Source organism: Collimonas sp. (assembly GCF_039923675.1).
Classification (GTDB): Bacteria; Pseudomonadota; Gammaproteobacteria; order Burkholderiales; family Burkholderiaceae_D; genus Collimonas.
In genome coordinates, this window is sequence record NZ_JBDTCG010000080.1 from 112,999 (window position 1) to 170,258 (window position 57,260).

Genomic DNA, 57,260 nt, shown 5'->3' on the forward strand with positions numbered 1-57,260 from the left:
TCTGGACGGCACGCCGTTTTATATCGGCGCCGACCAGTTTGAATACTGGAAACACACGCAACTGATCATCGACGTTGTGCAAGGCAACGGCGGTATGTTTTCCCTGGAAAATGGCAGTGGCCTGAGGTTTCTCAGCCGCTCACGTCTATTTAGCGATGATGAGTATGCAAAGCTGGCCGAAGCGCCGCCATTGCTGGGTAGTCAAACTGGCAATTGATCGCGCATCACGGCTTGTCCGGCGGGCTCTGAAGCTAAACCTTGCCTGAAGCGCCAGCTGTCGCCTTTATCTGCAACTCCCTGCTTCTCCACCCGCAGATTTCCTCATTTTTCTACCGATCCGATTGCGATCATCGGATTAATCACATCGATAGCCATTCAAAGGTAGACTGAGAGAAGATGCTTGTAGAGGTGCGCCAACACCCGATGCTAAAGGCAAGGGGAAACCGCCTGAAGGAGACAAAATGAGTGACCTGTCGTGGAGTAGGCCGGCGCAGCAATTTGCGCCGGTTGTCGGCGATCCGGGCGTGATCGAAAAATCGCACCAGCGGTCGACTGCATATGGTCTGGAAAAACAAGACAAGCCCGATATCGCGCCGCTCGGTCCGGCTGCCCTGTCTGTGCTGCTGGAGCAGAACCATGCGTTGTACACGCATGCCTTGCCGGTCATGGAAACGCTCTACGAACAGATCATCAACACGCACAACATGGTGCTGCTGACCGACGTCAACGGCGTCATCATGCACGCGCTGGGCGATGACGATTTCCTGGTCAAGGCTGAACGGGTCGCCTTGAATCCGGGCGTGGTCTGGTCGGAGCAAAGCAAGGGCACCAACGCCATCGGCACTGCGCTCGAAGAGCAGATGCCGGTGACGGTGCATGCCGATGCCCATTATCTGTCTGCGAATCATTTTCTGACCTGTTCCGCGGCGCCGATTTTCGACCATCAAGGCAAGATTATCGGTGTGCTGGACGTCAGCGGCGACCGTGACAGCTATCACAAGCACACCATGGCGCTGGTGCGGATGTCGGCGCAAATGATCGAGAACCAGCTGTTCACCGCAACCTTTGAAAATGCGGTCACTTTGCATTTTCATAGCCGGCCTGAATTCATCGGCACCCTGATGGAGGGCATCGCCTGTTTCACACCCGGCGGCCGTTTTCTATCGGCCAATCGCAGCGCCTTGTTTCAGCTCGGTTTGCCGTTGACGGCATTGCAATCGCATACCTTCAGTTCTTTGTTCGGCTTGCCGGTGTCGACCCTGCTCGATCACTATCGGACGGCGGCGCCGGGTTTGCTCGATCTTTGCCTGCATAGCGGCGTCAGGGTATATGCCAAGGCGGAACTGCGGTTGTCGAACAGTGTATTTCAACACATCAGCGAAATCCAACCCGCCGCGGACGCAAGGGCATCGGCACCAACGCCGAAATTGCCGGCGGCGCGCCTGTCCAGCCTGCGCTACTTGAATACCGGCGATCCGCAGATGGCGGCCTTGATCGGCAAGCTCGATAAAGTGAGAGGGCGCGATATCCCGATTCTGATCACTGGCGAGACCGGCACCGGCAAGGAATTGCTGGCGCAGGCGATCCACAACGATTCGCCGCGCAAGAACAGCGCATTCGTCGCCGTCAATTGCGCCTCGATCCCGGAAACGCTGATCGAATCGGAACTGTTCGGTTATGAGGAGGGAGCCTTTACCGGCGCCAGGAAAAAGGGTGGGCAGGGCAAGATTTTGCAGGCCAATGGCGGCACCCTGTTCCTGGATGAAATCGGCGATATGCCGCTGGCTTTGCAAGCGCGCTTGCTGCGCGTCTTGCAGGAGCGCATGGTGACGCCGCTGGGCAGCACCAAATCGATCCCGGTCAACCTGGCGCTGATCTGCGCCACCAACCGCAATTTGCGCGAGCTGATTGCCGCCAATCTGTTTCGGGAGGATTTGTACTACCGCCTGAACGGGCTGGTGGTAAAACTGCCGGCGTTGCGCGAGCGCTCGGATCTTGATGTCATCGTCAAAAAATTATTGCTGGAAGAGCCTGACGGCGAGCCTTGCTGTAGTGTCGATCCCGAGATTATGGCATTGTTCCATCGCCACAGCTGGCCCGGCAATTTCAGACAATTGAGCAATCTTCTCAGGACGGCGGTAGTCATGGCCGGCGCAGACCGGGTGATCAGGTTGGAGCATTTGCCGGACGATTTCCTGGAGGATGTGCGAGAGCTTGAATTCTCCTCGCCTGCGGACAGTCATAGCGGCAGCCTGGAAGATCTGGCGCTGAGCGCCGTCAAGAAGGCATTTGAAGCCAGCGGCGGCAACGTTTCCGCTACCGCCAAAGCGCTGGGCGTGTCGCGCAATACGGTGTACCGTAAGTTGAATTTGCGTTGAAATCCAACCGTATGGCGTCAGGGTTGATGCTGGTTGAATCTGGCGTGTTCCAGCAGATGGCGCACAATCACGCGATGGAACGGCATCACTGCAGCCAGATAGACGCGTCCCAGCAGATTGTTGGTCTTGACCACCGTGGAGACGGTCACTTGGGTGGCGGCCGGACCTTGCAGCACCGTCACGCTGATCCTGAAATCCAGGTGCTTGTCGTCGAATCCCAACACCACTTCCTGCGGCGATTGCGCAACGAGGGGGAAACCGCCTACCGTACGCTGTGACGAGCGCGGATCATCCACTCCTATCTCAACCGTCTTCAGTCGGAACAGCCTGACCACCCCGTTGCGCGTCGCCATCAGCTGTTTGATCCAGCCGGGCGGATGCTTGATGATGGCGTCCGCCGCTGGCCGCGCCTCCAGGCCTGGAAAATGGACCACAACCTGGTAAGCGTCGACAAAGTCATGGCCCGGCAGGAGCGCCCGGCAGCCGGCTTCGGGGGCTACGGCAATGGCGGCGCCGTTCATTTTTTGCGGTTCCGGGTTTGTTCATACTCGGCAGCTGCGCTTTCAAAGCGCTCGCGGGTGGTTTCTTCGTCGCGGCTGCCGAAGGCGTAGTTGGCCTCCAGCCACATGACGTTGATGATGCCGAAAGCCAGCGCCAGGCCGACCCCTAGTATCCATGCGAAATACCACATAATTTTCTCCTGTATCTGATCGTGGCTTACCTGGCTCAGTAAGCGGTGTGTTCGTTATCTTCGATGTGCTGCAAGGTAACCTTGCCGCGCATGACCCGGTAAACCCAGGTGGTGTACAGCAGGATGATCGGCAGCATGATGACCACCACCCAGAACATGATGCCGAGCGTCTTGTGGCTCGATACCGCATCCCAGATCGTCAGGCTGCTGTTGGGATCCAGCGAAGACGGCATGATGAACGGGAACAACGACGCCCCTGCGGTCAGGATGATGGCGGTGACGCAGAAGCCGCTGGAGAGGAACGCTGCCATGGCTTTGTTGGTCGCGCTGAACAGCACGCACAGCAAGGCGCCGGCGACGGCGATGAGCGGCAACGCCCAGATCGCAGGCCAGCGCGCATAGTTGTCGAACCAGGCGCCGTTGACCGTGGTCACGGTCTTGACGATCGGCATGAAGGCGCTATTCGGATCCGGCATGCCGGTGATGCGGTAGCCGTGGATGCCGAACGCTACCCAGAAACCGCCGGCGATGAACAGCAGCGCCGTCACCAAACCTGCAACCTTGGCGACGCCGCGGGCGCGTTGAGCAATCAAGGCATCGGTCTTGACCTGCAGGTAAGCCGCGCCGTGCATCAGCAACATGGCTACGCTCAGCAAGCCGGCCAGCAAACCGAACGGGTTCAACAGCTGGAAGAAGTTGCCGGTGTATTCGACCCGCATGGTGTCGTCGTAGTGGAACGGCACGCCGAGGAACAGGTTGCCGAAGGCCACGCCGAAAATCAGCGGCGGCACGAAACCGCCGGCGAACAGGCCCCAGTCCCAGGCGTTGCGCCAACGCGTGTCGGCTACCTTGCTGCGGTAGTCAAAGCCGACCGGGCGGAAGAACAGCGAAAACAGCAGCAGCATCAGGGCCACATAGAAGCCCGAAAACGCCGCGCTGTAGACCAATGGCCAGGCCGCAAAAATCGCGCCGCCGGCGGTGATGAACCAGGTCTGGTTGCCTTCCCAGGTGCTGCCGATCGAATTGATCACTACCCGCCGTTCGGCATCGGTCTTGCCGATGAAGGGCAGCATCATGCCGACGCCGAAATCGAAGCCGTCGGTCAGTGCGAAGCCGATCAGCAATACGCCGACAAAGCCCCACCAGATGATCTTTAAGGTTTCATAATCAAACATTGTGGTTTCCCCTTATGCCTTGGCGGTGGTGTCGATGGTGCCAGTGATGACGGACGACTGTTCCAGCCGCTCCCAGTGGTACTTGCCGGTATGCAGGCTGCTCGGGCCGCGGCGGGCGTATTTCACCATCAGTATCATTTCAATAATGAACAGGAAACCATAGAAGCCGAGGAAGCCTGCCAGGCTGAAGTACAAGTTGCCAGGTTGCAGGGTCGAGGCCGACAGATGGGTCGGCAACACGCCCGAGATGGTCCATGGCTGGCGGCCGTATTCCGCCAGCAGCCAGCCCAGTTCGATGGCGACCCATGGCAAAGGAATGCTGTACACCGCCAGGCGCAGCAACCAGCGCTGCTTGGCCAGCTGCTTGCGGATCAGGAAGTAGAACGAGCAAGAGAAGATGAACAGGAACAACATGCCCAGTCCGACCATCAGCCGGAACGACCAGAACATCGGCGCGATTTTCGGGAAGGTGTCGTTGACCGCCATGGCGATTTGTTCGGGCGTGGCGTCGATCACCTTCGGCGTGTATTTTTTCAGTAGCAAACCGTAGCCGAGATCGTTTTTCAATTTGTCGAAGTCGGCAATTGCTTCAGGTGACTTGTCGCCGGATTTGAGGCGGGTCAGCGCGGCATACGCCAGCATGCCGTTGCGGATGCGCACCTCATGCTCTTTCTTCAAGTCCTGGATGCCGGTGATCTGCTTATCCGCGGAGCGGGTGCCGATCAAGCCCAGCACATAGGGAATCTTGATGGCGTAATCGGTGCGTTGCTCTTTTTCGTTCGGCCAGCCGACCACGGTGATGCCGGCCGGCGCCGGTTCGGTATGCCATTCGGCTTCCATCGCCGCCAGCTTGACCTTGTTGACTTCGCCAGCGGTGTAACCCGACTCGTCGCCGAGAACGATCACGGATAAGGTCGCGGCCAGGCCGAAGCCGGCTGCGATCGCAAACGAGCGCAGGGCGAACGCGGTGTCGCGTCCGCGCAGCAGATAAAAGGCCGAGATGCCGAGCACGAACATCGAGGAGGCGACATAACCGGCCGACAGCGTGTGCACGAACTTGACCTGCGCCACCGGATTGAAGATGACGTCGACGATGCTGGTCAGCTCCATGCGCATGGTTTCATAGTTGAACTCGGCGCCGACCGGATTGTTCATCCAGCCATTGGCGATCAGGATCCACAATGCCGAGAGGCTTGAGCCGAGCGCCACCAGGAAAGTGATCAGCAAATGCTGGACCCGCGACAGGCGGTCCCAGCCAAAGAAGAACAGGCCGACGAAGGTCGATTCCAGGAAGAAGGCCATCATCCCCTCGATCGCCAGCGGTGTGCCGAAGATGTCGCCGACATAGTGCGAATAATAAGACCAGTTGGTGCCGAACTGGAATTCCAGGGTGATGCCGGTGGCGATCCCCATGGCGAAGTTGATGCCGAACAGCTTGCCCCAGAAGCGCGTCATGTCCTTGTAGATCGGGCTGCCGGTCATCACATAGACCGATTCCATGATGACCAGGATCCACGCCAGCCCCAAGGTGAGCGGTACGAACAGGAAATGGAACATCGCGGTCGCCGCGAACTGCAGGCGAGAAAGAGCGACGACTTCATCGATAGGAATCATTGGCGGGCCTCTGAAGGGGAAAGGTGGGAAGGGATGGCGGCAGGCTGCGCGTTGAGGAAGTGTTGTTCCACCTGCTCGGTGGGCATGCGCATTTTTTTTGTTTGCGGCTCGGAGAAGAAAGCTTTCCAAAGTACGGTCAGCAAAGCAATCTTCACCACCAGGATGAGGGTGATCTCGACTGCCAGCGGCAAGCGCGTGAAGCGTTTGGTCAAGGCGAAAGACATAGGGCGTCTACTCCTTCAGCTTAGCGTTCTGGTGCACATCGGGGTGATCGCTGCCGCTCTTGGTCTTGCTGCCCGAGCCAGGCATGCGGAATTTGTCGCGTACATCCAGCAGCTTCTTGACCTTGGAACCCATCTTCATCAGCGAAGCCAGGGTTTCCGGCGAGAGGCGCTGCACATCGTCAAACCAGGAACTGGATAATTCGATCAGGTTGTACATTTCCCGCATCCGCTGCTGCGCCTGCTTGTCGCTCTCGTTGGCAGGATTTTCCAGCAACGCATCGCGCAACATCGACAGGGTCGGCTCAATCTCACGGCGCCGGCGTTCTTCCAGCAAGGTCTTGAAAATATCCCAGATATCTTTCGGCGGTTCGAAATACTCACGGCGATCGCCGGGGTGGTGCAACAGCTTGACCAGGCGCCACGATTGCAATTCTTTCAGGCCCATGCTGACGTTGGAGCGCGAGAACGTCAGGTACTCGGCAATCTGGTCAGCATTCAACGGCTGTCCCAGCACATAAAGTAACGCATAAATCTGGCCCACGGTGCGATTAATGCCCCAGCGGCTGCCCATTTCGCCGAAGTGCGAGATGAAGCGCTGAGTCAGTGGCGTCAGAGGAGTGAGCGGGGCGCTTGCTCCGGTGATATTGGCGGGGGGGATGGTGTGCATGATTTTTGAATTTTCAGTAATTACTGAAATATAAGACAAAACAGGAATACATGCAAGCTGGTAAACTGAATGCTGTGCTGCGTCGTTGCATCAAACGGCGTAAGTTGACACGGAAGATGTGTCTTTTGAAATCGGAGGTGAAATTACTGCCGTAGAATTGGGTCAACGCTGAATGCAAGAACGGATCAGTTCCACGTGTAAGTCAACAAACTCAGTAAGGTGAAATGGCATTATCGTCACGAATGAGTAATTGCATGAGTTTGGGATGAATGAAAAATTTTTCCTTGCCGATTTGGGTTTCACGCAATACACCTACAGACACTAATTCTTTCAAGTAGCGCGAGGCTGCCTGACGTTGTGCGATTTGCTTGTCTACCAGGTTGCCGATACGGCAATACGGCTGTTCAAAGATAACGTCCACCAACTCACGGCTGTAAATTTTTGGCAACTGTGTTTTAACGTGAGCGACTGTGATTTCTACCAAATTGCGGATGGCCGCAATCTTGGCGGTGGTCCAGCAAGCGGTTTCTTCCACCGCTTTCAGCATGTATAGCAGCCAAGGCTCCCAAGCTTGTTCGCGGGTGACGCCGTGCAGCAGGCGATAGTAATCGGCTTTGTTGGCGATGATATAGCGGCTAAGGTAAAGAATCGGCAGCGTCAGTAAATTTTGCTGAATGAGAAACAGGATATTAATCGCACGTCCGGTGCGGCCATTGCCATCGGCAAAAGGGTGTATGGCTTCAAATTGGTAGTGACCTACGGCCATCCGAATGAGCGGTTCAATGTCTATGTCGTTATGTAGAAAACGCTCCCAGTTGGCCAGTAGATCCCTGATTTGAGCCTCGCCTTCCGGGGGTGTATAAATCACCTCGCCGGTGAGGTGGTTAGTCAGTTGGGTGCCGGGAACGCGGCGTATGTCCATATCTGCCGCTTTCAGCGTCCGGCAGATTTCCACTGCCGTAGTGGTGCACAATGGGCGCGTCTGCAGTGACTGAAAGCCTTGTTGCAATGCCGTGCGGTAGCGCAAAGCCTCTTTTGTGGGGCCATCAGCTAGATTCCCGCCGCCATCGGCATACTGAAACAGTAGGTCGCTGGTAGTAATGATGTTTTCAATCTCGGAACTGTCTTTGGCTTCCAGTAACGGGATGGTGTTAATAAGCATTGTCTGGTTAGGAATGAGTTCGGCGGCCTGTTTGAGCTCGGCCAGTGCGGCACGCGCGGTGATACAGCGCTTCAGCACGGCCTTGGTTTCCAGCTCAATCAAGGGCGGGATCTCAGGTAGATCGTTATAGGGAGTGTCTGCTCGCCAGATGGACTGGGTATTGATCATGTTCTCAAAAATTGATTATTACGACATGTTTTCAGCATATGTCGCCAGCAGGGACACGTCAATATAATATGTCGATGTTTTGCGATTTCATCGACATATGGAACGGTATTTGGCATTATCGAGCACTGGAAAGAACACACTACGCTATCGTATGGCTCGTGTGGTTTTTCGGTAAACTTCACCGCGCGACAAACAACGCCTAAGCGCAAACTCAAGGAAACAAACCTGGCTTTTGCTGTGCCTTCCGTGTTTTTGGTGGACCGGATTTTTCTTTGTTTGAACTTTGTGCTTGACAAATTGCTGCCAGCAGCGCGTTATTCACCTGGAACCATCGACTTACTCTCGCAGCTGGTGTATCCTCCGCAGTCTTTTCTTAAGAGTCTGCGCTTGTCAGATGTCATGACGGCAACTCTTACTCAGCAGGCAATCCAAAAGTAACATTACAATGGCCGCCGATGGCCGCAACGCAACATGTGAGGACGCATGAAGGATTATTACGCCGTTCTCGGCATAGACAGTGATGCGTCGACCAGCGCGATAAAAAACGCCTATCGCAAGAAAGCTTCAGAGTTTCACCCCGATAAAAATACGTCGCCCAGTGCGCCTGCGCAGTTTCGTGAAGTGCAGGAAGCCTACGACCTGCTGTCGGATGCGGTGAAGCGACAAGATTACGATGAAAACCGGCGTCGCAGCCTGCTGGAAAACCCGCTGGAAACGGCCGAACAAATCTGGACCACTTATATGAACAAGGTTTCGCAATGATGCTTTCCCAGTTTTTTGAAGACTTGACCAAGGCTTACCAAGCCGAAATTGAAGACCTGCAAAGCGATTCCGAGGGCAACGACATCCTGACATCGCGTCTGAAAAGCAAGCGCTCCCAGTTCGCCTTGATGATGCCGATGATCGACACCGATCCGGAAATGGTCGCGGTCGCCTTCCACGGCGGCATCGACTTCACCAATCCGCAGACGTTGCTGCTGCTGCTGGGCGACGAGCCGGAAGAGTTTCCATCCTGGGCAGATGTCGCCGATGCGGTGCAGTTCGAGTCGTGGGCGCAAAAGCTGGCGGACATCGCCTTGCAAGAAGCCGGCGGCGAGCGCTTCCTGATCACGACGGTCTGCCTTGAGTACCTGCACGAGAAAAGCAACGGCAACTACAACGGCGCATATGGCAGCCAAGCTGCTGACGACCAGTCGGATGATGCGATTGAAGGCGTGGAACGCGACGATGACGACAATGACGGCAGCGATCTGGAAACAGAAGGCGCCGACTGGCTCGCCGAGCAGGGCTTTGAACGTCTCGGTTAAACGCTGCTGCCGGATATTTTAGATTTTTTTTGACATAGTGATTTCATGACAAACGCGCTAGTAGTAAAAGCAGCAAACCTGATCCGTAACGGCGATATCGCCGGCGCCGAATTCGCGCTGGTCAGCCTGGCTGAAACCGAAGGCGATTACGCCTTGGTCGCCGCGCTGGATACCTTGCCGCCCAAAGATCTGCTGGCCGTCATTCGCGAATACGACAGCTCGAAAGAGTCGGTCGTCAACCTGCTGGTGACGCCGGAGCAATTCGCTCGTGCGGTCGTCATGGAACGGCTGTATGGCGACCATACGCATGTGCGTCTGCGCGGCATGGTCAACGCGGTGCTGTTCCGCGACGACACCCAAACCGGCGACTTCATCGAGGCCATTGGCGATGTCGACGGCGGCTGCGAAGCGCTGATCGACTACCTCTCGGACCGCGACGAAGAAGTGGTGCATTTCGTGACCTACGACACCTTCAACGTCAACCGTACGGAAGAGCGCGACGTGGTCGAAAAATCCGAAGTCAGCGACCGCGACTGGAAAGAACTGACCTGGCTGCTCAAGCATGAGCACGAAGACATGTTCGAACAAATCTGGCCGGTGCTGAAAAAGCAGGTCAAAGAGCGCCAGCGGCGCGAAGCCGAGCTGGAATTGCTGGAACAGGAAAAGCTCGAGCCGAAGGTGCGCAAGGCGAATACAGCTGGCGACCCGCCGGCAACTGCGGTCGACGACGGCGAGGAATCCGCGCTGTAAGCCAGTCTCGAATTGCTTCTGCCGCATCATCGGCACTGTGTTAACTCTTCTACCTACCGTACCCCATGTCCGACAACAACCGGCATATCGAAATAATCGATAAGCGTCCTTTTTTCGAAAAGGCGCTTAGTTTTGGCCTGCAGAATCACATCCTCGACCAGGAAAAATGCCGCGCGATCGTCGTCGATGGCGCCAAGGGCACGGTGCAGGTTGCGGCGCATTTCGGCACCAGCCACCTGCATACCGATCTTGAGAATGCGCGCCAGCGTATCGTCAATCTGGTCAGCCTATACCTTGAGCACACCTATAGCGGCGACCTGCGCAAGGCGGCCGAGTCTCTGCGCGACAATACCTTCCTGTCCCATTCGCGCGGCGGCAACGAGATGTTGAAAGCGCTGCATGCGATGCCGGAGTCGGCCATCATCGGCGACACCAAGGCGCAGCCGGTCAAGGAATTCCAGGATGAGCGCACGCTGGCAAAACCGTTTTCCCTGAACGCCTATCGGAAAGAACGCCAGGCGCGCGAAGATGCCGCGGCCACGATTGCTGCGGCGCTGTGGTTCGCCAAAAGCATGGGTCTGCCACAATCGTCGCTCGATTTTGTCGGCGCGGAAACCATCATCCGTACTGCGCTGCTGGTTCGTCTCGGCCAGGGAGGCGCATTTCCCAACCGGATCGAATTCGCCAGGCTGATCGACGCCATCCGCACTAAAAGCGTGGCCGGCGGGAAGTTGAAGCTTCCCAAGAAAATACTGGGTGACTTGCCGCCGGAATATCTGGACATAGCAGAGAAAATCCGGCGCGAAATCGAAAAACACGATGCGCCTTTGATGGCAGATGCCACGATGGCGCTGGATGTTTTGCTGAATCTGGTCGAGGCGCGCTACTTCGTGCAGGAAAGCGACATGGAGGACATCGGCGATTTCGATGCGCTGGTATCCAAGGAGTGGCATAAAGTCACCAAGGGCAAGGAAGATCCGTACTCCCGGCTCACCATCTTCATGTGTATCGCCGCCGGCGCCAAACCCAAAACCACCGTCTCGGAGAGCGAGGCGAGGGCAATGATCCGCCAGGTCCGCCAGCATGGCTTCGATAACGACGCGGTCTCGACCTTTATCAAGAACTCGGCACCGTTTGAGATCAAGGACAATCTGTTGTCCTTGTGGAGCGATGAGTTCTTGCCGGACGCAGAGGAATATCTGGTCGACGACAGCGATCCCAAATACACCCGCGCCATGAAGTTTTTGAGAGAAAACTGCAACATCAAGACTAAAGAACCTGGCAAGGAAAAGAAGTAACACGCAAGATAGCCGGACTGAGTCCAAAGCCGTCAGAACCTGAGTTTTCTTGAAAAATTGCTTTTTAGATCACATATTTTCGATTGTCTCTTGCCAACATCTGCACAACCGTCGATGTTGCATCGCACGATAAGCCCTGCAGCCGTTATAATTTCGGGTTGCGAAGGCAGTAGCAAATTTTTTAATTATTGACGAGAGCACACCATGAGTCTGAATCAAGTATCGGCCGGGCGCGATTTGCCAAACGATTTCAACGTCATCATCGAAATCCCGATGAATGCCGATCCGATCAAATACGAAGTCGACAAGGAATCCGGCGCGATTTTTGTCGACCGCTTCATGGGTACTGCGATGCATTACCCATGCAACTACGGCTACATCCCGCAAACCCTGTCGGAAGACGGCGATCCGGTTGATGTGCTGGTGATCACGCCGTTCCCGCTGTTCCCGGGCGTGGTGGTGCGTTGCCGCCCGGTTGGCGTGTTGAAGATGTCGGACGAAGCCGGCCAGGATGCCAAGCTGCTGGCGGTGCCGGTCGACAAGGTCCTGAGCATCTACACCCACTGGCAAAAGCCGGAAGACATGAACGAACTGCGCCTGAAGCAGATCCAGCATTTCTTCGAGCACTACAAAGATCTGGAAAAAGGCAAATGGGTCAAGATCGACGGCTGGTTCGGTCCTGACGAAGCGCGCAAGGAAATTCTGGCCGGCGTAGAAGCGTACAAGAAATCGCTTGAGGCTTGATTTGCTTAAACCCTGAGCCGCCGGAGCGGATCGGGTGTTCGATAAAAAGCGCACTTCGGTGCGCTTTTTTCATGGTTTGGCAGTTTTCATCAGTCGCATCAGGCGCGCGCCGAACAGGTTCAAGGCGAGCCCGGCAAGCACCAGCAAGCCCGCCACGATTTTCCACCATTGCAGCGATTCACCCAGCAAGATGGCCGCACTCAGCATGCCCACCAGCGGCACCAGCAGCGAGAACGGCGCGACGGTGGCGGCAGCGTATTTGCGCATGAGGATGGTCCAGATGCCGTAGCCCAGGATAGTGTTGGGATAGGATTGATAAAACACCGCCGCGACCGAGGCCCAGCCAAAGTGGAGAAAGGCGTTGTACCATGCGGCCGTGCCTTCCAGTATGGCTGAGGCCAGCAGCAAAGGCGGCGCTGCCATCAGCGAACCCCAGGCCATCAGCGCCAGCGGATTGATTTTGCCGATTTTCTTGGTGACGATGTTGGCGCTGGCCCAGCTCAAGCCGGCGGCTATCACCAGCAAAAAGCCGATCATGGTGGTTTTGGCTTCCAGATGGGTGGCGACCAGCAGCATCCCGGCCAGCGCCACCAACGCTCCCAGCAATTGCGTCATCAATGGCCGCTCACCCAGCAGCAACACCGCCAGCCCGATCGTAAAAAACGCTTGCAGCTGTATCACCAGCGATGCCAGGCCGGCACCTATGCCAAGCTGCATGCCGGAGAACAGCAAGGAAAACTGCAGTGCGAACTGGAACAGCCCGAAGCCGATCAGCAGCCACCACGGAATCGCCGGACGCTTGATGAAAAACACCAGGGGCAGCGCTGCAAAGACAAAACGCAGCGCCGAAAACAGAAGCGGCGGCAAGCCGGCCAGGCCGATTTTGATCACGACAAAGTTCATGCCCCAGATCAAGACGGTCAGCAAGGCAAGCAGGATGTCGGTGGATTGCATGGCTCTTCTCTAGGGTGCGCTAGCTTGTTGGAAAAACCGGATCTTTACTGTGCTCGGAACGGATTGCGGTCATTCAACTCGTCCATATAACTTTCGATGCCGTCGGATTCGCGTTCCAGGAAGTTCGCCACGGCATCGGCAAAGCCCGGATGCGCCAGCCAATGCGCCGACCAGGTTTTCTGCGGCAAGAAGCCGCGCGCCATCTTGTGCTCGCCTTGTGCGCCACCTTCAAAGCAGGCGATTTTCTGTTCGATGCAAAATTCCAGTGGTTGGTAATAGGCCGTTTCAAAATGCAGGCAAGGCACGAATTCCAGTGCTCCCCAATAACGTCCGTACAAAGTCTGATCGGTATGGATCAGCAACGAAGATGCGATCGGCCGGCCCTCACGTTCGGCTACGATCAGCAGGATGTTTTGCGGCATGCCGGCGCCTATCCGCAGGAAGAAATCCAGGTTCAGATAGGGCGTAGAGCGGTGCTCGGCGTAGGTTTGCGCGTAGCAGCGGTTGAAAAATGCCCAGTCTGCCTCGCTGGCATCGGCGCCACGTATGCGGCGCAGTCTGACGCCGGCCTCGGCCACCTTGCGCCGCTCGGCGACGATGTTCTTGCGTTTCTTGCGTTCCAGCGTGTCGAGAAACTGGTTGAAATCGCGATAGCCCGGATTCAGCCAGTGAAACTGGACGCCGCTGCGCAGCATGAAGCCGGCTTGTTGCAGGGCGCCGGCTTGCTCGGCAGGCGGGTACAGGATATGGGTGGAAGAGGTCTGGGTATCTCGCCGCAGCGATTGCAGTACCTTGATCAGCGCCGTCCGCGCCGCTTCGTCGCGCGCCAGCAAGCGGCCGCCGGTCACCGGCGTAAACGGAATCGCCGACAGCAGTTTGGGATAGTATTCCAGGCCGTTGCGCTGATAGGCGTCGGCCCAGGCCCAATCGAACACGTATTCACCGTAGGAATGATATTTGACATACAAGGGCAGGGCGGCGACCAGCTGCTCCGCCTCGTCCCACAAAGTGATGTATTGCGGCTGCCAGCCTGATTTTTCCGAGGCGCTGCCGCTTTCATGCAGGGCGTGCAAAAAGGCAAATGACAGGAATGGATTGGCGTCGGCCTGCAAGCCTAGCAGTGCGTCCCATGCCGCCTGGCCGACTTCGCTCAGGGAAGCAACGATGCGGGTGGCGAACTTGCCTGCCGTCTGCTCTGTTGTTTTATTAGTCAAGGACTGGACGAATCGTGAATGTGGAGGGCGAAAACGTGAAGTTTAGCACCGACGCCACAGGTCTGCCGCGTCTTCCCGAGCCTGGGGCACCAGAGGCCATGGCATGCGATAATTGAAAGCATCAAGCAGAGCGCAGGAAGAATGATGACAATGAACAAATTTCTGAACCTTTACTCCCATGATTTCGCGCGCGTCGCCGTGGCCATCCCGAATTGCCGGGTGGCTGACCCGGCCTTTAATGCCGCCGAAACCATCAAGCTGGCTAAACAGGCCGAGCGGCAAGGCGCCGTGCTGGTAGCGTTTCCGGAACTGGGTTTGTCTGCCTATACCTGCGACGACCTGTTCCATCAACGGGCTTTGCTGGACGCTTGCGAAACGGCGCTGGGCGAAGTCGTGGCCGCTTCGGCGGAACTCTCGCTGGCGATGATCGTCGGTCTGCCGTTGCGGGTCGAGCATCAGCTGTTCAACTGCGCCGCTGTGATTGCCGGTGGCCGCATCCAGGGCATTGTGCCAAAAAGCTATCCGCCCAATTACGGCGAATTTTACGAATTACGTCAGTTCAGCCCTGCTGAAAATACGGCGGTGAGCGAGATTCAATTGCTGGGCGCCAGCGTGCCATTCGGCCCCTCCCAGCTGTTCGAGGTGGCCAACCTGCCGCTGCTGCGTTTCCATATCGAGATTTGCGAAGACGTCTGGGTGCCGATTCCGCCCTCGTCGTTTGCGGCGCTGGCCGGCGCCAGCGTGCTGGTGAATCTCTCCGCGTCCAACGCACTGGTCGGCAAGTCGGGCTATCGCCATCAACTGGTTGCGCAGCAATCCGCGCGCTGCCTGTCGGCATATTTATACACTTCGGCCGGCAAGGGCGAGTCGTCGACCGACCTGGCGTGGGATGGCCAAGGGCTGATCTATGAAAACGGCGAGTTGCTGGCGGAATCGGAACGCTTCCTGGATACGTCGCACATCATTTTTGCCGATGTCGACCTGGAACGCTTGTCGCGCGAGCGCATGCACCAGACCACCTTCGGCCAGTCGGTACGGCGCCATGCGGGAGAAGTCGCCAAATTCACGGTACAACGTTTTGCGTTGGACCTGCCGCTGGACCAGGCCTTGCCGCTGGCGCGCAGCGTCGAGCGTTTCCCTTACGTGCCGGCGGATATCAAGCGGCGCGATGAACGCTGTACCGAGGTCTACAACATCCAGGTGCAGGCGCTGGTGCAACGGCTCTCGGCCAGCAAGATCAGCAAGGTCGTGATCGGTGTTTCGGGTGGCCTGGATTCGACCCACGCCTTGCTGGTTTGCGCCAAAGCCATGGATCGCCTGAACCTGCCGCGTGCCAATATCCTGGCCTATACCATGCCCGGCTTTGCCACCAGCGACCGCACCTTGCAGCAGGCGCGACAACTGATGCAAGTGGTTGGCAGCACGGCGGCGGAAATCGACATCCGTCCAAGCTGCCTGCAAATGCTGAAAGACCTCGGCCATCCCTACGCCACCGGCCAGGAGCAGTACGACATCACCTTTGAAAACGTCCAGGCCGGCGAGCGCACCAACCATCTGTTCCGCCTCGCCAATCATCATCATGCGATTGTCATCGGCACCGGCGACCTGAGCGAGCTGGCGCTGGGCTGGTGCACCTACGGTGTGGGCGATCACATGTCGCACTACAATGTCAACGCCAGCGTGCCGAAGACCCTGATTTCACATCTGGTGCGCTGGGTGGCGGAAACCGGCGCCATCGGCGATCTCGGTTCCGATGTCTTGCTGAATGTGCTGAGCACTGAAATCAGCCCCGAGTTGGTGCCAGGTAAAGCCAGCGGCAAGCCGGAGCAGATCACGGAAAACGTGATCGGCCCTTACGAATTGCAAGACTTTAATCTCTACTACATACTGCGCTATGGCTTCACGCCTTCCAAGGTCGCTTTCCTGGCGTATTCCGCCTGGCACGACAAGAGCAAAGGCAGCTGGCCGTATGACGACGTGGCGATAGCCCGCAACCAGTACGACCTGGCGGCGATCAAGCGCAACCTGGGGATTTTCGTCGACCGCTTTTTCCGTACCAGCCAGTTCAAACGCTCCTGCGTGCCGAACGCGCCCAAGGTCGGCAACGGTGGCTCGCTGTCGCCGCGCGGCGACTGGCGCGCGCCGAGCGACTCGGAAGCGACTGTGTGGCTGAACGATCTGGCGAAGATTCCTGATTGACGGATCGCGGATGGGAACCTGGTGCGGAAGAGTGTTGTGCGAGGCCGGTTTTAAATAGACTTATTGATCCGCGCATATAGACAAACAGCTTTTTTCATATACTCTGTTAGATTGCGCTTGAAACGGGCTGTGGGGCTGTGCTGCCGCCCAGGATGCAAGCATGCTGTAAAGATTCATATTTAATGCCTAAAGGAGTTGTCATGAAGCAAATTACTGCCGTTATCAAGCCCTTCAAGCTGGATGAGGTGCGTGAAGCCCTCGCCGAAGTCGGCGTCACCGGCCTGACCGTGACTGAAGTAAAGGGTTTTGGCCGTCAGAAAGGCCATACCGAACTGTATCGCGGCGCCGAGTACGTGGTCGATTTCCTGCCTAAAGTCAAAGTCGAACTGGTGATCGACGATGCCCTGACCGAGCGCGCAGTGGATGCCATCATCAAGGCGGCACGCACCGGCAAGATCGGCGACGGCAAGATTTTCGTGCGCAATATCGAACAAGTGATCCGTATCCGCACCGGCGAAACCGGCCCTGATGCGGTTTGATGTAGTTTGATGCAGGGCTTGCAGCAGCCTGAATTTTTATACTTCCTTCCCTTCAAGTTCTGATTTTTGATATTTGGCCGCGGTCGTTCGATGTATTGGATGACTGGCCGCGGCTCCAGGCTTATCCTTTCAGCGTTTCTCCCTTCCTTCAGCATTTTCCGCATACTCTCAAGCGTTTTTCTTATTGGACGCGCAGCGTACCCGCACGCTATTGTTTCTCCTTGAGCAACTGACTTCGATCACAAGTTGTCGTCAACCGCGCCACAAAAGAGGTGATTCATGTCGTCTATCGCGACAACAGCAACGGATGCAAGCTCGGCAGACCTGTTACCCCGGGTCTTGCCGGCGCATCGCATAAGCGGTGACCAGGAAGCGCTGGATATAGCGCGCGAGCTGGCAGCCGGGTTTCGGGTCGACGCTAGCGCGCGCGACCGCGAACGGCGTTTGCCATGGGCGGAAATCGAGAAATTCTCCGCCAGCGGACTGGGCGGCATCACTGTGCCGCGCGAATTCGGCGGCGCTCAGGTTTCTTATCGCACGCTGGCAGAAGTATTTCGCCTGCTGTGTTCTGCCGATCCCGCATTGGGACAGATTCCGCAAAATCATTTCGGCATCCTCGGCGTTGTCGCCCACAGCGCCGACGCCGCGCAAAAGGTGCGCATCTATGCCGATGTATTGGACGGCCTGCGGATCGGCAACGCCGGCCCGGAGCGCGGCACCAAGAGCATCCTGGAGATGAAGGCGCGCCTCGCGGAAACCCCGAACGGCTATCGCCTCAATGGCAAGAAATTCTATTCCACCGGCGCCTTGTTTGCGCACTGGGTGCCAGTCAAGGCGCTGGATGACCAGGGACTAGTCGTGTTGGTATTCGTCAAGCGTGGCACACCCGGCCTGACCATTGTCGACGACTGGTCGGCGTTCGGCCAGCGCACCACCGCCAGCGGCACGGTGTTGCTGGAGAACCTGCCGGTGGCGGTTGAAAACGTGCTGCACCTGCAGAAACTGGCTGAGCAAGCCAGCATCCAGGGTCCGGTATCGCAACTGATCCAGGCCGCGATCGACGCCGGCATCGCCGAAGCCGCCATCGATGACACCATCCAGTTCGTGCGTACCCGTTCCCGTCCCTGGGCCGATAGCGGGGTCGAACGCGCCAGCGACGATCCTTACGTCATCCGCGACATCGGTGACCTGAAGATACGCCTGCACGCCGCCAATGCGCTGTTGGCCAAAGCCGCCGGCGCACTCGACCAGATTGCGACGGTAGCCATCGACGCCGATGCCTCGGCGCGTGCTTCGATTGCGGTCGCCAAGGCCAAGGTGCTGACCACCGAGATCGCTTTGCACGCCAGTGAAAAACTGTTCGAGCTGGCGGGTTCGGCGTCGACCCTGGCGGAGCATAACCTCGATCGCCACTGGCGCAACGCTCGCACCCACACCTTGCACGATCCGGTGCGCTGGAAGTTGCACGCGATCGGTAACTATCTGCTGAACGGCGTCGCGCCGGCACGGCATTCCTGGAACTGACATCATGACGACCCAATTCAATGCCGCCACCGGTCCGGTGGCGCGCATCCTCGACGATATCCAGGCCCTGGCCGCGGCCCGCGCGCTGGCGGCATCTTTCACCCGCGAAGCCAGCCAGCGCGACCGCGGGCGGCAATTGCCGCTGCATGAACTGGAGCAGTTCTCGCGTTCCGGCCTGTGGGGAATTTCCATACCGCGCGCCTATGGCGGCGCCGGCGTTTCGCATGTCACGCTGGCCGAAGTGGTCGCCACCATCGCCGCCGCGGATGGCTCGCTGGGGCAAATCCCGCAGAATCATTTCTATGCAGTGGAAATTCTGCGGGTCAACGGCAGCGAAGCGCAGAAGCGTTTCTATTTCGACCGTATATTGGCCGGCGAACGCTTCGGTAATGCGCTGGCAGAACTCGGCACGCGCACCTCGCAGGAGCGGCGCACCCGCCTGAGCAAGGATGGTGACGGCTTCCGTATCAACGGCCGTAAATTCTATGCGACCGGCGCTTTGTATGCGCACCGGATTCCGGTATCCGTGATCGATGACGACGGCGTCCAGCAACTGGCGATCGTCAAGCGCGATGCTGCCGGCGTCGAGGTCATAGACGACTGGTCCGGCTTTGGCCAGCGCACAACAGGCAGCGGCTCGGTAGTGCTCGACAATGTCTGGGTGACGGCGGAGGAAGTATTGCCGTTCCAGTCTGCCTTTGAACGGCCCACTTCACTCGGACCGGTGGCGCAACTGCTGCACGCGGCGATCGATCTCGGTATCGCGCGCGCCGCCTTGCATGACGCTGCAGTCTTCGTGCGCACCCGTTCACGCGCCTGGATCGACAGCAAAGTGGAGCGGGCGATTGACGATCCACTGACCGTACGCGAGTTCGGCGATCTGGCGGTGCGCCTGGCCGGCGCCGAGGCGTTGCTGGAACTGGCTGGCGCTGCGGTGGACGCGGCTGCCTGGGATTCCACGGTCGCCTCGGTGGCGGCGGCCTCGATTGCGGTAGCGGAGGCACGGGTCCTGACGACAGAGATTTCGCTTGCGGCCGGCAGCAAGCTGTTCGAGCTGGCGGGAACACAAGCCACACTGGCTGAATATAATCTCGACCGCCATTGGCGCAACGCCCGCACGCATACGCTGCACGATCCGGTGCGCTGGAAATATCACGCCGTCGGCAATTATTATCTCAACCAAAAAAATCCACCGCGCCATGGCGCCATCTGAGCGCGCGTTGCCACCACCTATGTCAAAGAAGCAAATCCGTCTCAACGCGTTCAACATGAATTGCGTCGGACATATCAACCATGGCCTGTGGACCCATCCGCGCGACCGTTCCACTGAGTACACCAGCATTGAATATTGGACCGAACAGGCCAAATTGCTGGAGCGCGGCAAGTTCGATGGTCTGTTCCTGGCCGACATCGTCGGCGTCTACGACGTCTATCAGGGCTCGGCTGATCTGACTCTACGCGAGTCGATCCAGCTGCCGGTCAATGATCCCTTGCTGCTGGTATCGGCGATGGCCGCCGTCACCAAACACCTCGGTTTCGGCGTCACGGTCAACCTGACTTACGAAGCGCCATATCTGTTTGCACGCCGCATGTCGACGCTGGACCACCTGACGCGCGGCAGGGTCGGCTGGAATATCGTCACCGGCTATCTCGACAGCGCAGCCCGTGCCATGGGGCTGAGCGAACAACCGGAACATGACGCCCGCTACGAACGCGCGGAAGAATTCATGCAGGTCCTGTACAAGTTGTGGGAAGGCAGCTGGGAGGAGGGTGCGGTACTGCGCGACCGCCAGCGCCGGGTCTTCGCCGATCCGGCCAAAGTACACCGCATCAATCATCGCGGCGAGCACTACCAGGTGGATGGCTATCATCTCAGCGAACCATCGCCGCAGCGCACGCCGGTGTTGTATCAGGCAGGCGCCTCGGACCGTGGCCAGCAGTTTGCCGCCGCCCATGCCGAATGCGTATTCATCTCCAGCCAGAAGCCGGAAGCGGCGCGCAAGCTGGTAAAGGAATTGCGCGACCAGGCGGAACTGGCCGGCCGTCGACGGGATGACCTGAAAATCTTCATGGGCATCTCGGTCATCGTTGCACCCACCGCCGTCGAGGCGCGCGAGAAATATGCCGAGTACTGCCGCTACGCCAATCCAGAGGCCGGCCTGGCGCACTTTGCCAGCGGCACCGGTTTCGATTTTTCCACCTACGGCATCGATGAACCGATCAAACCGGCCAGCAGCAATGCCATTCAGTCATCCGCCAAGGCTGTGACAGCAACCGATGCGGGCTGGACCGTGCGCAAGTTGCTGGATCAGCTGGCGCTGGGCGGGCGCTATGTCACGATCGTCGGTTCGCCTGAGCAAGTGGCAGATCAATTGGAGGCATGGGTGCGCGATACCGATATCGACGGTTTCAACCTGACGCGCACGGTAGCGCCGGAAAGCTTTGAGGATTTCGTCAATCTGGTGATACCGGAACTGCAGGCGCGGGGTTCCTACAAGCTGGACTACGAAGAGGGCACGCTGCGCGAAAAGCTGTTCGAATCCGGACAGGCGCAACTGCCGGAGTGGCATCCCGCAGCCCGTTTCCGGCAACCAGTCCGATAAAGTAATCGCCAGAACGCCATTGATTCAACGTAGGCAAGATGTCATGCTGTGCTTTCGTGTCGCCGCAACCGGACGGCAAGAAAGATCAGACGATTTCTTGGAGGAATGGCCCCTATGTCAATTACCGTGCGCCGCGCCGAAGCACAAGATCTGGCCGCTTTACAAAACCTGTTCCTGGCCGCGCGCCGCCAGACCTATACCTGGATGGACACCGGCGCCTTCTACCTGACGGACCTGGAACAACAGACACGTGGCGAAACCATCCTGGTGGCAGAAGACGACAATGAATCGCGAACGATAGCCGGCTTCATTTCGATGTGGGAACCTGAGTATTTCATCCATCATCTGTATGTCGGCCCGGGCCGGCAAAGAAAGGGAGTCGGACGCGCATTGCTGGCGGCGCTTCCTGGCTGGCTCGATCAAAAATATTCCCTGAAATGCCTGCTGCTAAATCATGCTGCGGCAGCTTTCTATCGTGCAACCGGGTTTGTGGAAGCAGGCAGGGGAGTGGGGGACGATGGCGAATACGCCGTGTTCGAATCAAGCAACGGTGTCGCCATAGGTACATGATCGCCTGCATGCTGTTCCAGTTCCCGCAGGCGCATTTTTCCCGAATGCGCTACAGTACGCTCCATGAAACTCTTACCTGAAGATCTCGAAAAAATCGCCGCTCTCACGCTGGAGCACTACAACCTGCGCGCGGAAGATTTCCGCGAAGGCACCCGCGATCATGATGTCAGCCAGAACGTTGCCGCTTTGCTGCGCCACATCAATGGCACGCCGCCGTTCACTATCCTGGACGTCGGCTGCGGCCCGGGCCGTGACCTGCGCACCTTTAGCAAGTTAGGGCACACCGCTATCGGTGTTGACGGCGCGGCCCATTTCGTCGGGATGGCGCGTAACGACAGCGGTTGCGAAGTCTGGCAACAGGATTTCCTGCAGCTCGATCTTCCCGATAATCGCTTCGATGGCATCTTCGCCAATGCGGCGTTGTTTCACATTCCGAGCCAGGAACTACCGCGCGTCTTGCTGCAATTACACGCTACGCTCAAACCTGGGGGCGTGCTGTTCAGCTCCAACCCGCGCGGCGGCAATGAAGAAGGCTGGAATCACGGACGTTACGGGAGCTATCACAATCTCTTCGCCTGGCAGGGCTTCATGGCGGAGGCCGGCTTTGTCGAGCTTGAACATTATTACCGGCCAGAAGGGCTGCCACGCGAGCAGCAGCCGTGGCTTGCAAGCGTCTGGCGCAAGGCGGTTTCATGAAGGATTAGGGTCTGGCCTTGCATTGATATATTTTTGTGACCGCGCTTTTCTTCGAATTATCTAACGAGAAAGTGGCGAATTGTGTTGGAAAAATATGCGTTTTCAAAGCCAAAACTTGTGGATTCAACTGCTGGATGCAACAGAATGATCTGCTCGCAGGTCAGGGATTTAACTTGGGTGCCTGACGCCTCTTTCAGCGCCATCGATCTCCACGCTTCTGCACATAGTATGCAAATACATAGCGCCAGGGAATAACAAAAGGAACAATCACGACCCACAAGATGGTAATGGCCATCGCCAAAGTTGCGTCGTCCATTTTTCCTGCCGACCACAGCGGAGCCGCCACGACGACCAGCCAGATCGACTTCCATGCCAATTCCCAAAGGAGCACAGGCAGCATCTGTAGTGGATACCGTAGTCCCAAGATCGAGAGAGTCCAAAAGGCGGCCAGCATGCACTGGACCACGCCTTCCATCAGTTCCCAAGGCTTGTGGTGGCGGATGAATCCTGGCCATATCACGACGGTGCCTAACCCCACGACGATAAGAAGGTACAGGGCTCTCAGCAAATATAGGCGAAATAACGATACGTCATTCATGCTCGTAACTCCTGAGTGCTGGTGCTTTTGAGTGGCGCCTGTTCGAAAAGGCTCGCCTATCCGTTATTCGACTTCCTTCAGAACCTTTTCAATTGCCGACAAGCGTGTCTTGACGTCCGACAGCGCCGCGTCGATGGAAGAAAGCGCCGTCGCAGTCTCGGCCTGAGCGGTCACCGCTTTTGCGGCTATCTGCCGATGAGCGTCGTCGCTGGCGAAGCGAGCCTTCGCCTGCTGGACCACCGAGAAGTAGCGCATGCCGAAGACGAGCAAAATCGTGCCGAGCAGGAGGCAGATTGTCAAAAGGTAGATGGTTTCGGACATGATGCCCTCTATTTTTCAAGATCGGTTGTAAGGGATTTCGCCGCCTCGGCAATCGCTGCCGGGGTGAGTTCGACGGCGAAGCTGGAAACCTCAAAGTAGTTAAGTGCTTTACCGTCCTGAGACAACTCAAGTTGACTCGTGACGAGACCAGCGCTTTCAAGCTTCTGAAGATGCAGGTGCAGCAAAGGGCGGCTAATGCCGATTTCGCGCGCAAGTTGACTGACGTAGTTGCGACCGCCAGTCGCCAGCGCGGCCATGATTCTCAGCCTGTGCGGATTAGCAAGCGCCGCCAGCATGGCCAGCAACTGATCCCCATTTTTTGAAAAGTTTTTTATTTTCACATGTCAACAATATATTACATGTGACAGGAAGTAAAGGAGAAATTGATCTCGGTCCAAACAGCGTCACGCGGCACTATTGGACTGCCCGTTTCGTGGAAGCCTTGATGCGGTGGTATGGAGAGCCGATACAATCATGGGCTGGGTTGCAGCGCAGACCCGCACTCGAATAGCTGCGCCGACGCTTTTTCTCACGCTTCACGGCTGGCGTTGCGGGTAGTCGGCAGGACCAGCGGACCGGCAATCAACGTCGGCAACGTAACGTCTTGGAGATCCTTATCGACTGAAAGAGTCGATCAAGGGACGAATTTTCCCCGCCCAAAGTAAGTACCCGTAGTCATTGAGATGTATGTGGTCGCTCGTTACATCGCTTCTTAAGCTTTGATTACGCGATAGAACCGAATTTAAATCGACGTAGTTGACGTTGTTTTCCCGGCAGAACAATGAAATGGCATGATTCAGGATTTCAATCTCCTTGTTCTTTGATTCCTGGTTCGGGACACTTATATACAAGGTGGATTGCACCGTTACTTTCGCTCCGGTATCAGCTAAAGCTGTTATTAAATTCTGATAAGTGGGGACTATTTGTGTCGCAGATTTCTCTCCCGCCAGGATGTTATTTACGCCAATCATCAGGAATATGTACTTTGCCCCTGTTGAACGAATGGTCGGCAAGCGATCGATGATACCAGTTACCGAATCTCCACCTATGCCGCGGTTTGCAACACGCATTGCCGGAAATAATTCAGACCAATGGCCACCTTCGGTAATACTGTCACCGACCATCACCACGTCATAGGTTTTTTTGTCGGCTTCAAACTCCCTGACCCGATCATCGAAATGTGGATAGTGACCGGCGCCGTGAGCTGGAGATGTGAATAGAAGCAATGCAATAACCAGAGCTCTGAAAAGCGGTGTGGCGGAGAGGATATTCATGGCGCTTTGCTGAAAATGGTCCAGCTGATCGGGGTCTGGTCTGGCAATAACACATTTCATGACCACACTTTTTTCGAATTCTCCAACGAGAGAAGTGGTGAATTGTGTCGAAAATATACTATTGCAAGACCAGATCCCGATTTCAAGACCTGGATTTCATCGTCGGGATTAACTTGCTGAAGAACTCAACGCCGCCCATGCGGCGACCTGTTAGCATATGAATCAATATCGGTGATCACTAGTCAGGTCTGAACCAGCGACCAATCATTGTTTCATCTATTCACAAAGTTTGCTCTTGAACAGCGCATCATGCATCGGCCCGCTCGACGATTTTGCGCACACCCGGAGCGCAACAGTCTTCGCTTCCGTCCGTTGACCTTTATCGAGCAGCACAAACGCCAGCATCGTCTCCATGCGTGATTCCAGATCAGGAGAAAATTTTGTTTCAAGAATTTCCTTTTCTTCCAGGCCGGTGCGCAACTCATGCACCACACCGTCGCTATCGCTCGCTTCAACCAAGGCAGCTGCACGAAAAAAATGGGCGCGCGGGTCTCTGGGATAGCGCGCCACCAGGTCGGCAGAATGCAGCTTCTTCTCGGCTGTGGATTCCGGTAGTTGATCGTTTGGAATCAACAGCTTATCCAGCGCATAATTACCGTAGTGTTGTGTGATGGGGGCAAGCGTAAAGACAAATGCTGCCAGCCCGGCACACGACAGCGCCGTTGCAAGTCCCGTGAGCCGTGGCAGCGGTTTTGTTATCGGCCAGGTTTTCAGCATCGCCAGCCCGAGCAAGGCGCCGCTTATCGCACCGCCCAGATGCGCGCCGAAATCGATGTGCTGGCCGGTTCGGCTGACCGCGAGAGGAATCATCGAGGGGATCAGGATTTGCAGCATGTTGATATGGATACGGCTGCGATTCGCGCCGTCCGGCAGCCGGAAACTGCACACGAACGCTGCCGCCAGCAAGCCCATGATCGCACCGGAGGCGCCCACGGAAACGATCGTATGCTGGTTGATCGCGAGCGACATGAGCGAGCCGCTCACTGCGCCCAGCACGAATAGTGCGAAAAACCAGGCTCTGCCGACCAGGTTTTCGAGCACGACGCCGGCCATCCACAGCGCCACGCCGTTGAAAATCAGATGAAACAAGTCACCGTGCAGCAGGGTTGCTGAAAAAATCCGGTACCACTCGCCGCCTTGGACAACTTTGTCATAGGTCAAGCCGCCTAGCGCAACCAATGTCTGCACGCTGGGCGCGAGCAAGCCGCTTGATGGTGCGACTGCGTATATTTGTTCCGCTGCAAAGACGGCCGCCAGTATCGCCAGCAGGCCGTAGGTCAACCATGGCCGGCCAGGAATCTGCACGGTGGCTTCCAGCGGCCGCATCATTGCATCGCCGACGCGCGGTTCCCGCATCATCTGTTCGATAAACGAACGCCCCACCATGCGTCCGTTAAATGGCGCATTGGTCCAGACGGTAGCGCTAGCACTGTCGATGATCCAAGTTGAGAGTACAGCTTTGGAAAAAACCGAACGGCGTTTGAAACCCTTCAACCGTGCGCGATCCGGATCGCCAATCGGCTGCTTTCCGATTTCCATTATCTGGATTGAAACCGGCATCTTGCTGCCATTGATCGAGCCAGAGTACTTCCGGCATTGCTTACCGATTTCTTCGACTGCTTCTGGCGCCATCTTGAATTGCCTGCCAGGGTTTGCTTCGCAATCGATGATGCAAATGATCTGGAAGCTCATGGCGCTCATGCCGGTCAGGATGATGTCGCTGGCCTCTGCGAGTGCGCTTGCCTCGGGCACCGTGCCAATGACAAGCCCTTTCTTTGCCATGTATTGCTTGGCCAGGTAAACAGCAAAGGTGTCTGGGGCAAGCGCATCTGGTTTTTCCACGGGTTTCTCGCTATCGGTTTGTTTTTGGATGGCAGCCGGCGCTCGGCATGCTTGCGTGTGCGTGTCAAAGATATCGTCGTATGTTGCCATGTAAAGATGGACGTCACAATATCTATCTTATCTTCTCAAATGGCAGGGAATGCCGACGATGATTGGAGGTGCATGGCTAACGGAGTCAGCGATGGCGCGCTGCCTGTTTTGTTGCAGCGCAGCTCGCCAATGATGCCGAAACCGGTATGCGTGCCATCTAAAAATTCATTGGATCGATTGCAACGCCGACACTACTATCTGCAGTCATCGGGACCGTGTGTCGGCATTGCCATGGGCGCTTGATTGTGACCTAGGCGGCGCTGCAATTTCATTTGACAGTTGCAAGGCATGCGCAGTGTCGCGACGACAAAAAAGGAGACCTGCAATGAAAAGACGAGATTTTCTAGGCTATGCCATAGTGACTCCATTGCTGACAGCTTGTGGCGCCGGCGGCAGCGATAATGCTTCATCCGCTGCGGCAGCTGGCGCGAAGGCTTCCGCAGTAGCGGCCGGCGCCACCGGCAACGCTGTGTTCGCCAGCGGCGGCAATCACACCCTGTCCTGGAACAGCGGCGGCAACTGGTTCATGGACGGCTCCGCGTTCCAGTTCTTCGGCGGCGAAATCCATCCGGCGCGTGTACCGTCCCAGTACTGGGATCACCGCATCAAGATGATCAAGGCGCTGGGTTGCAATACGATCTCGATTTATGTCATGTGGAACTTCCACGAACTGTCCGACGGCACATTCGATTTCACTTCGGCCGACAAGAACATCGGCCACTTCATTGATCTGTGCGCGCAAAACGGCATGTGGGTATTGTTGCGTCCAGGGCCTTACGTGTGCGCCGAATGGGATTTCGGCGGCCTGCCGCCGCGCATGCTGGCCGATCCGCAATTCAGGGATGGCTCCGGCAACCTGCAGATCCGCGGCAACTTCCCCAATTACATGGCTGCGGTGGACAAATGGAATACTGCGCTCTACAACAACGTGGTCAAAGGCCGTACCCTGGCCGCCGGCGGCCCGATCATGCTGGTGGCCGTAGAGAACGAATACACTTCCTGGTCGCCCGATGACGGCACGTATCCGAATGCGATTGCGCAGCAATGGACAACGCTCGGCTATGCGGAAAAATTCTGCGTATGCGATGGCTATGCCAGCGGCTTCAAGAACAACCATATCATTCTGCCGGCAAATACCGCCTATGGCATGACGGCGGACGGTTCCTCGGTCACCAACTACGCGACCGCCGCCAGCAATTATGGCGTAGGCACGTTTGGCGCGGAATGCTATCCCGGCTGGATCTGCAACTGGGGCGATGCCAACCAGACTTTGCATGTCGGCGACTTTGTTAACCAGATTACCGCGCTGACCAGTGCAAAATGTTCTTTCGTGATGTACGTTGCCCATGGCGGCAGCAACTTCGGCTTTACCGCCGGCGGCAACGGCCTTTGTTACCAGGCATGCCAGCCGGTGATGACTTCCTACGACTATGGTGCTCCGGTTTCCGAATCGGGCGCGGCGAACCAGAATTTCTATCCGATACAGGGAGCTTACGTCGCCAACGCTTCATATAACGTGCCGTTCTCTGTACTGCCTGCCGGCATTCCGCATATTGCGGATGGAGACGTTCCCGGCGTCGCCAGCAGCCAGCTCAGCTATAGCCAGTTCTTGCCCGGATTGACGCTGGGAATTCAGAATGCGCTGCCGCAAACCATCGAAGCGCTGGCCTTGGCCATGAACCAGAATCAGCCGGCAAGCAACGGCGTCTATCCATCCGGGGTGGCGGTTTACCAGACGGCTTTGCCTGTGGCCGGCGGCAACTTCAGCATCACTTTCGACCGCGCGCCAGACTACGCGCTGGCGTATGTCAATGGCGTGCGAGTTCCCAACCTGTTGCTGTGCACGGTGGCCGATGGCAAAGTGCCGGCGCAGGTTACCTCCTTCAACATCAGTAACGCCGCCCCTAATGCCACGCTGAAAATAGTCTGCATGTCGTTTGGCCGCACCAACTACGGCACGGTGATGAACAAGGAGGGCAGAGGATTGTCCGGCAATGTCTACGCCAACGGCCTCGCCTTGAGCAACTGGAGCATGGCGTTGTCGCCGTTGTCGGCGACGCAGATTGCGGGGTTGACCTTTAGCGCTGCCGCGCCTGCCAGCGACCAGCCTTTCTTTGCCAAAGCCACGGTGAGTATCGCGACGCCACAAGACATGTATATCGACATGTCTGCCTGGAGCAGCGGCTATGTATTCGTGAATGGTCACAATCTCGGGCGCTACTGGACTGCGGCGGGCCCGCAAACGCGGCTCTACTGTCCCGGCGTGTGGCTCAACAGCGGCGTCAATACCATCGTCGTATTCGAGTTCATCAAGGGCAGCGCAGGCAGCCTGAGTTTTTACGGCGAGAGCGGTTTGCCGCTGGGCGTCACCAGCCCGGCCAGCACCGCCGCGGTGTCGCCGCCGGTCGTCAACACCACGTATTTCCTGCAAAACGTCAACAGCGGCCTTTACCTGGACGTGCTGGCGGCGGTTGCCGGCTCGGCCTACACCTATCCCGGCGTGCAGCCGCTGACTGCGGCCGCGACGCAGGGCTGGACGGTCACCACCGATACCTACGGCAACCTGAAGATCGCCAACGCCAGTACCGGCACTGTGCTGGACGTGGCCAACAACAGCACGGCGCCGGGTTCCTCGGTTATCCTCTACAGCGCTAACGGCGGCGTCAACCAAAGCTGGCAAGCCACTGGAGTCAGTAGCGGCGTCTATACCCTGGCGGTCAAACAAAGCCAGCTGCTGCTGGACGTGAACGGCGCATCCAAATCGGCGACCTCGATTTCGTCCTCCGGCTCGGTCGCCAACATCCTGGCCAACTCCGCGGATAGTCCGAATCAGCAATGGCCCTTCAGTCAGCAGTGGCGCTTCATTCCCGCCCTGATCAACAACGGCATCTACACCATTACCAGCGCCCTCAGCAGCCTGATGCTGGGGGCTTATCAGGGCGGGACGGTTAACGGCACCCGGCTCGGGATCGCCGCTCCGACCGGCGGCCAGGAGCAGCAATGGCGCGTGACGATATCCAGCGGCGGCGTCTGGCAGCTGACGAATATCAAAAGCGGCCTGGTGATGGATGTTACCGGCCAGGGGACCGTTAATGGCACCGCGCTGGAAATCTGGCAGGGTAATGGTGGCGCCAACCAGCAGTTTGTACTGGTGCCGCGGGCGGATGGCGTCAGCTATGGAATCCGCGGCGCGCAGAGCGGACGGGTGGTGGACGACAACAACTCGGGCACCTCGCCCACCAGCTATGGCGGCAGCAACGTCTCCGCCATCACGCTGTGGGATGACAACGGCGGCGCCAATCAAAGCTGGAAATTTACCAAGGTCGGCTAGCGAGTGCGCTGTAACAGGGTAGCTAAGGCCGGGGCGTTGGCCCCGGTCGCAACCTTTGGCTTTGGCTGCAGGTTCATCGTGCTTCTGGCTTGTTCCAGATCTTACGTTGCAACGCGATAGCGCGCCGCAGGTTTGACATGCGACAAGTTCGGGCCGAGGGCGGCGCGCGCTTCTTCGAAACGTCTCCAGTCCGCCGGCTCCGGCAACGAAGGGATGGTCACCAGCTCGCCTTGGTCCAGTCCTGCCAGCGCAGCGTCGACCAGCGGCTCGACATCCATCACTATTTCGCTCGGAAGATGCTTTACCGGCAGGCCCGCGTTATCCCAGAACGCAGTGCGAATCGCGCCAGGCAGCACAGCCTGGACGGTCACGCCTTTAGCGGAGAGCTCTTTGTGCAGCGATTGCGTGAACGCCAGGACATAGGCCTTGCTGCCGCCATAGCTGCCGTTCAACAGCTCTGGCGCGAGTGCCGTGATGGACGAAATATTGATAATCGCGCCGTTGCCGCGTTTGACGAATGCTGGTGCGATTGCACGTGTCAAGCGGGTCAGCACGGTGACGTTCAGCGTAATCACGGCTTCCAGTTCGTCTGCCGCGGAGTCGACCAGGCTTTTTGTCGCTCCCGAACCGGCGTTGTTCACCAGCATGCTGATGCTTTCGTCGCTGGCTAGTTTCTCTTCCAGCGCCCGCAGTTCGCTCGGGACTGTCAGGTCGGCCTGGATGATATCGACTTTACGGCCTGTACCTTCTGTGATGGCAGCCGAGACTTGCCCCAGTTTTTCACGGTTTCTTGCGACCAGGATCAGGTCGTAGCCGCGATTGGCAAGCCGGTTCGCGTAGACGGCTCCGACGCCGCTGGATGCGCCGGTAATTACAGCCCGGCCTTTATTGGTATGGGTTGTCATTGTGCTTCCTCTTCAGATGGGCGCCGCGTTGTCAGGTCGGCGGTTAATGTTGACAGTAAGGTTGACAGAAGCAGTCTAGTGGTTTAATTTTTGGCCCAAGTGACATAATTCCCTCTAAATGGGCCAGTCGTGGAAAAATCAATTTCGTTTGTCGCCTTCGACGGCTTTCAACTGGTCGACATGGCGGCGGTGTCTGTCTTTGAACTGGCCAATGATCTGCCTGGCGGGCCTTACTACCAGATCCAGTTGTTGTCCGAGCACGGCGGGATGGTGCGCAGCTCCTCGGGAGTACAGGTGAGCAGCGCAGCCTTTGACGCGCATGAATGCGACACCTTGATTGTCGCCGGCTCGATGACGCCAACGGCATCGACGCCAGGTTTGCTGGCGTTTCTGCGTTTATCGGGCGCCGCTTCGCGCCGCACGGCAAGCATTTGCACCGGCGCCTTCGTGCTGGCCGAAGCGGGGCTGCTGGACGGCCGGCGCGTGACCACGCACTGGTGCGCGGCGCGCGAATTGCAACGCCTGTACCCCAAGGCCAGGGTTGAAGAAGACCGTATCTTTATCAACGATGGCCAGGTCTGGACTTCGGCCGGTATGACCGCTTGCATCGACCTCTGCCTGGCGATGGTCGAGCAAGACCTTGGCGTGGAAGCGGCGCGCGCCATTGCCCGGAAAATGGTGGTTTATCATCGCCGCAGCGGCGGCCAGTCGCAGTTTTCCGCACTGTTGGAACTGGAGCCGAAGTCGGACCGGATCCAACTGGCGCTGAGTTATGCCAAACGGAATTTGCATAAGGAATTGACGGTGGATGAGCTGGCCGACGCCGCCAGCCTGAGCCGGCGTCAGTTCACCCGCTCGTTTCGGGTCGAAACCGGGCAATCTCCCTCGAAAGCGGTTGAATCATTGAGGGTGGAAGCTGCGCGCGCCATGCTGGAGGAAAGCAACCATTCGGTCGACGTGGTGGCGAGGGAAACCGGCTTTGTCGATCCGGAGCGCATGCGCCGGGCCTTCCTGCGCACATTCGGGCACACGCCGCAGTCGGTAAAGCGCGCAGCCAAACTTGTTGCGGCGGCTTGATATTAACCGGCCGCTAACAGTGGAATATCGGTCAGGATTTTATTGACGATCAGCCACCGATCGTCATACTTGACCAGAGACAGGAAATTCACATAATTGAAGTCCATGAACGGGCAATGCACCTTGGCCGAGGCCAGCGTATGCGCCACATTGATTGAGAGCGTTTTCATGTTGAAGTCTTCGCCCGCCGCGTGAGGCGACTTCCGGTTTCCTACGCCTCCGATGTACTCATCGGCGGACTTTTGATAGGGAGCACCGCGTATTTCTCCGAACAGCGTCGCTTGTGGATGAAAAACGGATTTCAACAACGCAGTGTCGCCAAGGTAGATTCCTTGGAAATAGCGGTCAAGTACTGCTTCAATGGCTTGGATTTCGAGCCCGTCGGGAATCGAGGCGGGAATGTCTTTCATGATCGTGGCTCCTCTCGCTGCTTTTTTTGCGGATATATTTTCTGTGGTGCAAACAAATCTGGCCGATTGACATGCCGGGCAGCTAGTTGGCCGCCCCGCATGTTTCCTGTTAAGGCGCCACTTCAAGGATGACTTCCAGTTCTACCGGCATTCCCAAAGGCAGGCTGGCCACACCTGGCACGATCCGGCTCGAGGTCCGTTCCTTGCCGAAGACGCTCTCCAACAGCTCGGACGCGGCATCTGCCAGCTTCGGATATTCCCGGAAATCTGGCGCTGTTGCGACAAACACGCCGAGCCTGACTACGCGCGTCACCTTGTCCAGCGATCCAAGATACGCTTTTGCGGTTGCCAGCGCATTCAGGCAAGCCGTATAGGCAGCATCGCGGCCCGCTTCCAGGTCAAGTTCGGCGCCCAACCGTCCGAGGTGTTTCGGCTTGCCGCCGGCCAGCGGCAGCATCCCGGTAAGAAACAGCAGATTGCCTGTCTGTACCGCTTCCACATAGGCGCCCAAAAGGGGCAGGCGCCAGCGGCAGCGTGATGCCCAAATCCTTCAGCCGCTGCTCGGCCCCGGGCAGGGTGCCGCCGAGGCTCACCATTTGCCCGAGTGTGCGCCGCCATCGACGTGCAGCACTTCTCCGGTGACTGTCTTGGCTTCGGTCAGGTAGACCACTGCATTTGCGATATCCTGCACATCGGAAATCAGCCCCAGCGGTGACAGGGTAAGCAGGAAATCCTTCGGATTCTTTTCATGCAGCGGCGTATCGACAATCCCCGGCGCCACGTTGTTGAAGCGAATTCCTTCCTTTGCGTACTCGATGGCGAGGTTCCTGGAAATGGCATCGATACCGCCTTTGGTCACCATCGGGATCGACACTGTCATGCCGGCAATCGGATGCGAGACCAGCGATGTGGTGATGCCGACGACACTGCCACCCGACTTTTGCTTCAGCATCTGCCGTACTACATGCTGGGTGATATAGATATAGCCCTCAAGATTGGTCGACACCAAGGCCTTGAAGTCTTCCTGCGTGTAATCGATGAATGGTTTGACAAAAAACATCCCGGCGTTATTCACCAGGGCGTGGATGGCGCCGAATTTTTCAATGGCGACCTCAGTGACTTTCTTGGCGGTCGCTTCCTCGCCGATATCGCCATCGACCAACGCCAGCCGTTCCGATGGCTTGAAGGTATCGCGCTGGCTGATGCTGCGCGACGTCGCGACGACGTTGTATCCGCGGTCGATGAAATTTTTTACCAGGCCTGCGCCGATTCCCTGCGATGCGCCCGTGATGATGACTGTCTTGATTTTCTCCATGATATTTCTCCTGGATTCAGATGGGTTGAACGGTTTTATCTTTCATTTGATCTCTCGTTAAAGGCGATCGAATGGCGTGAGAAGGAGAATGAACCTAAAGCGTTGGCTTGATTAGATGGAAAAATGTAGAATTACTTTTCCATTTATGGAAATATAGGCATATGGCAGACTTAAACGACATTGCAATATTTGTGAAGGTCGCCCAATTCGAGAGCTTCAGCCGAGCGGCCCATGCGCTAGGCATGCCCGTATCCACGGTCAGCCGCCGCGTGTCCGAGCTCGAGCAGCAGCTCGGGGTCACGCTGCTGCAAAGGACCACCAGAAAACTGACGCTGACGGCGCAGGGGGTGGATTATTTTCATCAGTGCAATGAACCGTTGAATATCCTGGCCGATGCGGAAAGGGTGTTGAAGCAGACACAGGAAAATCCGGAAGGAACGCTGAAAATCACGGTTCCCGTCGTGCTCCGCGAGCAAGCCTTCATGGATTTCATTTCCGCTTTTCTGAAGAGCTACCCGCGTATCAAAATCGATTTATTCATTAGCAACGAATTCATCAATCTGGTTGAGCAGAACGTCGACGTCGCCATTCGCTTCGGCGATCTGGAAGACTCCACGCTGATCGCGAAAAAGCTGGGCGCCGGTGTGCGTTATCTGGTGGCTACGCCGGAATATCTGGAAGGCCGCGCAATTCCCGCCAAGCCAGATGATCTGAAAGCCCATCAGTGCGTGCTGCTGAACGGTAAAAACGGTGAAGCGAAGTGGGATCTGGCTAGCGGCCGCAAGCGTATTTCGGTGGAGGTGGCGGGATCCGTATCGAGCCGCGATTTCAATTCGGTCAGTTTTTTTACGCATCGCGGACACGGTATCGGACTTCTGCCGCTCAATTATTGCGAAGAATTACTGAAGAACGGAAAGCTGGTTCGCATCCTGCCACAATGGTCGTCGGTACAAATACCGGTGCACGTTTTATACCCGACCAGGAAATTTTTGCCTGCAAGACTGTTGGTGTTTTTAGAGGCCCTGAAATCTTGGGAAAGTCCCTTCTGGAGCAAGGATTAAATCAATCGTGCCGGCTAGCGGATGCGGGACCGCTTCTCGCACGTGGCAGGAACACTGGTAAACAAGACAAAGGATGCGGCATCATTTGACAAATCCAAATGGAATCCGTATTCTATTTGGATGGTCAGACTCGCAAAATTTACCGAAGACAATATTATCGATGCCGCCATCGAAGTGGCAGCGCATTGCGGTGTGGCCGCCGTCTCCATCTCCGCCATTGCCGGCAAGGCCGGGGCGCCGACCGGATCGGTGTATCACCGCTTTGAATCGCGCGGCGCCATCCTGGCGCGTGCCTGGCTGCGCGTGAAGGCGGATTTCCGCAAGGCTGTAGCCTGCCACTGGTCTGAAGGCAATACCTGGGCCGCGGTTGCCGGTTTCCTGCAATGGTGCCGCGACAAACCCTTGTACGCCAAATTCCTGCTGCAATGTGAAGACTGTCCTGTATTCAGCGAACCGCTTTCGGCTGAGCTGAATGCCGCGCTGGAAGCCGAGCAGGAAGCACTGGACTTATGCTTCAGGCAATGCCTGGCCCATGTACAACAAGGCCGCAAGGAAGCCGGCGCTGAAACGGAAGCTGTTTTGCGCTTTACGCTGTTCTCTTCGCCGATCGCCATGATCAAACCATACCTGCTGCAAGACCTGAACATTCCCGCGCGGATTGACGATGTCTTGCGCGCCTCGCACGACGCCGTGGTTGCGGCGCATGCGGGCGGCACATAATTACATTGAGATAAAAACAGATGCGATACTCCACCCAGAAAGAACACGGAAAACATATACGCCTGCATGATGCAGAGCATTTTGAACAGATGCGGATTGCAGGGCGCATTGCCTCCGACACGCTGGACCGTATCGCGCCGCAGGTGCAGGCTGGCATTTCCACGGCCGAACTGGACCGGCTATGCGAGGAGTTCATGCGCGCCGCAGGCAGCATACCTGCCACCATCGATTACCACGGCTATAAGCATGCCAGCTGCATTTCGGTCAACCATGTGGTCACACACGGCGTCCCTTCCGATACCAAGATTCTGAAAGCAGGCGACATCGTCAATATCGACGTCACACCGAAGATTGAAGGCAACTGGCACGGTGACACCAGTCGCACTTTCAAGGTGGGCGCGGTTTCCATCTTCGCCGGCCGACTGGTAGACGTTGCCTACCAGTCCATGATGGCAGGCGTGGCGCTGGTCAAGCCCGGCAACACGCTGGGCGACATAGGCGCTGAAATAGACGGCATCGTCCGCGCTGCGGGATTTTCTTCGGTACGGGATTTTTGCGGGCACGGTGTGGGGCAGGTATTCCATGACACGCCGCAGGTAAGGCACCAGGGCCAGCGTGGCGCCGGCATCGTGCTGGAGCCAGGCATGTTTTTTACGATAGAACCCATGGTCAACGCAGGCGACTACCAGGTCAAGGTACTGGGCGACAAATGGACCACCGTCACCAAGGACCATTCGCTGTCCGCGCAGTTTGAACATACGGTGGCAGTCACCGAAGACGGCGTGGAGATATTCACGCTGTCGGCCAGGGAACGGGAAGAAAGGCGGATTGCCTGATCAGACGGAGACCTTAGCGGCTGCCCGCAGTTTTTACTTCATAGTGCCGGAAAGGCCGGCCTGATATGGGATGGCATCTGCATAATTTTCCATTGTAATTGCAAAATATCTGGATTGCGCTAATATACTGTATATATGTACAGTGATTGGTGTTGTGATGTCAGGTATTCAAACAAAGCGTCCTCCTCAGGTAATTCAATTCCACGGCCCCAATGTGGCGCGCAAAGGCCGTGGCGCGACCAATAACATGCAGGGCCGTTATGAAACCGATCAACGCGAGGACTTCGACGATGGTTGGAACGCCGCCGAGGACGAGCTGTCCGAGGCGCCCGCTTTACGGACCGTGGTGACCGAGGAGCAGGCAAAAAGCATCCTGAGCCGCAATGCGTCACCGGACCTGCCGTTTAGCGTTTCCCTGAATCCGTACCGAGGCTGCGAGCACGGCTGCATCTATTGTTTTGCGCGACCTACGCATAGCTATCTCGGCTTGTCGCCCGGGCTGGATTTCGAGAGCCGGATTTTTGCCAAGGTGAATGCGCCGCAAATTCTGGTGCGCGAACTGGCCAGGCCGTCTTACGTGCCGTCATCGATTGCTATCGGCGTCGCCACCGATGCTTATCAGCCATGCGAGCGCGAACTTGGTTTGACGCGCCGCATCCTGCAGGTATTGCACGACTGCGAACATCCGCTGGCGATGATTACCAAGTCGTCGCTGATCGAGCGTGATATCGACCTGCTGGCGGCGATGGCGGCCAAGAAGCAGGCGGTGGCTGCGGTCACCATCACTACGCTTGATCCGGCCATTGCGCGCACGCTGGAACCGCGCGCCGCGGCGCCGGCGCGCCGTTTGCGCACCATTCGCACGCTGGCGGATGCCGGCATCCCGGTCAGCGTCAGCATTGCGCCGCTGATTCCTTTTATCAATGAACCGGATCTGGAGCGCATCATCGAGGCGGCGGCGGATGCCGGCGCGGTGCGCGCCAATTACATCGTGCTGCGTTTGCCTTGGGAGGTGAGTCCGCTGTTCCAGCAATGGCTGAATGCGCATTTTCCCGATCGCGCCAAAAGAGTGATGAACCATATCCGGGAGATGCGCGGCGGCGCTGATTACAATGCCGATTTTGCTACGCGCATGCGGGGCGAAGGCATCTGGGCCGACCTGCTGCGGCAGCGCTATGAAAAAGCGGTGGCGCGTTTCGGGCTGCTCCAACGGGGCTCGTTTTCGACGCTGGATGCCTCGCAGTTCAAGCCTCCGCAGATATGCGTGGAGCAGAAATCGAAATTGCAGATGGATTTGTTTTAACGATGTCTTTGAGACGGAGGTAGATTGATATGGAGTCGGCGATGACGGCTGGATACGAACTCTTTCGGAGAAATCGGGTGGCGGATTACCGCGTCGAGTTGGCGTCGGCAAGCGATGTCGAGGCCTTGGCCGAGGTGGAGCAAGCAGCGGCGACGCTGTTCCCCGAGCGGCTGCTGCCCCTGCATTTACGTGGCGAAACGGTGGCGTGCGAAAAATTGCTGGCGGCGCAAACGGCCGGCATGTTGTGGGTGGCAAAAGATGCGGCAAACTCGGTGCTCGGGTTTGCTTGCGTCGCCATGCACGGCGCTGTCGCCAGCCTGTCCGAGATCGACGTCCTGCCTGCCTATGGCGGCCGAGGTATTGGCAGCGCCTTGCTGGCGGCAATCATCGCCTGGGGAAAGTCGCGCGGGATTCCGACCTTGTACCTGACCACGTTTCGAGAATTCGCCCCAAGCCAGGCGCTGTATCGCAAGTTCGGCTTTGTGACGCTAGGTGCGGTGCCGGACTTCCTGGTTGCCGCGCTCAGGCAGGAAGCCGCAGCGGGGCTTGCGGAGCGGGTTGCCATGCGGCTGACTTTTTCCTGCGGCAAGGCGGGGAAATCCTGCAAGTCGCGTGACTGAATTTATTTGTTTGCCGACTATTTATCAGACGTTGATTTGTTGATGGCGGGGCGGCGGCGCAAGGCGTTCAAGACTGGCCTTTCAACAAAACCAGCAGCGCTCCCGAGCCGCCCTCGGCAGCAGTGGCTTGGCAGAAGGCGAGTACTTCATCCTTCTGCACCAGCCAGTTGCGCACCTTGGACTTCAGCACGGGTTCCTTGTTGACCGAGCCCAGGCCCTTGCCGTGGATGATGCGCACACAGCGCCAGCCGCGCTTGGCGGCCAGACGCAGGAATTCGGCCAAGGCTTCGCGGGCTTCGTCGCGCCGCAAGCCGTGCAGGTCGAGCTGCTGCTGGATGGTCCAATGGCCGCGGCGCAGCTTGCGCATGACGTCGGGGGCGATGCCGTTGCGGGCAAAACTGAGCGTGTCGTCGGTGTCGAGCAGGGTTTCGATGTTGAAATCGTCGGACAGCGATTCCTCCAGCGCGGCTTGTTCGTCGGCTAGGTGCTGGCGTGCGATCGGCAGCGGGCGCGGCGTGACTGGAGTGAATTTGGGCGGTACGGCGAGCGGTTTGACGTTGCCGATACTGCTGCGGAATATATCGGCGTCGCGCCGCGTTTCCTGTTCGCGGCGCTTGGCCTCAGCCGCGGCGGCCTGGCGTGCTTCATCCTGCGCCTTGATGTCCTTGCGCAGCGATTTGAGAGCGCTGAAATCTTTGATCGGGCCGGCCATGATGTGTGTTTCTGAGAAATTTTTGGGTAATCGTTAAGATGAATTCGATTAACTCCCGTTGCGTCATTTTCGACCGAGTCATTCCCGCGAACGCGGGAATCCATTTTTAGTTGTCTGATGTTCTACCGTAAGTTGGATCCCCGCTTTCGCGAGGATGACGACGTTTTTGAGATCGGTGCGACAGGCTGAGTGCTTCAATCTTCCAGGAAGCGCTGGGCGTCGAGCGCAGCCATGCAGCCGGTGCCGGCGCTGGTGATGGCCTGGCGGTAGATATGGTCTTGCACGTCGCCGGCGGCGAATACGCCTGGTACGCTGGTGGCGGTGGCCATGCCTTCGAGACCGGTTTTGGTCTTGATGTAACCGTTATACATCTCCAGCTGGCCGTCGAAAATGCCGGTGTTCGGCTTGTGGCCGATGGCGATGAAGACGCCATGCAGCGTGATCGGCGTGATGCTGCCGTCGGCGGTCGACTTGACGTTGATGCCGGTAACGCCGCTGGCGTCGCCGGTGACTTCTTCGAGCGTGTGGTTGTACTTGATCACGATCTTGCCCTCCGCCACTTTGGCGTTGAGGCGGTCGACCAGGATCGGTTCGGCACGGAACTTGTCGCGGCGATGGATCAGGGTGACCTTGCTGGCGATGTTGGACAGATACAGCGCTTCTTCGACTGCGGTATTGCCGCCGCCGACCACCGCGACTTCCTGGCCGCGGTAGAAGAAACCGTCACAGGTGGCGCAGGCGGAAACGCCTTTACCCATGAAGGCTTCTTCCGACGGCAGGCCAAGGTACTGGGCCGAGGCGCCGGTAGCGATGATCAGGGCGTCGCAGGTGTATTCGCCGTTGTCGCCGATCAGGCGGAATGGTTTTTCCGATAACTTGGTGGTGTGGATATGGTCGAAAATGATTTCAGTGTTGAATTCTTCCGCATGCTTGAGCAGGCGTTGCATCAGTTCAGGACCTTGCACGCCATGCGGATCGCCAGGCCAGTTTTCGACATCGGTGGTGGTCATCAGCTGGCCGCCTTGCTCGACGCCGGTGATCAGCACCGGTTTCAGGTTGGCGCGCGCGGCGTAGACGGCGGCGCTGTAGCCCGCAGGTCCGGAACCGAGGATCAATACGTGGGCATGCTTGGCGGGTTTGGTAGTAGTCATGGAAGGCCTTAGGTAACAAATATCGGGAGCGTCATAGGCTCGATGAATGCAGGTTTATGCACGCTTGTGGCGGATAAATAGTGTCAAGATCATCAATTTACGCTCAAAAACTCGGTAAGATTATAGTCGAGCTACCGGCCCCACGCGTGCAGCGCATCGAAATTCACGGCCAGGTAGCTTGTTTTTTTGCTCATGTTTCAAATGGAAACATCAAACACTGGTTATATATATAGGTATTGGGTGCATAATTTCAACTTGCCATGCAAGATTATGGATAGCATTTGATAATCGTAAGCTGCAATCAATGAGAGCCTCACATAAGCAACACTCACCGGATTTATGACTAGAACAAGCCAAGCCTATACCCGCAACACCAAACAGCAAGAGAAGCAGCCCTTGCCGAGCCGTCTGGTTCGTCTCTTGTATGAGGCGCGCTGGATCATTTATGCGGTCCTTACCAGCTATCTGATCATCATTCTTGCCAGTTACTCCAAATCCGACCACGGCTGGTCAAGTTCCGGTTCGGGGGCGGTCCTGCACAACTGGGGCGGCCATGTCGGCGCTTACATGGCGGATTTGCTGCTGTTTGTCTTCGGCGCTTCCGCATGGTGGTGGTGTGCGCTGTTGCTCCGCACCTTGTGGCAAGGCTACCGCCGCATTTCGCATCGTTTCCTGGTAGAGAAAAACGCCGAGCCGGAACATCATCAGGAGGGCCTGATCCGCGGCGCCGGTTTTGTCTTGATCCTGATCGGCAGCATGGGCATCGAATACACCCGTATGTACACGATGCACATGCAGTTGCCGCGTGCGCCTGGTGGCGTATTGGGGCAACTGATCGGCAGCGGCGCGCAAAACGCGCTCGGGTTTACCGGCGGCACCTTGTTCCTGTTGTTGCTGTTTGCGCTGGGCATCAGCCTGTTTTTTCATGTCTCGTGGCTGACGGTGGCTGAGCGCATCGGCGCCGGCGTTGAAAACGGCGCGCTGTGGCTGAAGAATCTATATGTTGCGCGCCAGGACCGCAAGGTAGGGCAGGTCGCCGCCGTCAAGCGTGAAGAAGTGGTGGTACAAGAGCGCGCCAAGATCGTGGTGGCGCAGCCGATCCGCATCGAGCCGCAAATCGTTGCCGTGCCGAAATCCGAGCGGGTGCAGAAGGAAAAGCAAACCGCCTTGTTCGAAGATCTGCCGGATACCAATCTGCCGCCTTTGTCGCTGCTGGATGAAGCGCCGCCGGCGCAGCAGACCGTGAGCGTCGAAACGCTGGAGTTCACCAGCCGCCTGATCGAGAAAAAGCTGTCCGATTTCGGCGTCCAGGTAACCGTCGTCGCGGCGCATCCGGGGCCGGTCATTACGCGCTATGAAATCGAGCCGGCAACCGGCGTCAAGGGTAGCCAGATAGTCGGCCTGGCGCGTGACCTGGCGCGTTCCTTGTCGCTGACCTCGATCCGTGTGGTGGAAGTCATTCCCGGCAAGATGTACATGGGCCTGGAGCTGCCGAATCCCAAACGGCAGATCGTGCGCCTGACGGAAATCCTCAGCTCCAAGGTGTATAACGACGGCGTTTCCAGCCTGACCATCGCGCTCGGCAAGGACATCGCCGGCCATCCGGTGGTGGCGGACCTGGCCAAGATGCCACACTTGCTGGTGGCGGGTACCACCGGTTCCGGTAAATCGGTGGGGATCAACGCCACCATCCTGTCCTTGCTCTACAAGTCCGATCCGAACCAGGTGCGGCTGATCCTGATCGATCCGAAGATGCTGGAACTGTCGATCTACGAAGGCATCCCGCATCTGCTGGCGCCGGTAGTGACCGACATGCGCCAGGCCGGCCATGCCCTCAATTGGGCGGTCAACGAGATGGAACGGCGCTACAAGCTGATGTCGAAGCTGGGTGTGCGTAACCTGGCGGGCTACAACCAGAAGATCATCGACGCCGACAAGCGCGAAGAGAAGATCCCGAATCCGTTCAGCCTGACGCCGGATGCGCCGGAGCCGCTGGAAAAGCTGCCGACCATCGTGGTCATCATCGACGAGCTGGCCGACCTGATGATGGTAGTCGGCAAGAAGGTAGAAGAATTGATTGCGCGGATTGCGCAAAAGGCGCGCGCCGCCGGTATTCACTTGATTCTGGCGACACAGCGCCCATCTGTAGATGTGATCACCGGCCTGATCAAGGCCAATGTGCCGACCCGGATCGCGTTCCAGGTCAGCAGCAAGATCGACTCGCGCACGATTCTCGACCAGATGGGGGCGGAAGCGCTGCTGGGCATGGGCGACATGCTGTACATGCCGCCGGGTACCGGCTTGCCGATCCGCGTGCACGGGGCCTTTGTTTCGGATGAGGAAGTGCATCGGGTGGTCGATTACCTGAAGGAACAAGGTGAGCCGAATTATGTCGAAGGCATATTGGAAGGCGGCGTGCTGGAAGAAGGCGCCGATGGCGCTATCGGCGGCGGCGCGGCCAGCGGCGGCACCGAAGGCGACGAATTGTACGACCAGGCGGTGGCAGTCGTTCTCAAGAACCGGCGCGCTTCGATTTCCTTGGTGCAGCGCCATCTGCGCATCGGCTACAACCGTGCGGCGCGCTTGCTGGAGCAAATGGAAACAAGTGGACTGGTCTCAACCATGCAATCCAACGGCAACCGGGAAATCCTGGTGCCGGCGGGGAACAGTAATACGGAGTAAAACAATGCAAAAGAAAATTACCGCCAGTTTGATCAACAACAAGAAAAGCAATCTGTTCGCCAAATTCAGGTCGGGCCGCCTGATTGTCGGCTTGTCGCTGAGCATCGCGCTGCTGCCTTCGCTGGCCAACGCCAGCGCGCTGGAGCAGTTCAAGACTTTCGTCAGCAGCACGCAGTCGGCCAAGGGCGAGTTTTTCCAGCAACTGGTGAAAATCGACGCCGGCACCAAGGCGCCGAAGGTCTCCAGCACATCGAGCGGCGTGTTCATCTTCGCGCGGCCGGGCAAATTTATCTGGACCTATCAAAAGCCGTATGAGCAGGTCCTGCAGGCCGATGGCGACAAGCTGTTCATCTACGATAAAGACTTGAACCAGGTGACCACCAAGAGCCTGGGTAATGCGCTCGGCTCTTCGCCGGCGGCGATTCTGTTCGGCAGCAATGACCTGGAAAAAAATTTCGTGCTGAAGGAAGGGCAGGCCAAGGACGGCATGGAGTGGCTGGAAGCGACGCCGAAAGCCAAGGACACGACTTTCGACCATATCGGCATCGGCTTGCGCAATGGCGTGCCGCAGGCGATGGAGTTGCGCGATTCGTTTGGCCAGGTCTCGTTGCTGACCTTCAAGAATTTCGTCAAGAATCCAACGTTGACGGCCGATCAGTTCAAGTTTGTCGTGCCTAAGGGCGCAGACGTGTTGAATCAATAGGGCGGTGATCGCAGGTAAAACCGTAGGGTGGGCAGAGTATCCTGCCCACCCTACGCCAGTTTCAGGAATTCCAGCTTGTTGGCGACCTTGCTCCAGTTTTCGTGGTCGGGCAAAGGCGCTTGTGAACGGGTGATGGGCTTCCAGTCGGGATGCGCGGCCAGGCGGGCGTTGATGTCGATGAAATGCCGTTGTTCAACGGGCAGGTCGATTTCATTGTAGATCGCGCCGACCGGGCATTCCGGTACGCACATCGAGCAGTCGATGCAGTTGTCCGGCACGATCACCAGGAAGTTCGGCCCTTGCCGGAAGCAATCCATAGGACAGACTTCGACGCAGTCGGTGTATTTGCACTGGATGCAGGAATCGGTGACGACAAAGGGCATGGCGGGCTGGGCCGGGGTGGGCCGTATCAGGTTCTCAGGACTGGTTCAGGTTGGCCTCGAAGGTTACCGCAGGCGCTGGCGGCAAAATCGAGTGGGATTCTCTCACAGTTGACGCTTATGCGCTGCCTGGTTTCATTTTTCAAACAAAGACCATTTTTCACAGAATCATCCCCATGTCCGATCTTTTCAAGGTAGAACCCACTCCACCGCTAGCCGAAGCGCTGCGTCCTGCTACCCTGGATGAAGTGATCGGACAAAGCCATCTGCTGGGACCGGGCAAGCCGCTCAGGCTGGCGTTCGAATCGGGCAAGCCCCATTCGATGATCCTGTGGGGTCCGCCCGGCGTCGGCAAGACGACGCTGGCGCGCCTGACCGCGAATGCGTTCGACTGCGAATTCATTCCCTTGTCGGCGGTATTTTCCGGCGTCAAGGATATCCGCGCGGCGATGGAGCAGGCGCAGCAGTACCTGGCGCAGGGCAAGCATACGATCCTGTTCGTCGATGAAATCCATCGCTTCAACAAATCGCAGCAAGACGCCTTGTTGCCGTATGCCGAATCCGGCTTGGTGACCTTCATTGGCGCCACTACTGAAAATCCTTCGTTTGAAGTCAACTCGGCGTTGCTGTCGCGCGCGCAAGTGTATGTGCTGCAGGCCTTGACCGAGGACGAACTGAAGCAGTTGCTGGAGCGGGCCCGGCAGCGGGTGCTGTCGCACCTGCAGTTCGACGACGCTGCGGTCGATACCCTGATCGGCTATGCCGACGGCGACGCGCGCCGCTTGCTGAACCTGCTGGAACAAAGCGGCAGCGCCATCAAGGCGTCCGGCGTGACGCAGGTGACCGCGGAATTCCTGGAGAATGCGCTGACCTTGAATGCGCGCCGCTTCGACAAGGGCGGCGATAATTTCTACGACCAGATTTCAGCCTTGCACAAATCGGTGCGTGGCTCCAGTCCGGACGGTGCGCTGTACTGGTTGTGCCGCATGCTGGATGGCGGCGCCGATCCCAAGTATTTGTCGCGCCGGATCATCCGCATGGCCTGGGAGGATATCGGCCTGGCCGATCCGCGCGCGATGCAGATCGCCACCGATGCCGCCGCCACTTTTGAGCGGCTGGGTTCTCCCGAGGGCGAGCTGGCGCTGGGGCAAGCGGTTATCTACCTGGCGATCGCGGCCAAGAGCAATGCGGGCTACAACGCCTTCAATCAAGCCATGGCGTTCGTCAAGAAAGACAAGTCGCGCGAAGTGCCGGTGCATCTGCGCAATGCGCCGACCAAGCTGATGAAGGAACTCGGCTACGGCCACGAGTACCGCTATGCGCACAACGAACCGCATGCCTACGCCGCGGGTGAAACCTATCTGCCCGACGGGATCGAAGACCCTGGCTGGTACCAGCCGGTGCCGCGCGGCGTGGAGGCCAAGATTGCCGAGAAAATGCAGTTCCTAAGAAGCCTGGACGAGGACGCCAAGAATAAATAGCGGGAACGGTCCGGCAGCCTCCTAGGCTTCGCGCACCCGCGAAAACAGCTTGGCGAAATCGACCTCTTTGGGTGGTGTGGCTTCAGTCAGCAGCTCGGTGGCGTATTCGCCGAGATGATGCTCCATCAATCTGGCGGCACGCTCGCCATCGCCTTGTTCGATCGCATCGAGTATCCCCGTATGCTCATCCGCCGAGCAGCTATTGCGCTTCGGCGTTTCATACAAGCCTATCAGCAGGGATGTGCGCGCAATCAAGGTGCGCAGGTAGGCGCTCACGATATTGTTTTGATTGGCTTCGCTGAGCTTGATATGGAATTCGCCAGAGAGACGTATCCAGTCGCCCCAGTTTCCCTGTTCGCGCAACGCGTGTTCGCGTTTCACCAGTACCCGCAATTCCGGCAACACCTTGCGTTTGGCGGCCAGGCTCTTGACCGAGCCGCCTTCGAGGATGGCGCGTGCTTCGAATACTTCGCGCGCTTCCTTGACGTCATGCGTGGCGATCACCGCACCGCGGTTCGGCTGCAGGTCGATCACCCGTTCATGTGCCAGTTTCACAAAAACCCGTCGCAAGGTACCACGCGTAACGCCAAAGGCTTCACATAGCGGCGCCTCCACCAGGCGCGTGCCGGGCGGCAACTGATGATCGAGAATGGCGTCGATGATGGAAAGATGAATGCGAGCGTCGATCTCATCGTTGCTCAGTTCGTCCTGCTGGGTCCTGGAAATGGCGCTCATGTCGCCATCCCTGGCAACGGCCTTTGCCGGCTTTGCAGGTCTACGGGATTCAATATTGTGCACAATTTATACATGGATTACGGAATATTTCAAAAAAGTATTATCACAGTATAAATCCTAATTTCAAGGCATGCACAGCCCGCATCATTTCTTGGGTGAGGTTATTTTTGATGATAAAAAATCCTTGTATTGATCGCACCAAAACTGGTTTTGTGCACAAATTAAGATAGTTACGCACGCAATTTGTGCGGCGCCACGTCAATCCGGATGATTTATCTGCAGCGCCTTTCAAGCCGGCCTGTCCCATTCTCCCTCTATGTAAATCCCGCGAAATCCCACTTCGGCAAGGCTGTTGGCACGGTTCTGGCTTTAAGCAGATTTCAGATTGTGCGCAATCATGAATTTAATTGTGCATCTTTCAGGTCGATGACCGAAGGGGAAGCAGGCGTCTTGCGGCAACCGCAACATCACGCTTGTCGGACAACAGAAGTGATTTGGCGTACACGCCAACAACAAGGATAAAGATGAACCCTCTATGCAAACTGGGAGCAGCAATTGTATTGCTGGGCATGACGGTCAGTGTTTTTGCGCAAACCAGCGTGGCGGTCTCGGGCGTGATCGACACCGGGATTTCCTACGCAAGAAACGCCGGTAACGGCGCCCAAAGCAAACTGGGCGAGGCAGATAGCATTCTCGGCGTTTCCAACGTAGGTTTTCACGGCAAGGAAGATCTGGGCGGCGGCTTGAGCGCGGTCTTCAATCTGCAGGCTGGCTTCAATCCGAGCAATGGTGCGCAGTCCGCCGGCGGACAACTGTTTTCCCGCAATTCCCTGGTCGGCCTGGAAAGCCGCTCCGGCACGCTGACCTTCGGCAAACAATGGAATTTCAATGACGACTGGCTGGTCGGCAGTGTCTTCAAGGGCGGCTACAACTCCGGCGCGATTTTCAAGTTTTCAGAATTCGACGCGGTCAGTGAAATCTACAACAACACGATCAAGTATGTATCACCGGATGTGAACGGGTTCCAGGCCGGCGCCATGCTTGGCCTGGGTGAAACTGCCGGCAGCGTGCGGACCGGCCAAGTCTATAACCTGGCGGCCAAATACCGGCAGGGGCCGTTGTTGCTGGCCGCTACTTACGATCATGAACAGGGCGCCGGTATCGCCAGCACCGACAGCGTCTACAAGCTGGCGACGCTTGGCGCCAGCTACGGCATCGGCGCATTCACCACGCGGCTGGGCTATGCGCATAGCGACATTTCCGGACCCGGCCTATTCCAGTCGATTCCATCGGTCACCGCGCGCAAGGCGTATGCGCTCGAAGCTGGCCTGGATTATGCATTCACTCCGGCATTTACCGGCTCGGCCGATGCCATCTACCGTAAGAATACGACGCTCGCGAATAGCAGCAAGGTCTACCGGCTGCTGGGTATCTACAGCTTGTCGAAACGCACCAGCCTGATCGCCAACCTCGCGCATCTCAGCAACGCCGGCGGCGCCTCCGAATCGCTGGTCGGCACGGACTCGACGGCGGTCGGCGGCGGCTATGCCAACCAAAGCCAGACCGCGCTTGCGCTTGGCGTCCGTCATCTGTTTTGATTGATTACTCTTCTACTGGATTGGAATGACGATGGAAAAGCACAATGCGATCATCAAGCCTACATACGATGACAGGCTCACCAATGAAGACCTGGCGCCGCTGAAAAAGCAGACCTGGGGCAGCTACAATATTTTTGCGTTCTGGATGTCTGACGTGCACAGCGTGGGCGGCTATGTCACCGCCGGCAGTCTGTTTGCGCTGGGCTTGAGCAGCTGGCAGGTACTGGTGTCGCTGCTGGTCGGGATCGTGATCGTGCAGTGTTTCGCCAACCTGGTGGCGAAGCCGAGCCAGGTCACGAGCGCGCCTTATCCGGTCATCTGCCGCACCACCTTTGGCGTGCTGGGAGCAAATATCCCTGCCATCATCCGCGGCCTGATTGCGGTGGCCTGGTACGGCATCCAGACCTACCTGGCTTCCGGCGCTTTCCTGCTGATCGTGCTCAAGTTTTTCCCCGACATGGCAATCTATGCCGACGTCAAGCAGTATGGCTTTGCCGGTTTGTCGTACCTGGGCTGGCTCGGCTTCATGGTGATGTGGGTGTTACAAGCCATCGTGTTCTGGACCGGCATGGATGCGATCCGCAAGTTCATCGACTGGGCCGGTCCTGCCGTGTATGTCGTCATGCTGCTGCTGGCGGCGTGGCTGATCAGCAAGGCCGGCTGGAGCAATATCGACCTCAATCTCGGCGGTATCAAATACAGCGGCGCCGCAGCGTTGCCGATCATGATCAACGCGATCGCTTTGGTGGTGTCCTATTTCTCCGGACCGATGCTGAATTTTGGCGATTTCTCCCGTTACGGCAAGGATTTCAAGTCGGTGAAGCGGGGCAATTTCTGGGGCTTGCCGGTGAATTTCCTGGGCTTCTCGCTGCTGACAGTAGTCTGCATCGCCGCTACGCTGCCGCTGTATGGAAAACTGATTACGGACCCGGTGGCGATGGTAGGCCATATTGATAACACCTTCGCGGTGGTGCTGGGCGGCCTGACCTTCATGATCGCCACGGTCGGCATCAACATTGTCGCCAATTTCGTCTCGCCGGCTTTCGATTTTTCCAATGTGGCGCCGAAGCGGATCAGCTGGCGCATGGGCGGCATGATCGCAGCGGTGGCGTCGATTTTCATCACGCCCTGGAATCTGTTCAATAACCCGCACGTGATCCACTACACGCTGGATATCCTGGGTTCCTTCATCGGCCCTTTGTTCGGCATCCTGATTGCGGATTTCTACCTGGTCAAGAAACAGCAGGTGATCGTCGACGACCTCTACACCATGGACAAGAAGGGCGCGTACTGGTACAGCAATGGCTATAACCCGAAAGCCATCATGGCCTTGATCCCGGCCGCCATCATTCCAATCCTGTGTGTGCTGGTGCCGGCATTCGGCAGCCTGGCGAATTTCACCTGGTTCATCGGCATGGGTTGCGGCCTGGCGATCTACTGGGCTCTCAGCGTCAAGCAGGTGTTGCCGGCCGCTGCCGTGGCCAGAGCTGAAATGCAGTAATCCCTGCACCAGGCGATGGTAATGCCGGCCCGCGTGCCAGCGTTGCCATCGCAACCGTGCCGCTGTGGCGGCGAATTTATCCAGCATCCCATTTTGAAAATTAAAATCATCAACCCAAATACCACCTGGAGCATGACCAGGAAAATCGGCCATTGCGCAAGCCAGGTTGTCGCGGCCGGCACAGAAATCGTGGCGGTCAGTCCGGCCATGGGGCCGGCATCCATCGAAAGCCATTACGACGAGGCGCTTAGCGTGCCGGGCATCCTGGATGAAATCAGACTAGGGGAGGAGGCTGGCGTCGATGCCTATGTGATCGCTTGTTTCGGCGACCCGGGCCTGTATGCCGCGCGCGAGGCGGCGCGCGGTCCGGTGATCGGCATTGCCGAAGCGGCGATGCATGCCGCCAGCCTGATCGGCTCCGGCTTTAGCGTCGTCACCACGCTGGAACGTACCTGTGGCATCGCCTGGCATCTGGCCGAAATGTATGGCATGCAGCGCTTTTGCCGCAAGGTGCGCGCCTGCAAGCTGAATGTGCTGGAGCTGGAACACAGCGGATCGGATGCCTATCGCATCATCGTCGAAGAATGCCGGCAGGCGATGGAGCAGGACAAGGTCGATAGCATCGTGCTCGGTTGCGCCGGGATGACAGATCTCTGCAAAGCGATCGAGGACGAACTCGGCATTGCTGTGATCGATGGCGTCACGGTAGCGGTCAAATTGGCCGAAAGCCTGGTGCATCTAGGTTTGAAGACTGGTAAGCGCGGTGACTTGGCCTATCCTTTGAGCAAGCCTTATAGCGGCTTGCTGGAAAATTTTTCCCGGGGCTGAAATTAAACCAGGCGACGCATGCACCGTCACTTTTGTCTCTCCTAAAGGTTTCTGAGCTCGCTCCTGTTGTTTGTGCACAAGCGCGAGCCGGCGGCTCGATCCCGCAATGCGACCCGCGAAGCGCAATGACATTTTTCATTGTCTGCGCGCCGCACCATGCACCAGACTTGGGCATGTTTGCAACCCATCCCGACTCTTGTCAAAAAAACTTTTCAGACGGCGCACTGCCTGAATTGCCAATATTTAGCAGTTCGTCATGACATCTTGTTTCTTTGTCTTCGATGTTCGAGAGAAAAAAAGAAAGCATTTTTATTTCCATAGATTTTTTTGTTCTATCTATATACGTTTTTTACGATAAAAAACATCCTCGATAAAGTCTCCCGTGCTGGCCTCGTTATTGCTTCTATTCAAGGAAAGCAGCGACTTGACGTGTTTCTGCGGTGCAACGGCTGCACGTTCGCATAGACAGCTTTGTCTAGTCGAATGTGCAGCTGGAGTTGCAAACGCAGGTAACAGTGGCCGGCACCGCTTGCCGACTTGTTATTAGCAAGGTAAGAAAATGTTCAAATAATTAAATGTTTCGCGAGAGTTATGTTGTTTTGCCCCTTTTGTCTGGTTGACGCGCAGCGTAAATTAGCCCTACATTTTGGTCTTGAATTAAGTAGAGCTAAAATTCGGTACGCGTCTCCAGGCAATGTTTTCGTTTTGCAAAGAGGCGTCGCAGGAGCGCCAGTACCGGAAAAAGCCAAGCTGTTTTTGCGTAGTTGTCAGCATCTTTGATTTTCAGCCCCGCTTTGTCGAGTGTTTTGCAAAGTATGTATTTGATACGGGAAACTGTTAGTCACATGCTGGAAAATGCTGCGAAAGAGCCACATAGGAGAGCTGCTTATGCCCAAGGTTGAGGCTACGTCGATACAGTCGTTGTATGTTGAACATCATAACTGGCTGGTCGGCTGGTTGCGTCGGCGTCTAGGCAATATCGACCATGCCGCGGATATCGCTCAGGATACTTTCGTCCGCGTGCTACTGAAGCCGGCGATCGATGTGATCGAGGAGCCGCGCGCCTACCTGACCGTGATCGCGAAGGGCCTGGTAGCCAATGCGCACCGGCGTGATGCCTTGGAGCGCGCTTACCTGGACACACTGGCGCAAATACCGGAGGCGCTGACGCCGTCGCTGGAATACCGGGCGATATTGCTTGAAACCTTGTTTGAAATCGATTCCATGCTGGATAAATTGCCGTCCAAGGCGCGCAGCACCTTCTTGCTGTCGCAGCTGGAAGGCTTGACCTATGCCGAGATTGCCGAACGTCTCGACATTTCAGTGAGAACCGTCAAGCGTCACATGGTGCTGGGTTTCGAACAATGCCTGATTTTTTCCCTGCCATGAGCGACGCACCAATCAATCCGGCGATTATTCGCGAGGCAGCAACCTGGCTGATGACATTGCATGGCGGCGAAGCAACCGAAGCCGATCAGCAAGCATGGCAGCGCTGGCGTTCGCGCAGCCCGGAGCATCAGCGCGCCTGGCTCTGCGCGCAAAAACTGAATAGCGCATTCAGCGACATTCCGGTCGAATTGGGCATGCCGGTCCTGGACCGCACCGCGCCGCGCCAGCAACAGCGGCGAGCGGTGTTGAAAGCGTTGTCCGTGTTGTTGACCGCTGCCCCTGTGGCTTGGCTGGCCACCAGGTTGCCATGGCAAGACTGGACCGCAGATTATCAGACCGGCACCGGCGAGCAGCGCGATATTGCGCTGGCCGACGGTACCCAGCTGGTGCTCAACACGGCAAGTGCGGTCGACGTCAAGTTCGACGCCAGCCAGCGTCTGGTGCAGTTGTATACCGGCGAAATGCTGGTGACCACCGGGCGCGACCAGGCAGTCCCGCCACGGCCGTTCATGGTGCAGACCCGGCACGGCATGCTGCGTGCGCTGGGAACTCGCTTCAATGTCCGGCAAGAGGGCATTCGCAGTCACGTGGCGGTGCTGGAGGGCGCCGTCGAAATCGTTCCAAAGGCATCCGCGGGCATGGCGGTGTTGGTCAAGGCAGGCCAGCAATGCGTGTTTACCGCCAACCGGGTAGAGCCGGTACAGATCGCCGACGACACGCTGGCGTTGTGGTCGCAAGGCGTGCTGGTGGCAGATAAAATGCGTCTCGCCGATTTCCTCGACGAGTTGGCGCGCTATCGCCATGGCCGGCTCAACTGCGATCCGGCGGTGGCTGACCAGTTGGTCTCGGGCGCTTTCCAGCTGAAGGATACGGACCAGGTGCTGTATTTGCTCAGCAAGGTATTGCCGGTGCGGGTAGAAAAAATCAGCCGCTATTGGGTGACTGTGACTAAAGCCTGAGGAGGATGGTAAACAGTTTTTCGTGAGTTGGAAATTTGACGTGGTGTGGTCGGGTCCGCCTATTTGTCCCAACGGCCTGGCCGGCATTTCTGGCAGCTAACCGAGAAAGCAATTGGTATGGTTTTACAACACTCTCGGCGACGTTTTTTTGACACATCGCGGCCATTTTCGGTGGCCATGCGCGTACACGTGGCTTGCTGGTGTCTGGCGTCGGCCAGCTTCAGCGCGCCTCAGCAGGCGTGCGCACAAACGTCGCAGCTGGTTAAAAACTATGCGATCAATCCGGGAAAATTAAGCCTGATACTAGCGGCCTTTGCCTCCAAATCAGGTATTTCACTTGCCTACGACCCGGCGCTGGTGCAGGACAAGCACAGCCTCGGCCTGAGCGGCAGCCATGGGGTTGCCGATGCGCTGGCGGGTTTGCTGAGCGGCACCGGGCTGGAAGCGATTGCCAAGGCCGAGGGTGGTTATACATTACGGTTGAAGCCGCGGCCGCCGCCATCTTCGGTCGCACGGGCCGCTCCTGCTGTCGCCAAGGATGATGCGGTATTAATGGCGGTGACTGTCTTCCCCAGCCCGGACGGGCCCGCGGATCAAGGGTTTGCCGCCGCCAACAGCAGCAGCGCGAGCCGTACCAATACGCCGCTTTCCCAGCTGCCGCAATCGATACAGGTGGTGAACCAAAAACTCATGGCGAACCAGCAGTCGCAATCGGTGCTGGACGCCTTGCACGATGTCAGCGGTGTGAATATCTATAACGTCGGGGTCGATACATCGGTATATATCCGGGGCTTTCTGGCGCCGACCCGCATCAACGGCCTGCAGCAAGGTCCTTCCCGTATCGAGAGCGCCAGCTCGCCGTTGCATACGCCGCTGGCCGCGATTGAAAGAATCGATGTCGTCAAAGGCGCAGATTCGATCGTCGCCAACGGCGACATGGAACCGGGCGGTCTGGTCAACATCATCACCAAGCAGCCGCAAGCCGAACCGGTGCGGCAACTGACGCTGGAGAGTGGCACCCAAGGCCATCAAAGGATTGCGCTCGATCTCGCAGGCGCGCTGTCGGACGACAAGGTCTGGACCCATCGCGTGATTCTCTCCGGCAGCCAGGACTCGGATGCTATCGACCGCTATGACAGTGTGCGCGATGTCTATTTTGCGCCTTCGCTGGGTTATCGCAGCGAAGGCACGGTCGCCATCGCCGGCCTCAACTACCAGCGCAATCTGCTGCCGAATGGCGGCCAGGGCCCCTACGGCCAGATTACCGACGGCTTGCAGAGCACCAGCATTGGCGGCAGCTATGCGGTGCAGCAGAAACTCGATGGCAATTGGGGGCTGGAGAGCAAGGGCAACTACATGCGGACGCAATTATCCGCGCGTTCATACTATTGCTATCAGAATTCATCGCCAGACGACAGCGTCATGCCGAGAAATTGCCAGACGCAAGCGCTGACATCGACTTCCTATGGCTGGAATCTGGAAAACAGTGTGCACGGTACTTTTCATACCGGTCCGGTCAAGCATACCGTGCTGGCCGGCGCCGCTGTCAACTACAGCTGGTTTGCGGTGCCGCTGGCCGAGATCGGTCCCACCATGCCGGCCACGCTGTCACGCGAGAGCCTGCCGGAAATTCCCGCCACCAAGTTGACGCCCTACGAGCCGGCGTCAACGCTGTACTACACCAACTGGTTCCTCCAAGACCAGCTGGGCTGGCGACGCTGGCATATGCTGGCGAATATCGGTTACACGCGGGCATGGTCGCATAGCGCCGATCTGCAAACGGCGGCGGTGACCTCGCTGCATCCACAGAGCAAACCGATTTATAACATCGGGCTGTCCTATCAGCTGACGGACAACGTCACGCTGTATGCGAACCGGCAAAAGAGCTTCGTATTGCAGGCCCAGGCCTCCGGCATCCGTTACGATGGCGGTCCGCCCGGTTTGTACAATCTGCCGCCGACGGATGGGAAGTCGCTGGAGGCCGGCGTCAAGCTCGATCTGCTGGACGATCGCTTGATGCTGACGGCGTCGGTGTTCCGGATATCGCATGCGAGAGTCTTGTACGCTTATGACACCGACGCGGCAAACAATCAGCTTACCGCGCTGCTGCCGGCCACCACCAATCGCGGAATGGAGTTCGACCTGACCGGCAGTCCGCTGCCAGGCTGGAATCTCACTGCCTCTTACAGCTACAGCGATTTCAGATATGCGCAGCCACCAGGTTTTTACGCCCTGGCTTCCCTGATCCCCCGCCATCAGGCCAGTTTCTGGAGCAGCTACGATTTGCAGACTGCGGCATGGCGCGGCTGGGGTTACGGCCTGGGAGCAACGGCCCGCAGCGGCTATCCAAGCAATAGCGGAGATCTGCAAATCGGCGGCCAGGTTTCCGTCGACGGGAATATTCGCTACACCTCCAGATTATGGTCGCTGACGCTTGGCGCACGTAATCTCTTCAACCGCCACCTGTATGGCAGCTTCGCCAATCTCCAGCAAGGCATCGGTTTTGAGCCGGGACGTGTTTTCGTGTTGACTGGACGTTATAACTTCTGATATTAGGGCCTAGGAAATCATGGCCCTTTTCCGTTTCGAAGGACAAGTCAGATGAGGGCGTTGTAATTGCCCATAACGTACATAGGACTCCCGCAAAGTTTCGCCAGCAAGGCATGCCGGCGAAGGGGTGCCGGCATTCGGGGCCCCCTCGCCAGGCGTCGCCGCTTAGCGCACTTTTTCCTGCGCCGGCATCACTGTCAGGTTTTCTCCCTGTGGCGTCCGCATCGCCTTGCCTGACAATTTGCGAACCGCCCTGGCATTGCCCACGGTGACCGGCACCGAGACCGCCTTGGTGCGGTCGCCCAGGGTGACGAACACATTCAACTCATACACGCCGTCTGCCGTTGCGCGGACATTGGGGGTATCGGTGACCACCCCATCCTGGTTGCTGACCAGGATGGCGCTGCCGAGCGTCACGATCGACAAACCGGCATTGCTGCGATACTCCACGTGCAACGGGGTATTCGGCTGGTCCGTGGTAAACCTCAGCATGACCGGCAAAATGGCGTTCTTGCTGGTGGTGCTGCCAGAGGTCAACTCGACGGTGACCGCCGCGCCAACCTTTTCACCATGCCCGATGCTGGCTTTAATTTCTGGCAACGGCTTGGCCTGCAAGCCGCAAGCAAGCGATGCCATGGCCAGGGCCAGCAGGCTATTCTTCATCGTGATATTGAAAGTCATTGCGCTTCTCCGGCGTTGGTTTGTGCGAGCGTGATCTTGAAGCAGCCGCTGTTGGCGCCGGCATTGATCGTGGCGACATAATCGTCTTGCGCCGCCAGGTCATAGTCGAGATTGTAGGTGCTGTCCAGCTTGGGATCCTTAACCATTTTTCCCGCGATCTGTTCTCCTTTGCTGAAAAGCTGGAAGGTCGGATACACGCCGGCGTCGGCAGTGATGCGCAGCGTCTGCTTGCCTTTCTGTGCAAGACTGAAGCGCAGATAACGGTTGATGCCGAGCTTGTTGGCCTTGCCGTAGGCGCTGGTGGTGCACAACGTTGCATCCTTGCCGGCGCCGGCGGTCTTGGATTTTACGCCGGCTTCCAGGGTGGTATAGACCGGCAGCACAAAATCCTTGTTGGCGGCAACGATAGCCGGCGGCAGGGCGGTTTGCCTGAGACCGAACATGTCCAGCTGGTCTTTGTCGACAGTGTTGATTTCCGCCAGCAGATTATCCAGCGTGGCCTGGCTGGCGGGATTGATGCTGCCGCGCAGCGAAGTTGCGAAGGAAAACAGGCTGGTGAAGGCTGGCGATTTCTTTTGTGCCGCCATGGCTTGGTAAATCGGCTTGAACCCGATGTCCGGCGATTGATGCAAACGATACAGTACCGACTGCACCGCAACTTCGCCAAACCAGGCCTTGGCGACATTATCAGGAATCTCGTCGACCTTGAACACCACGGCCGCATTGGCCTGTGCCGGCCCCTGGGTGTCGACATACATCGGATCGCTGCGCGCCATGCTGGAAAACGCATTGCCCCAGCCTTCGCTGAACGCCAGCCGCATGTCGAGCAGGTTGGCGCTGCTGTGCGAGCCGCCGATACTGTCGTCGCGCGAAAAGCCGGCCTGGAAATAGTGTCCCCATTCATGCGCAATCACGCCGGCATCGTACTCATCGGTGTCGACATCTTCGTGACCGAGAATATGCAGCCCGCGGAGCGTTTTATCTCCCGCACCCTGGAAGTAAGTGCCGTCGTCGCTGCCCGGACTCCAGAATACATTGAGAGGTGGGAAGCTCAGGTTCTGGTCCGCTTCCAGCACTTTGTGGCTGGCGCTGTAGACGGTATCGAGGATGGCGAATGGCGCTGCGCTGCGCGAGTTGGCGTAAGTTGCGCTCGCCGGATCCCAGCCAGACGCGGCGTTGAGATCATGGATGCTGCCTTTCTTGCCGCTGTTGAAGCTGGCGCCATCCATGGCAAACAAGGCCGCACCGTCAACCGTTGCACCATAACCGTCCGATGAATTGTCGCGTACCGCGAAATTCCAGCTGGGTCCCGGCGTTTTGCCGGCGACGCGCAGCATCTGCGCTTTGGCGCGTACATGCATTGCGGTGTCGAGCGCTGCCTGGAAGCTGTAGTTTCCCTGACTATCGGTTGCGGTCGACAGCAATACCTTGCCGCTTTTATCGTTGATCAATTCGACCACCACATTGCGGGCGGGCTTTTGCACGGTGCTGGCATAGTCAAGCTTGGCCAGCCATTGGCCTTGCTGGTCCTTGCTGGATACCGCAGGTACGAAATCATACGTGATCCTGCCGGACACGATAGCCGCGGCCGGCTGTGTGACCGGATTCATGCGCTGGCTCTGTGCCGTGTCAGCGCTGACGCCCGATCCGGAATTGCTGCCATCGCCGCA

At 57.6% G+C, this 57,260-nt stretch carries 54 protein-coding genes (2 of these 54 only partly in view); 30 read left to right on the forward strand and 24 right to left on the reverse strand.

Annotation, left to right across the window (positions count from 1 at the left end):
- A protein-coding gene (locus ABI171_RS17305) for a DUF779 domain-containing protein (RefSeq protein WP_348093773.1) crosses the window boundary here: on the forward strand, positions 1–217 show its 3' portion. 182 nt of this gene lie to the left of the window's left edge; only the last 217 of its 399 coding nucleotides appear in the window; the start codon falls outside the window, past its left edge; the stop codon is at positions 215–217.
- A 244-nt stretch (positions 218–461) separates the two neighbouring features.
- Positions 462–2,378 (forward strand): sigma-54-dependent Fis family transcriptional regulator, encoded by a 1,917-nt coding sequence (locus ABI171_RS17310; RefSeq protein ID WP_348093774.1) that lies wholly within the window; start codon positions 462–464, stop codon positions 2,376–2,378.
- Between the two features lie 17 nt (positions 2,379–2,395).
- On the opposite strand, the gene ABI171_RS17315 is transcribed toward ABI171_RS17310, so the two are convergent.
- From ABI171_RS17315 to ABI171_RS17345, 7 genes are all read right to left on the reverse strand, one after another.
- The gene (locus tag ABI171_RS17315) at positions 2,396–2,899 is read right to left on the reverse strand and encodes a DUF2867 domain-containing protein (protein ID WP_348093775.1); all 504 of its coding nucleotides are present in this window, start codon (positions 2,897–2,899) and stop codon (positions 2,396–2,398) included.
- Complete coding sequence (gene cydX / locus ABI171_RS17320; RefSeq protein WP_348093776.1) at positions 2,896–3,069, reverse strand: cytochrome bd-I oxidase subunit CydX; 174 nt, start codon at positions 3,067–3,069, stop codon at positions 2,896–2,898. Before cydX ends, ABI171_RS17315 begins: the two co-directional genes overlap by 4 nt.
- A 35-nt stretch (positions 3,070–3,104) precedes the next feature.
- Complete coding sequence (gene cydB / locus ABI171_RS17325) at positions 3,105–4,244, reverse strand: cytochrome d ubiquinol oxidase subunit II (RefSeq protein ID WP_348093777.1); 1,140 nt, start codon at positions 4,242–4,244, stop codon at positions 3,105–3,107.
- A gap of 12 nt (positions 4,245–4,256) precedes the next feature.
- Positions 4,257–5,858, reverse strand: a complete 1,602-nt coding sequence (locus ABI171_RS17330; RefSeq protein WP_348093778.1) for a cytochrome ubiquinol oxidase subunit I — start codon at positions 5,856–5,858, stop codon at positions 4,257–4,259.
- Complete coding sequence (gene cydP, locus ABI171_RS17335) at positions 5,855–6,082, reverse strand: cytochrome oxidase putative small subunit CydP (RefSeq protein WP_348093779.1); 228 nt, start codon at positions 6,080–6,082, stop codon at positions 5,855–5,857. The genes ABI171_RS17330 and cydP overlap by 4 nt, the downstream gene beginning before the upstream one ends.
- 7 nt (positions 6,083–6,089) lie before the next feature.
- Entirely contained in the window at positions 6,090–6,749 is a 660-nt protein-coding gene (locus ABI171_RS17340; RefSeq protein ID WP_348093780.1) for a GbsR/MarR family transcriptional regulator, read from the reverse strand.
- 211 nt (positions 6,750–6,960) lie between these two features.
- The gene (locus ABI171_RS17345) at positions 6,961–8,079 is read right to left on the reverse strand and encodes a Fic family protein (RefSeq protein WP_348093781.1); all 1,119 of its coding nucleotides are present in this window, start codon (positions 8,077–8,079) and stop codon (positions 6,961–6,963) included.
- A 483-nt stretch (positions 8,080–8,562) separates the two neighbouring features.
- Between ABI171_RS17345 and ABI171_RS17350 the strand changes: the two genes are divergently transcribed.
- The 5 genes from ABI171_RS17350 (at position 8,563) to ppa (ending at position 12,178) form a co-directional block, all read left to right on the forward strand.
- Positions 8,563–8,841, forward strand: a complete 279-nt coding sequence (locus ABI171_RS17350; RefSeq protein ID WP_348093782.1) for a DnaJ domain-containing protein — start codon at positions 8,563–8,565, stop codon at positions 8,839–8,841.
- Complete coding sequence (locus tag ABI171_RS17355; protein WP_348093783.1) at positions 8,838–9,386, forward strand: hypothetical protein; 549 nt, start codon at positions 8,838–8,840, stop codon at positions 9,384–9,386. Before ABI171_RS17350 ends, ABI171_RS17355 begins: the two co-directional genes overlap by 4 nt.
- A 45-nt stretch (positions 9,387–9,431) precedes the next feature.
- On the forward strand, positions 9,432–10,136 hold the full coding sequence (locus ABI171_RS17360; RefSeq protein ID WP_348093784.1) for a hypothetical protein: 705 nt from the start codon (positions 9,432–9,434) through the stop codon (positions 10,134–10,136).
- Between the two features lie 65 nt (positions 10,137–10,201).
- On the forward strand, positions 10,202–11,434 hold the full coding sequence (locus tag ABI171_RS17365; protein WP_348093785.1) for a hypothetical protein: 1,233 nt from the start codon (positions 10,202–10,204) through the stop codon (positions 11,432–11,434).
- A 204-nt stretch (positions 11,435–11,638) separates the two neighbouring features.
- A complete protein-coding gene (gene ppa / locus ABI171_RS17370; RefSeq protein WP_348093786.1) occupies positions 11,639–12,178 on the forward strand; it encodes an inorganic diphosphatase in 540 nt (179 codons plus the stop codon).
- Between the two features lie 69 nt (positions 12,179–12,247).
- Here ppa and ABI171_RS17375 read toward each other — a convergent pair whose 3' ends face one another.
- Together ABI171_RS17375 and ABI171_RS17380 are read right to left on the reverse strand one after the other, a co-directional pair.
- Positions 12,248–13,132, reverse strand: a complete 885-nt coding sequence (locus ABI171_RS17375; protein ID WP_348093787.1) for an EamA family transporter — start codon at positions 13,130–13,132, stop codon at positions 12,248–12,250.
- A 44-nt stretch (positions 13,133–13,176) separates the two neighbouring features.
- On the reverse strand, positions 13,177–14,346 hold the full coding sequence (locus tag ABI171_RS17380) for a GNAT family N-acetyltransferase (protein WP_348093788.1): 1,170 nt from the start codon (positions 14,344–14,346) through the stop codon (positions 13,177–13,179).
- A gap of 150 nt (positions 14,347–14,496) precedes the next feature.
- Between ABI171_RS17380 and ABI171_RS17385 the strand changes: the two genes are divergently transcribed.
- From ABI171_RS17385 to ABI171_RS17415, 7 genes are all read left to right on the forward strand, one after another.
- Positions 14,497–16,545 (forward strand): NAD(+) synthase, encoded by a 2,049-nt coding sequence (locus ABI171_RS17385; protein WP_348093789.1) that lies wholly within the window; start codon positions 14,497–14,499, stop codon positions 16,543–16,545.
- Between the two features lie 200 nt (positions 16,546–16,745).
- Entirely contained in the window at positions 16,746–17,084 is a 339-nt protein-coding gene (locus ABI171_RS17390; protein WP_038487829.1) for a P-II family nitrogen regulator, read from the forward strand.
- 279 nt (positions 17,085–17,363) lie between these two features.
- Positions 17,364–18,608, forward strand: coding sequence for an SfnB family sulfur acquisition oxidoreductase (locus ABI171_RS17395; RefSeq protein ID WP_348093790.1), 1,245 nt, complete (start codon positions 17,364–17,366; stop codon positions 18,606–18,608).
- Positions 18,609–18,612: 4 nt separating this feature from the next.
- Complete coding sequence (locus ABI171_RS17400; RefSeq protein WP_348093791.1) at positions 18,613–19,821, forward strand: SfnB family sulfur acquisition oxidoreductase; 1,209 nt, start codon at positions 18,613–18,615, stop codon at positions 19,819–19,821.
- 19 nt (positions 19,822–19,840) lie between these two features.
- On the forward strand, positions 19,841–21,211 hold the full coding sequence (locus tag ABI171_RS17405; RefSeq protein ID WP_348093792.1) for an LLM class flavin-dependent oxidoreductase: 1,371 nt from the start codon (positions 19,841–19,843) through the stop codon (positions 21,209–21,211).
- Positions 21,212–21,325: 114 nt separating this feature from the next.
- The gene (locus ABI171_RS17410; RefSeq protein ID WP_348093793.1) at positions 21,326–21,781 is read left to right on the forward strand and encodes an N-acetyltransferase; all 456 of its coding nucleotides are present in this window, start codon (positions 21,326–21,328) and stop codon (positions 21,779–21,781) included.
- A 63-nt stretch (positions 21,782–21,844) separates the two neighbouring features.
- A complete protein-coding gene (locus ABI171_RS17415; RefSeq protein ID WP_348093794.1) occupies positions 21,845–22,477 on the forward strand; it encodes a class I SAM-dependent methyltransferase in 633 nt (210 codons plus the stop codon).
- Between the two features lie 193 nt (positions 22,478–22,670).
- Here ABI171_RS17415 and ABI171_RS17420 read toward each other — a convergent pair whose 3' ends face one another.
- The 5 genes from ABI171_RS17420 to ABI171_RS17440 form a co-directional block, all read right to left on the reverse strand.
- A complete protein-coding gene (locus ABI171_RS17420) occupies positions 22,671–23,075 on the reverse strand; it encodes a hypothetical protein (RefSeq protein WP_348093795.1) in 405 nt (134 codons plus the stop codon).
- 63 nt (positions 23,076–23,138) lie between these two features.
- On the reverse strand, positions 23,139–23,396 hold the full coding sequence (locus ABI171_RS17425) for a hypothetical protein (protein ID WP_348093796.1): 258 nt from the start codon (positions 23,394–23,396) through the stop codon (positions 23,139–23,141).
- 8 nt (positions 23,397–23,404) lie between these two features.
- Positions 23,405–23,737, reverse strand: a complete 333-nt coding sequence (locus ABI171_RS17430; RefSeq protein ID WP_348093797.1) for a winged helix-turn-helix domain-containing protein — start codon at positions 23,735–23,737, stop codon at positions 23,405–23,407.
- 273 nt (positions 23,738–24,010) lie between these two features.
- On the reverse strand, positions 24,011–24,670 hold the full coding sequence (locus tag ABI171_RS17435; protein ID WP_348093798.1) for a GDSL-type esterase/lipase family protein: 660 nt from the start codon (positions 24,668–24,670) through the stop codon (positions 24,011–24,013).
- Between the two features lie 276 nt (positions 24,671–24,946).
- Positions 24,947–26,572, reverse strand: coding sequence for a rhomboid family intramembrane serine protease (locus tag ABI171_RS17440; RefSeq protein WP_348093799.1), 1,626 nt, complete (start codon positions 26,570–26,572; stop codon positions 24,947–24,949).
- A gap of 415 nt (positions 26,573–26,987) precedes the next feature.
- On the opposite strand from ABI171_RS17440, the gene ABI171_RS17445 reads away from it, so the two are divergent.
- Positions 26,988–29,993 carry a beta-galactosidase gene (locus ABI171_RS17445; RefSeq protein ID WP_348093800.1) on the forward strand — a complete coding sequence of 1,002 codons (3,006 nt, stop codon included), beginning with the start codon at positions 26,988–26,990 and terminating at the stop codon, positions 29,991–29,993.
- A gap of 101 nt (positions 29,994–30,094) precedes the next feature.
- Here ABI171_RS17445 and ABI171_RS17450 read toward each other — a convergent pair whose 3' ends face one another.
- A complete protein-coding gene (locus tag ABI171_RS17450; protein WP_348093801.1) occupies positions 30,095–30,898 on the reverse strand; it encodes an SDR family oxidoreductase in 804 nt (267 codons plus the stop codon).
- Between the two features lie 129 nt (positions 30,899–31,027).
- On the opposite strand from ABI171_RS17450, the gene ABI171_RS17455 reads away from it, so the two are divergent.
- Positions 31,028–31,975: a GlxA family transcriptional regulator gene (locus tag ABI171_RS17455; protein ID WP_348093802.1), complete on the forward strand. Its 948-nt coding sequence runs from the start codon at positions 31,028–31,030 to the stop codon at positions 31,973–31,975.
- Between the two features lie 2 nt (positions 31,976–31,977).
- Here the strand turns inward: ABI171_RS17455 and ABI171_RS17460 are convergent, their stop codons facing one another.
- The 3 genes from ABI171_RS17460 to ABI171_RS17470 all read right to left on the reverse strand — a co-directional run bounded on the left by ABI171_RS17460 (position 31,978) and on the right by ABI171_RS17470 (position 33,700).
- Positions 31,978–32,385 (reverse strand): nuclear transport factor 2 family protein, encoded by a 408-nt coding sequence (locus tag ABI171_RS17460; RefSeq protein ID WP_348093803.1) that lies wholly within the window; start codon positions 32,383–32,385, stop codon positions 31,978–31,980.
- A gap of 109 nt (positions 32,386–32,494) precedes the next feature.
- Complete coding sequence (locus ABI171_RS17465; RefSeq protein ID WP_348099335.1) at positions 32,495–32,884, reverse strand: RidA family protein; 390 nt, start codon at positions 32,882–32,884, stop codon at positions 32,495–32,497.
- A gap of 90 nt (positions 32,885–32,974) precedes the next feature.
- Positions 32,975–33,700 carry an SDR family oxidoreductase gene (locus ABI171_RS17470; RefSeq protein WP_348093805.1) on the reverse strand — a complete coding sequence of 242 codons (726 nt, stop codon included), beginning with the start codon at positions 33,698–33,700 and terminating at the stop codon, positions 32,975–32,977.
- A 161-nt stretch (positions 33,701–33,861) separates the two neighbouring features.
- On the opposite strand from ABI171_RS17470, the gene ABI171_RS17475 reads away from it, so the two are divergent.
- The 5 genes from ABI171_RS17475 to ABI171_RS17495 all read left to right on the forward strand — a co-directional run bounded on the left by ABI171_RS17475 (position 33,862) and on the right by ABI171_RS17495 (position 38,240).
- Positions 33,862–34,761 carry a LysR family transcriptional regulator gene (locus ABI171_RS17475; protein WP_348093806.1) on the forward strand — a complete coding sequence of 300 codons (900 nt, stop codon included), beginning with the start codon at positions 33,862–33,864 and terminating at the stop codon, positions 34,759–34,761.
- A 120-nt stretch (positions 34,762–34,881) separates the two neighbouring features.
- Positions 34,882–35,481, forward strand: a complete 600-nt coding sequence (locus ABI171_RS17480; RefSeq protein ID WP_348093807.1) for a TetR/AcrR family transcriptional regulator — start codon at positions 34,882–34,884, stop codon at positions 35,479–35,481.
- A gap of 20 nt (positions 35,482–35,501) precedes the next feature.
- Complete coding sequence (gene map, locus ABI171_RS17485) at positions 35,502–36,317, forward strand: type I methionyl aminopeptidase (RefSeq protein WP_348093808.1); 816 nt, start codon at positions 35,502–35,504, stop codon at positions 36,315–36,317.
- Between the two features lie 157 nt (positions 36,318–36,474).
- Positions 36,475–37,620: a PA0069 family radical SAM protein gene (locus ABI171_RS17490; protein ID WP_348093809.1), complete on the forward strand. Its 1,146-nt coding sequence runs from the start codon at positions 36,475–36,477 to the stop codon at positions 37,618–37,620.
- 77 nt (positions 37,621–37,697) lie between these two features.
- Positions 37,698–38,240, forward strand: coding sequence for a GNAT family N-acetyltransferase (locus ABI171_RS17495; RefSeq protein WP_348099336.1), 543 nt, complete (start codon positions 37,698–37,700; stop codon positions 38,238–38,240).
- Positions 38,241–38,307: 67 nt separating this feature from the next.
- Here the strand turns inward: ABI171_RS17495 and ABI171_RS17500 are convergent, their stop codons facing one another.
- The gene (locus tag ABI171_RS17500) at positions 38,308–38,952 is read right to left on the reverse strand and encodes a Smr/MutS family protein (protein WP_348093811.1); all 645 of its coding nucleotides are present in this window, start codon (positions 38,950–38,952) and stop codon (positions 38,308–38,310) included.
- A gap of 194 nt (positions 38,953–39,146) precedes the next feature.
- Positions 39,147–40,103 carry a thioredoxin-disulfide reductase gene (gene trxB, locus ABI171_RS17505; protein ID WP_348093812.1) on the reverse strand — a complete coding sequence of 319 codons (957 nt, stop codon included), beginning with the start codon at positions 40,101–40,103 and terminating at the stop codon, positions 39,147–39,149.
- A 339-nt stretch (positions 40,104–40,442) separates the two neighbouring features.
- Here trxB and ABI171_RS17510 point away from each other — a divergent pair, with 339 nt between their 5' ends.
- On the forward strand, positions 40,443–42,785 hold the full coding sequence (locus tag ABI171_RS17510) for a DNA translocase FtsK 4TM domain-containing protein (protein WP_348093813.1): 2,343 nt from the start codon (positions 40,443–40,445) through the stop codon (positions 42,783–42,785).
- Positions 42,786–42,789: 4 nt separating this feature from the next.
- Positions 42,790–43,488 (forward strand): outer membrane lipoprotein chaperone LolA, encoded by a 699-nt coding sequence (lolA, locus tag ABI171_RS17515; protein WP_348093814.1) that lies wholly within the window; start codon positions 42,790–42,792, stop codon positions 43,486–43,488.
- Positions 43,489–43,538: 50 nt separating this feature from the next.
- On the opposite strand, the gene fdxA is transcribed toward lolA, so the two are convergent.
- On the reverse strand, positions 43,539–43,871 hold the full coding sequence (fdxA, locus tag ABI171_RS17520) for a ferredoxin FdxA (protein ID WP_348093815.1): 333 nt from the start codon (positions 43,869–43,871) through the stop codon (positions 43,539–43,541).
- 173 nt (positions 43,872–44,044) lie between these two features.
- Here fdxA and ABI171_RS17525 point away from each other — a divergent pair, with 173 nt between their 5' ends.
- Entirely contained in the window at positions 44,045–45,349 is a 1,305-nt protein-coding gene (locus ABI171_RS17525) for a replication-associated recombination protein A (RefSeq protein ID WP_348093816.1), read from the forward strand.
- A 21-nt stretch (positions 45,350–45,370) separates the two neighbouring features.
- On the opposite strand, the gene ABI171_RS17530 is transcribed toward ABI171_RS17525, so the two are convergent.
- Positions 45,371–46,084: a GntR family transcriptional regulator gene (locus ABI171_RS17530; RefSeq protein WP_348093817.1), complete on the reverse strand. Its 714-nt coding sequence runs from the start codon at positions 46,082–46,084 to the stop codon at positions 45,371–45,373.
- Between the two features lie 524 nt (positions 46,085–46,608).
- On the opposite strand from ABI171_RS17530, the gene ABI171_RS17535 reads away from it, so the two are divergent.
- The 6 genes from ABI171_RS17535 (at position 46,609) to ABI171_RS17560 (ending at position 54,909) form a co-directional block, all read left to right on the forward strand.
- Positions 46,609–47,682 carry a porin gene (locus tag ABI171_RS17535; protein ID WP_348093818.1) on the forward strand — a complete coding sequence of 358 codons (1,074 nt, stop codon included), beginning with the start codon at positions 46,609–46,611 and terminating at the stop codon, positions 47,680–47,682.
- Positions 47,683–47,713: 31 nt separating this feature from the next.
- Entirely contained in the window at positions 47,714–49,183 is a 1,470-nt protein-coding gene (locus ABI171_RS17540) for an NCS1 family nucleobase:cation symporter-1 (RefSeq protein WP_348093819.1), read from the forward strand.
- A 93-nt stretch (positions 49,184–49,276) separates the two neighbouring features.
- Positions 49,277–50,011: an aspartate/glutamate racemase family protein gene (locus ABI171_RS17545; RefSeq protein ID WP_348093820.1), complete on the forward strand. Its 735-nt coding sequence runs from the start codon at positions 49,277–49,279 to the stop codon at positions 50,009–50,011.
- 888 nt (positions 50,012–50,899) lie between these two features.
- Positions 50,900–51,400, forward strand: coding sequence for a sigma-70 family RNA polymerase sigma factor (locus tag ABI171_RS17550; RefSeq protein WP_348093821.1), 501 nt, complete (start codon positions 50,900–50,902; stop codon positions 51,398–51,400).
- A complete protein-coding gene (locus ABI171_RS17555; protein ID WP_348093822.1) occupies positions 51,397–52,359 on the forward strand; it encodes a FecR domain-containing protein in 963 nt (320 codons plus the stop codon). Before ABI171_RS17550 ends, ABI171_RS17555 begins: the two co-directional genes overlap by 4 nt.
- Positions 52,360–52,536: 177 nt before the next feature.
- Positions 52,537–54,909 (forward strand): TonB-dependent receptor, encoded by a 2,373-nt coding sequence (locus tag ABI171_RS17560; RefSeq protein WP_348093823.1) that lies wholly within the window; start codon positions 52,537–52,539, stop codon positions 54,907–54,909.
- A 165-nt stretch (positions 54,910–55,074) separates the two neighbouring features.
- On the opposite strand, the gene ABI171_RS17565 is transcribed toward ABI171_RS17560, so the two are convergent.
- Positions 55,075–55,590, reverse strand: coding sequence for a hypothetical protein (locus ABI171_RS17565; protein ID WP_348093824.1), 516 nt, complete (start codon positions 55,588–55,590; stop codon positions 55,075–55,077).
- Positions 55,587–57,260 carry the 3' portion of a hypothetical protein gene (locus tag ABI171_RS17570; protein WP_348093825.1) on the reverse strand. Its footprint extends 87 nt past the window's final position, so 1,674 of the gene's 1,761 nt are visible here — the last part of the coding sequence; the start codon falls outside the window, past its right edge; it ends in the stop codon at positions 55,587–55,589. The genes ABI171_RS17565 and ABI171_RS17570 overlap by 4 nt, the downstream gene beginning before the upstream one ends.

Excerpts from the sequence above, each read along its gene's own strand:
- ABI171_RS17425 (WP_348093796.1), bottom strand. The coding sequence starts at position 23,396 with ATGTCCGAAACCATCTACCTTTTGACAATCTGCCTCCTGCTCGGCACG.
- ABI171_RS17415 (WP_348093794.1), top strand. The coding sequence starts at position 21,845 with ATGAAACTCTTACCTGAAGATCTCGAAAAAATCGCCGCTCTCACGCTG.
- cydP (WP_348093779.1), bottom strand. The coding sequence starts at position 6,082 with ATGTCTTTCGCCTTGACCAAACGCTTCACGCGCTTGCCGCTGGCAGTC.
- ABI171_RS17550 (WP_348093821.1), top strand. The coding sequence starts at position 50,900 with ATGCCCAAGGTTGAGGCTACGTCGATACAGTCGTTGTATGTTGAACAT.
- ABI171_RS17445 (WP_348093800.1), top strand. The coding sequence starts at position 26,988 with ATGAAAAGACGAGATTTTCTAGGCTATGCCATAGTGACTCCATTGCTG.
- ABI171_RS17475 (WP_348093806.1), top strand. The coding sequence starts at position 33,862 with ATGGCAGACTTAAACGACATTGCAATATTTGTGAAGGTCGCCCAATTC.
- lolA (WP_348093814.1), top strand. The coding sequence starts at position 42,790 with ATGCAAAAGAAAATTACCGCCAGTTTGATCAACAACAAGAAAAGCAAT.
- ABI171_RS17535 (WP_348093818.1), top strand. The coding sequence starts at position 46,609 with ATGAACCCTCTATGCAAACTGGGAGCAGCAATTGTATTGCTGGGCATG.
- ABI171_RS17400 (WP_348093791.1), top strand. The coding sequence starts at position 18,613 with ATGACGACCCAATTCAATGCCGCCACCGGTCCGGTGGCGCGCATCCTC.
- ABI171_RS17405 (WP_348093792.1), top strand. The coding sequence starts at position 19,841 with ATGTCAAAGAAGCAAATCCGTCTCAACGCGTTCAACATGAATTGCGTC.
- fdxA (WP_348093815.1), bottom strand. The coding sequence starts at position 43,871 with ATGCCCTTTGTCGTCACCGATTCCTGCATCCAGTGCAAATACACCGAC.
- ppa (WP_348093786.1), top strand. The coding sequence starts at position 11,639 with ATGAGTCTGAATCAAGTATCGGCCGGGCGCGATTTGCCAAACGATTTC.
- ABI171_RS17315 (WP_348093775.1), bottom strand. The coding sequence starts at position 2,899 with ATGAACGGCGCCGCCATTGCCGTAGCCCCCGAAGCCGGCTGCCGGGCG.
- ABI171_RS17350 (WP_348093782.1), top strand. The coding sequence starts at position 8,563 with ATGAAGGATTATTACGCCGTTCTCGGCATAGACAGTGATGCGTCGACC.
- ABI171_RS17375 (WP_348093787.1), bottom strand. The coding sequence starts at position 13,132 with ATGCAATCCACCGACATCCTGCTTGCCTTGCTGACCGTCTTGATCTGG.
- ABI171_RS17460 (WP_348093803.1), bottom strand. The coding sequence starts at position 32,385 with ATGAAAGACATTCCCGCCTCGATTCCCGACGGGCTCGAAATCCAAGCC.
- ABI171_RS17340 (WP_348093780.1), bottom strand. The coding sequence starts at position 6,749 with ATGCACACCATCCCCCCCGCCAATATCACCGGAGCAAGCGCCCCGCTC.
- ABI171_RS17510 (WP_348093813.1), top strand. The coding sequence starts at position 40,443 with ATGACTAGAACAAGCCAAGCCTATACCCGCAACACCAAACAGCAAGAG.
- ABI171_RS17420 (WP_348093795.1), bottom strand. The coding sequence starts at position 23,075 with ATGAATGACGTATCGTTATTTCGCCTATATTTGCTGAGAGCCCTGTAC.
- ABI171_RS17555 (WP_348093822.1), top strand. The coding sequence starts at position 51,397 with ATGAGCGACGCACCAATCAATCCGGCGATTATTCGCGAGGCAGCAACC.
- ABI171_RS17470 (WP_348093805.1), bottom strand. The coding sequence starts at position 33,700 with ATGGAGAAAATCAAGACAGTCATCATCACGGGCGCATCGCAGGGAATC.
- ABI171_RS17525 (WP_348093816.1), top strand. The coding sequence starts at position 44,045 with ATGTCCGATCTTTTCAAGGTAGAACCCACTCCACCGCTAGCCGAAGCG.
- ABI171_RS17395 (WP_348093790.1), top strand. The coding sequence starts at position 17,364 with ATGTCGTCTATCGCGACAACAGCAACGGATGCAAGCTCGGCAGACCTG.
- ABI171_RS17410 (WP_348093793.1), top strand. The coding sequence starts at position 21,326 with ATGTCAATTACCGTGCGCCGCGCCGAAGCACAAGATCTGGCCGCTTTA.
- ABI171_RS17310 (WP_348093774.1), top strand. The coding sequence starts at position 462 with ATGAGTGACCTGTCGTGGAGTAGGCCGGCGCAGCAATTTGCGCCGGTT.
- ABI171_RS17540 (WP_348093819.1), top strand. The coding sequence starts at position 47,714 with ATGGAAAAGCACAATGCGATCATCAAGCCTACATACGATGACAGGCTC.
- ABI171_RS17330 (WP_348093778.1), bottom strand. The coding sequence starts at position 5,858 with ATGATTCCTATCGATGAAGTCGTCGCTCTTTCTCGCCTGCAGTTCGCG.
- ABI171_RS17385 (WP_348093789.1), top strand. The coding sequence starts at position 14,497 with ATGAACAAATTTCTGAACCTTTACTCCCATGATTTCGCGCGCGTCGCC.
- ABI171_RS17500 (WP_348093811.1), bottom strand. The coding sequence starts at position 38,952 with ATGGCCGGCCCGATCAAAGATTTCAGCGCTCTCAAATCGCTGCGCAAG.
- ABI171_RS17560 (WP_348093823.1), top strand. The coding sequence starts at position 52,537 with ATGCGCGTACACGTGGCTTGCTGGTGTCTGGCGTCGGCCAGCTTCAGC.
- ABI171_RS17490 (WP_348093809.1), top strand. The coding sequence starts at position 36,475 with ATGTCAGGTATTCAAACAAAGCGTCCTCCTCAGGTAATTCAATTCCAC.
- ABI171_RS17565 (WP_348093824.1), bottom strand. The coding sequence starts at position 55,590 with ATGACTTTCAATATCACGATGAAGAATAGCCTGCTGGCCCTGGCCATG.
- ABI171_RS17480 (WP_348093807.1), top strand. The coding sequence starts at position 34,882 with ATGGTCAGACTCGCAAAATTTACCGAAGACAATATTATCGATGCCGCC.
- cydX (WP_348093776.1), bottom strand. The coding sequence starts at position 3,069 with ATGTGGTATTTCGCATGGATACTAGGGGTCGGCCTGGCGCTGGCTTTC.
- ABI171_RS17450 (WP_348093801.1), bottom strand. The coding sequence starts at position 30,898 with ATGACAACCCATACCAATAAAGGCCGGGCTGTAATTACCGGCGCATCC.
- ABI171_RS17365 (WP_348093785.1), top strand. The coding sequence starts at position 10,202 with ATGTCCGACAACAACCGGCATATCGAAATAATCGATAAGCGTCCTTTT.
- ABI171_RS17345 (WP_348093781.1), bottom strand. The coding sequence starts at position 8,079 with ATGATCAATACCCAGTCCATCTGGCGAGCAGACACTCCCTATAACGAT.
- ABI171_RS17360 (WP_348093784.1), top strand. The coding sequence starts at position 9,432 with ATGACAAACGCGCTAGTAGTAAAAGCAGCAAACCTGATCCGTAACGGC.
- ABI171_RS17390 (WP_038487829.1), top strand. The coding sequence starts at position 16,746 with ATGAAGCAAATTACTGCCGTTATCAAGCCCTTCAAGCTGGATGAGGTG.
- trxB (WP_348093812.1), bottom strand. The coding sequence starts at position 40,103 with ATGACTACTACCAAACCCGCCAAGCATGCCCACGTATTGATCCTCGGT.
- ABI171_RS17530 (WP_348093817.1), bottom strand. The coding sequence starts at position 46,084 with ATGAGCGCCATTTCCAGGACCCAGCAGGACGAACTGAGCAACGATGAG.
- cydB (WP_348093777.1), bottom strand. The coding sequence starts at position 4,244 with ATGTTTGATTATGAAACCTTAAAGATCATCTGGTGGGGCTTTGTCGGC.
- map (WP_348093808.1), top strand. The coding sequence starts at position 35,502 with ATGCGATACTCCACCCAGAAAGAACACGGAAAACATATACGCCTGCAT.
- ABI171_RS17435 (WP_348093798.1), bottom strand. The coding sequence starts at position 24,670 with ATGAATATCCTCTCCGCCACACCGCTTTTCAGAGCTCTGGTTATTGCA.
- ABI171_RS17355 (WP_348093783.1), top strand. The coding sequence starts at position 8,838 with ATGATGCTTTCCCAGTTTTTTGAAGACTTGACCAAGGCTTACCAAGCC.